We start from the raw sequence: 57671 nt of genomic DNA on the forward strand, positions 1-57671 counted from the left end.
ATACATGTGCGGATAGTTCAGGATGTCGTTGAAATAATCCATCGAGATGGTATTGTAGCTGATCAGCAGCTCGTCTTCGGTAGATAGCACGGGATGGGCCTTGGCGTTATACGGGATGATGCCTGGCGGGTCGGACAGCTCCGGCACCTTCCGTATTTTTTGCACCGGACCAAAGGGCCCCACGGGGCTTTCCGCCACACGCACCGCCGTATATTCCCCGATACCATCCAATTGAAAAACCAGCAGGTAGCGGCCGTCGGGTAAAGGCGTCAGGCTCAGCTCGTTCGACACCCGGTTGGTGACCGGCTGCACTTGGTTGATATCCTCATTCCAATCCTCTCCATCCCAAAAGCGCCAGTGTTCAAACTCCAGGAACTGAGCTGGCTGCACCCGTGCCACCACCAGCTGTTTGTTCGGGTCCACCAGCCCGTACACGTACACAAAGCCATCGGGATTGGGCGCCCCGGCCCATTCCGTATTCACATATACGCCTGAGCCAAAAGTACCCTTGCCAAGGTTGGGGACATCCACATACAAGGGCGCATCTACCTGTTGCTGTGCTTCAAAAGGCGGCACAATTTCCCCACCCGGAATGGTAATGATGGTCACGCCCACCTGCTCAAAATCCCAGGAAGCTTCGCTGTGGTCCACCACCCGGTAGCCAAAAATATGCAGCGCTCCCCCCTGTTCTTTGTTAATGAAGCCATCGCCCATCCAGTAATATTCCTTCGGTTTCGACTGCGGAGTCTGCGGGCTGAAAAAGTTAACAGGCTTGCCGTCCGCATCCCGGTTCAGCAAAATATCCACCGTTTCTTCCGAAGGTGTGATGCCCTCCACCCAGGCCACCGAGTTGTTCACCATCTTAAAATTATACACCGTATCGCCATCCACCTGACCGGTCATGGTATCGGAGAAGGTGAGCAACGTTTGGCTGTTCTTCCCTGCCCCGATGCTTTCCTTTCCATCCATCGAAAAGGAAAAAATGCCGTCGGCTCCAAACCAGTCGCCCTTCCGGTAAAACAGTTCGCTCCACTCGGCCGCATCCCGCACGCTAAAGCTTTCCAGGGTATCGGGGTGATGTTTTTCCAGCGCCTGAGCGTTGGTATCCACCGGGGCCAGCAAAACCGCCAGGCCCGCAGTCATCAGTCCAAAAATTTTCAATCTATTCTTCCACATACCGCAGGATTTCCTCTTTCCAAACTTCATATCCTTCTCCGTTTAAGTGAAGCCCGTCAATACTGTAGGCCGGGTCCATCTTGCCGTCCTTACGGAACTGGCTCGCCAGGTCGATATAGATCAACCCAAGCTCTTTGCTAATAGACTGAAGCTGCCCGTTGATGTATTCGATGTCAGCATTGGGACGGGTAAAGTGTACTTGATCATCCACCGGCAGCACGCTCTGCAAGTAGATTTCTGTGTCGGGGGAATCGCTCATGATCCGGTCCAGGATTTTACGATAGTTATCCACCACGTATTCTTTGGATTTGCCGTAAGCCAGGTCGTTGGTTCCAATCATGATGAAAACTTTGTCCGGTTGTGACTCGGTCACTTCGCCCAAACGCTCCAGCACCCCGTCGGTATCATCCCCGCCAATGCCCCGGTTTTTGATATCCGGATTGTTCCCGAATAGCTCCGCCCATTCGGCATTGTCCGTGATGCTGTCGCCCAAAAACAGGATCTCGTCCGGCGTATTCGGCAGGTTTTCAAAGTGTTCTTTTTTGTGATAATAGTAGGCCTTCACCGCACGATTCCACTCAGCCAGTTCTTCCGCCTGACGGTCGTAAGCCATGATGCTGTCGATCTCGGCCTCAGTCAAAGTAGTACTAAGCGAAGGCGGTGCATCCTCGGCTCGGCTCCCCCAGTTTGTATTGGGATCGGGGCCCATTTCCAGCTCCAGCATGCCGCCATCCACCAAATCTTTGTGATAGAACCAGGGCTTGCTGAGCAGTTTCCCATCCAGTTTGGCGGATTGGATGTACCGGTTTTCTTTGGAGGTCCCGTTCGCCTTAATCACAAAGGTTCCGCCCGGGTAGTAGGCCTCATCCAAATGGATGGTGATTTTCTCAAAAAGCGGACTTCCCAGCTCATAGACCGGATTCACCGAAGCACCGCCGTCCATCTGGAATAATCCCATGGCGCTCATCACAAACCATGCGCCCATCTGGCCCTGGTCTTCGTCGCCCAGCCAGCCGCCTTCCGGGGTGGTTCCGTAGTAATTATCCATAATTTCCCGGCTCCAGTACTGAGTGAGCCACGGCTTGCCGGAGTAATTGAACAAATAGGCCGCCTGCATATTGGGTTGATTCCCGTGGTTGATCGGCAACACGCCCATGCCGTGTAAACTGTTATCGCCCAAATGCTCGGAATTGAATTTGTGTGGGGCCGACTCCTCAAACCCTTTTTGCAAGCGATCATTGAATTCGTCTTTACCAAGTAAACCGATCAGGCCGTTCACATCGTGAGGAACAAAATAGGTAAACTGCCACGCGTTGCCTTCCACCCAGCCGGAGCCCAGAAAGGTCACATCCCCAAAAGGACTAAAGTTCTCCACCCAATCGCCATTGGCGTATTTGCGGCGCATGTATCCCACTTCAGAATCAAAAACATTCTTGTAGTTAAAAGCCCGCTTGGTAAACTCCTTGTAATCTTTTTCTTTGCCGAGGGCTTTAGCCATCTGCGCCACCGTCCAGTCGTCATAGGCATACTCCAGCGTGTTGGACACCGGTCCGTCCTCATCCGGTACATACCCATGGGCGATGTATTCTTCCAGGTTCCGGTTTCCCACATACCCGCCGGCCTCGTAGGGATGCCCCGGCACAGTTTGCAGCTTGTGGATGGCTTCGTACATCTTGCCCACATCGTAATTTCGGATGCCTTTGTGATAAGCATTCGTCAGCAGGCTGATTTGGTGCGAGGCCACCATAATCCCCGAATATTCGATGCCCGTGGGACCTTTGGGCAGCCATCCGCCCTTGTCATAAATTTCCAGCATGGAGTTCACCCAGTTATTGGCGATATCCGGTGTAGCCAGCGACCACAACTGGTTCAAATTCCAGAAGGTAATCCAGAAGCCGTCACTGCCGTAAACGGGCATATCCGGATCTATCTGCTGCACCTTTTCGTACATGTCCATGTATTTGCCGTTTACATCGGTCCAGGTTGTCCGGCCGGCATAGGCGCGGTACAGGTTGGTATAAAACTTGGTGGTATTTTCTTCGCTTCCGCCTTCCACTTCAATTACTGAGAGCAAATCATTCCACGTCTGCTTGTTGTCGGCGCGAACCTGCTCAAAATCCCAGTCGTAGTGATCCAGCTCGGTTTCCAGGTTGAGGCGGGCCTGCTCCACGCTCACCAGCGAGATGCCGGTTTGCATCATAATCTGCTCTCCTTCTTCGGTTTCAAATTCCAGGAAGGTGCCTACATCCTTGTGCCCGAATCCAGAAGAAACTTGCTCCACATTCCGGTAGATTTCCTCTTTCACCCATCCGTTCATGCTTTTAAACGGCTTGTTGAAGCGGATCACGAAGTTCAGCACGTACTCGTTGTAATTGGCCTTGCGCAGGCTCTGTTGGTACGAAACGCCTTCAATTTCATTATCGCTTACTTTGGTGATGTTGGTATAACCGATCTCATAATTGTATTCGGAGGGGGTTAACAGATCGATTAGGATACGGGAGGAATCGCTCTCCGGGAAAGTATAGCGGTGAAAGCCGGTTCGCATGGTGGTGGTCAGTTCGGCCTTCACGTCGTAATCATCCAACACGACCGAATAATAGCCGGGTTCGGCCTGCTCGGTTTCGTGGCGGAAATGGGAACGGTATCCACGATCCGGGTCTTTCTCGGTGCCCGGTTTGATCTTCAGCTCGCCATTGGCAGGCACGGTTAGCAGTCCGGCCATGGTCCACGAGTGCAGGTGGCTGAAACCGGCGATATTGTTGATGGCATAATCATAGCCGGCTTTCCAGCCCCGCTCTTGGTTGTCCGGGCTGAGCTTCACCATCCCAAAGGGCATGGTGGGACCGGGGAACATAATCCAGCGGGAGTCGTGACTGCCAATCAGCGGGTCTACATAATCCACCGGCTGTTTTTGTTGGGCTGAAAGAGATACAGAACTGCTGATCACAAACAGTAAAAGCAGTAGTTTCGTCAGGAGTTTATCCATGATTATTTGGGTTGATAGCTGTGAAAATTTTTATGTAACACAATATTGTTATTAGCTTGAACCCTGTGTCCCTTCGGAGGGACCGGTTTTTCAGCAGCTATTGCGCTGCTGAAAAACCAGGGAGGGCAGTATTTAAAACGCTTATAATCGCTGAGGAAATCATTAAAATCCGTGACCATCCGGCTGATCCGTGTCATCTGTGTTCTGTATCATTCGTTCAAATAGCTTCATAGCCCTTGGCTACATTTACCCACCCCTCAATCCCCGCCCAAGCGGGGAAGCTCTTTTGGTGATAATGAACCCAGCTTCAACTGAATTCCAATAGGATGTTTCTATCCATAGGATTTTAAAAACCGCTAACGCGTTTCCTCTCCCGGAAGAGGAACAAGGTGAGGGTGGTTGTCGCAAAGGCATCTGATGATGACCTCCAGCAACTCCCTCGTTCTTTCGATTAAACCATCGGGGAATTTTTTAGCGAATTTTTCCTGTTCAGTAAGTCAATGTTTATTTCATAATTATATCCGAATGGAACGCGGATGACGCTGATCTGAGGGATGATCGCTGAGAAATATCATTTAAAATCCGTGATGATCCGCCCGATCCGTGTTATCCGGGTTCTGTTCCATTTTTTCAAAATCTTAGTAGTCCTTGGCTACATTTACCCACCCCTTAATCCCCGCCCAAGCGGGGAAATTCCTTGGTGGGAGTGAAGCTAAAGTCATCATTTCTTCAGTAAAAAAATCCGTGACCATCCAACAAATCCGTACCATCTGTGATCCTATTCCTCCATATGCTCCGATTCCGCCATTTCTACCTTCCCGTCTTTAGCCGTCAGGGTATAATAGGTATCGCCGTATTTCACGTTGTACAGGGTTCCTGAAAAGTCCGGCTTGTCCTGATCGATGATGGCCGGGCCGTTTACATCCGGGTAAAAGCCAAAGAAATTCTTCAGCATCACCTGGGACATAGCGATACCTGATGAGGACTCCCGGTTGTGCCAGCCGCGCTGGGCTATTCGAACCCGGGCATTTTTCTCCCGCTTGTTTTCTCCCCACAGCTCATGAGCCTGCGCCCATATTCCTTCGCGGGTTACCGGGGCGATGTTGTGGTAAAAATCGAGGGCTTTATCCGGGTATCCGAGTTGCGTGAGGGCGTCCATGGTGCCGGCCGGCCAGCCGTCAAAGGCGCCCAGCGGACCATGATCGGGGCGATCTGAATCTTCTGCAGCTACATCCTGCAACGATTGTGCCCGCATCCAGTGATTAGTAATGAGCTCACGATACAGGAAGTCCATCATTTCCTGTTTGATATCTTCGGGGATGTCTTGCTGCACATACCGTCCCAGAAACATGAAATCCAGGGAATGTCGTACCTCTATGGTTTTACCGTCAGGATACAGGCTGTTCCAGACGCCATCTCCGGCATACAGCTTCAGCAGGCGCTCCATCATTTCATCAGACTGTGCCCTTAAATTCTTCGCTTTGGCCGAATCACCTTTCATTTTGGCCAAGTCTGCAGTCTCACGCATCATCCAAATGTAGGCCGCATTGAAAGATGGCACAATATGTTTGTAAGTCGGCACGGCCTCCAGCAGGTTCCATTCATCATCCCCAAAATCGGCCAGTTTGTAGATATCTTCCCTGGCTCCCTCCTGCCCGTAAATAGAGATTTCCTTCCAGTTCAGAGCGTATTTCTGGAGATGTTCATAGACAGTTTTCCCATCAATCACTTCATCCAGAAAGGCATAGTCGTTAGAAACAGTGAGATAAGAACGAATCATCTGGAACAATGCCCAGTAGTTGGCCGAGTAGCCATTCCCCACGCCAACGCCGCTGATATTATCCTTGCCATAGTGCAAACTGGGATCAATTTTGATCCAGGAAGCCAGGTGCTCGCGCATCATGGCGGGATCCACCACAGCCCACAAAGTCGACCACTCTGTGATATCCCAAAAGAAGGTGATGGAAGCGCCCCAGCGCGGACCGCCGGTTAAAAATACCTTATCGTGCTGCGGCAGGTTTTCATTCATGAGATACAGCATGGTGAGCGGACCGGTGTAGTAGACGCGTTTGGCCAGCGAATCATCCGTAGCCAGTACCGGGAAGGCGCCGGAGAGCAGCTCATTATCCGGCTTAAAGATCTCCTGCCAGCGATTTTTCCATTCCTCTTCAATTTGTTGAAATTGCTTCCCGAACTCATCACTCAGCAAACGGGCATCGGCCACAGCCTGCAGCAGGTTTTGATTTACCGTCATCACATAACGAAGGGTATAACTTTCACCGGCCTCTAATTCTATCATCTTTTTGCCTGTGGCTCCGCTGTTCAACACTTCATACTCCCAACCATCATCGGCAATGATGAATGCGGTTTTAGCAGCCGTTTCCTGGTCAGAAACCAATACGGTTTCTTCTAAAAGCTGACTTCTGTATTTATCACTTTGCAATATCTCTCGATCAGAGGGCCAGGTGAGCGTGACTTTCTTCTGCTGCGGCTTTCCGCCTACCAATTCTGTGGCAACGGTCTCCATGGAAGTAAAATCTTCGTTGAAATACTTGCGTACGTTCTCCACTTCCTCATCGCGGTTGGTGGTTCTTCCATCCATTTTGGGATAGGGATACCACCACTGCCATTCGCCACCGTATTGGCTGTTGAAACCAATCATGTCCAGTTCGAGATCCAGTCGGCGAGCTTCATCACTTGCATTTTTTATGGTGATTTCCCACATCAGACCATCTTTGCTGATAGGCATACGCGTGGAACTTGAGAGCTTGAGACCATTCCACTCTGCCTCACGTAATGCTTGCCAGGCCTGCCAGCGAAAAGAATGCACTTCCGGGATCTGCCCGTTTATACGTAACCGGCCGGTGTGATAGCCTCCCGAATATGGGGCCGACACAAACCAGCTCACCGAATTGATATCACGGTTCGTGAGGGCTTGTCCCCTAAAATTCCGGATGGATGGCTCCATATCTGCCGTATCCGCCGACACCCATTCGCCGGGCATCTCATCCAGCGATGGTATGTGCGAATACACCTCTTCGGAATGGGAACTGCAGGCGGTTGTTGCCACGATTAAACCAATGCTCAGATAACCCAATAGTGCTTTAACTTTCATATCTGTGTCAATCGGTTTGGTTGATGGCTAACTTGCTAAGGGCAAAAGTATATGCCCCCATACTCACGGCCGTGCTGGTCCCCAAGACGGACCTGCCCACGCCAATGCGGGGAGAATCATCGTAGCTAACCTGCTTATCAGTTCCGGGGATAGTGACCGTTTTAGGATTTCCTTTGATGAACTCCGCCGTCTCCCGCTCATCTTCCAAATCAAAGACGGAAAAAGACAGGCGGTCAGCTTCCTCTCCCTTGAAATTCACGTACTTTTTGCGGAGCGTTTTAAACATAGCCGGGGCAAACAACTCCCATCCGGCAGCCAGGCCGCCCCCTATTACAACAATACCATCGATAAGTGTAGCTGCATTGGCAATAGAATTTCCCAAAGCCATACCCAGCTGATGAAAAGCTTCCTTCGCTGCTTCCGGGTTTCCCTCTTTTTCGCCTTTAGCAATTTTGTATATGTCACCGGGCATCAGGCGGTCATTGAATTCGGTATCCGATTCTTCGGCATACACCCGCTGCACCGCTCGCGTGCTGATGGATTCTTCAGCATTCCAATCCGGGTTGATCACATTTAACGTATTGTGCACTTCGGCTCCGCAGGAGTTATCGCCGGTAAGCAACTTACCGTCCAGAACAATACCGCCGCCAAAGCCCGTGCCGATGGTTACGCCTACCAGGTTTCTAAAGCGCTTGGGACTTCCGGCTGCTTCCAGCTTCTTATTGACGGCCGGAAGAATGCCAGTCAGTGCTTCCCCGTAGGCAAATAAATCACCATCGTTATTGATGTACACAGGAATCCCAAACACATGCTCCAGCATCGGTCCTAAAGCCACATCACCGTTAAAGGCTTTGAAATTGGGAAGATTGCCGATGATGCCTTTCGGGTAATCGGCCGGACCGGGAAAAGCAAAACTGATGGCATCGGGTTTGGAATCGAGCTTCTCAGCCACGGTCTTAAAACCCTTTACCAGGTCTTTCAGACAGCGTTCAAGATCATGGGCATTGGCAGGCTGTGTTACCGGAGTTACAATTTCCTGATGGTCGCGCATGGCGGAAAACACAAAGTTGGTTCCGCCTGCATCTAAAGTGAGGATAATTTTTGAGGTATTCATAAATCAGGCTGTTTCTTGTTTTCCTTTTCCTAAAATGTACAGGGTGGCATAAGATACATACACCATACACCCGATAAGCACCAGTATGGGGGCTGTTTCTCCGAAATTTTGATTTACATAGCCCATAACCGGGGGTATGACTGCCCCACCGGATACCGCCAGTATAATTAAACCGGATACTTCGTTGGCATAATCGGGCATACGATCAATAGCAATGGAGAAAAGCAGCGGGAAGATATTGGAGAAGCCAAGTCCGGCCAGGAATACCATCGCCCAGGTAATCTCCAATACGGGACTGAGGATGATACCGGCCAAACCGATAAAGGTCATCACCAGGCTCACGATCATAAAAGTTCGTTCCGAGATGTAGCGCAGCAATATTCCCCCGGAGAATCTTCCTACCATCAGTGAGGCAAAATACACACTGATACCAAAGCCGGCCGTCTCCAGATCAAGGGCAAAACGGGAGGTCAGAAACAGGGCAATGTTGGAGTTCATGCCCACATCAAATCCTACGATCAGGAAGATCCCGAGCACCAACACAATCACCATTTTCTCTTTAAAAAGTTTGAGTACGCTGCTAAAAGTAGCAGGTGGTTTGGTGCTTTGCTTTTCTTCAATTTTGATGGATAAAAGCCAGACAGCAATCACAATGGAAATGACGGCATAAATTGGAAAAATCAGTTTCCAATCACCAAAAGTACGTACCAGGATGGCAATAAAAATAGGACTCAACAGGGCCGCTGAGGCTTTGATGAATTGGGAAAAGCTCAGGTTGGCCGACTGCGTTTGCTTGGTGGAGATATCAATCAGCAGCGGGTTGGCCGAAACCTGAAGGATAGTGTTTCCAATCCCCAGCAAACAAAAGCCCAGCACTACCGCCGGATAGGTATAGAGTATAAAGGGGATCAGGAGTCCCACCCCGGTCATAAAAATTCCGATGCTTACGGTTAGTTTTTTCCCTTTGCGGTCCTGGAAAATCCCGGTAGGCAGCGAGATAAGCGCAAACCAGATAAAAACCATGCTGGGCAACAGCTGGGCTACGCTGTCTGAAAGCTGGAAATCTTTCTGGACATAGCCGGTTGCTACTCCCACCAGGTCAACAAATCCCATGATGTAGAATGAGATCATGACGGGAGCAAATTTTTTGAACGAGGCTGACTTTGACATAAAACTCCTTGTGTTAATATTAGCTTCTTACAAATGCTTTGATGGTTGCTATTTCCTTACCCTCACTTTCTCCATAAGGTGCAATTTGATACTCCTTAATGTGAGCGGGAATAATGAAAGTTTCGGCATAGTTCACCACAAAAGGCTCGAATTCGTTTTCGGGGCTTGAGATGACTGCCTGCTTCCCTTCTACCAGGTTAAAGACCGTAACACTGCCGTTGGCGGTGTGCGTAACGGGCTTGCTAAACCAATGGCGCCGGGTCTCGATGAACTGGGAATTATGCAGTCCGGTCTTCTCCTCCCGCCAACCGTCTCCTTCAGCCACGGTTTCAAATTGGTTGATGAGCTCACCGGGTACCCATTCTTCATCATGCTCCCATCGGATCACTTTCTCACCGCGTTCAATGTTAATAGGACGTGGTTTGCCATCCAGTCCCAGGCGGTCCCAATCCCAGAGCTTAAAAGTGAAGATGTAGGGCGTAGCGCTGATTTCGAGCACCATACACCCTTCTCCCGAGCAATGCACCGTTCCGTTGGGAATGAGGAAATGGTCGTGCTTTTTGGCAGGGAAAGAGGCTGCATACTTATCGGCATCAAAAAAAGGACCGCCATTGTTAGCATGCTTCAGGTTTTCAATCATGGTATCCGGATCAATGCCCTTTTTCACCCCAAGATATACTTCAGCTCCCTCTTGGGCATCCATCATGTAGTAACTTTCATCCTGGGTATATTCGAGATTAAACTCCTGTTTGATGTACTCCTGTGAAGGGTGAACCTGTAAACTCAGGTTACCGCCATCGATGGTATCAAGGAAGTCGAAACGGATAGGAAATTCATCCCCGAAACGTTGATAGACCTCTTTGCCCAATAGTTCTTCAGGTTTAAAAAATACTACGTTAATGGAGGGCAGCTCCATCACTTCGCCGTTATCAAATTCATAAAGCACGCTGTTCTCTTCCGGCACGCAATTGAAACACCATGCAAAATTTTCGGGCTCTTCGTCCAGGCCGCACACTTCGCGCATCCACTGTCCGCCCCAAGGTCCCGGATCAAAAAACGGAACTACGCTAAATGGACGGTGAACGGTTTGCTCCAGGGCGAAATCGAAGGTAGCCTTGTCGATGAGCTTGGGAGCCTCTTTCTTGTTGGTATCCAATACAAAATCAATACGGTCATGCACCTGCTTTTTGAGCTTGTCACAAATGCGCCAGTCCACGAAAAAGCCACGCTTGTATTTATCCTCGATACCGGCTTCTGCGTTATTGATTCCAATATTGCTTACTTCGTTATTGCGCATCCGCTGCTGGATTTCCCACCGGGCCATATCGGCGTACACCAACACATCAGCCTCTTCAGCCACCAGTGAGGCACCGTATCCAAAAACAACCACCAGACCGGTTTCATCCTTCGCAATAGTATCCCGGATATGTTCTTTCTTCTCCGGATCGATCAGGTCATTCATCTCCAGTTTAGTAAGGCGCCCAAAAATACGGTCGTCGGTAACATCAGGCTGAGTAATGGTTCGTATCTGCTCTTCAGAAAACAAATAGTCTGAGGAATCAAACACCTCATCGGCTTCCAATTGATCTATTAAACCGGAACGGATTTCGTCCATATCGGTTCCCTGGTAGCATTCTACAGCCAGTATTTTTCGGGAGGATTCCAGTTCGTTGAGGTGTTGCTTAATTTTTCCTGTTATTGACTGCCACCCGGCAATACATTCTTTACCGGATATTCTGATAGCAGGGCTTTTTTCAAAAGTCATTGTAATAATTTTGGTCGTTAAATAGTTGATCTAAAATGAGTGTAAGTGAATAAGTCAGCTTTAGTAGCCGCTGTTTTGGGTCAGGTTATTGTTGATATTTCGCTCTCTCTGAGGAATAGGAAATAAAGTATGTGTAGGTGCCGGACTGGCATTTTCTTTGCCTGAAGCGTTAACCGTCTCCACCAGCTTACCCATGCGCACCAAATCGCCCCAGCGCTGGCCTTCCATCACAAATTCCCATCGTCGCTCCCTAAGGATGGCATCCCTGAACTGCTGATAATTCAATCCAGACAAATCAGGAAGCACATTGCGCTCAGTCTCACCATCAAAACGGGCTCTTTGGCGTACCTGGTTGATGGCAGCAAAGGCTTCGGCCGTGGGACCATTGTTGATCTCGTTCAGGGCTTCGGCATAAATCAGCAGAACGTCCGCATAGCGCAGGTAGATTACATCCGTATCGGTATTATTGGCCCGGGGCTCAGCTTCCTGGTCCCAGAATTTCCCGAAATGCGGTTCAAAGCTTACCGTAGAGCCATCGCTGTAGGTAAAAGACTCGATAAAGGTGACCGATTTACGGCGATCGTTATTGGCAAAACTGTCGTAAAGATCGTCAGTGGGGCGTTCCCAACCCTGTGCATTTTCAGGTCCTTCCCCGTCCTGATCCAAGCCGGAAGGCAGCAGGCGAACCAGATACTGGTTGGGTTTAAATCCTTCACTTTGTGTGCCGCTAAAATTCACCGCAAAGATGATTTCCCCTTCATTCATATTCTCAATCTTGAAGATGTCGGCATAATCATCCCATAAGAAGTAATTCCCCGAGTCGATTACTTCTTTAGATTTTTCGGCGGCAAGTTCAAATTGCCCCATATATAAATACACTTTGGAAAGCAGCGCCGTGGCAGCCATCGGAGTTGGACGCCCCTTGCCCACTCGGAAAGTTTCGCTCAGGTTTTGTTCGGCAAATTCAAGGTCTTCAATTACCTGCTGATACACCTCGGCGCGGGGAACACGGGGTTTGTAGGACGTGCTTACATCGGTAGTAGCTTCCACCATCAGTGGCACATCGCCAAAGGTGCGGGCCAGTTCAAAGTACATCATCCCGCGAATAAACCGGGCTTCGGATATAAGATGCTGCTTGCGGTTTTCAGCAAAATCGATGGCAGGTAAACGGTCAATTACCACGTTTGCCGCATTGATGGTTTTGTAGAGGTCCTGCCAATAAAACTCAATCCGGATGTTATCAGGCGTATGATTGAATTCAGACAAATTCCGGTATTCCTGGCTGGTGATGGTTTCAAAGGCGTTATCAGACACCAGGTCATGAAACACCCAATAATCGTTAAAGAATATCCCCCCAAAAGAAGGATCGAAAATACCCTGGGTTCCCACACTCAGATAATCATACAGGGCATTGGTAGCAGAAATAGCATCGCTTTCGGTTTGATAAAAGTTATCTGTTGTGATGGTCGATTTTGGATTTTCATCCAGGAAATCGCAGCTACTGAGCATTAACAGGCTGAATATGATTACGCTAAATTTCATGCTAAAAACGGTGGATCGGTTGGTTCGTGTTTTCATCATATGCTCCTTACAGTGAAATATTAATGCCGGCTATAAACATGCGCGACCTGGGATAGGAGCCATAGTCGGCACCCATACTTAGATTGTCATTGGCAAAACGGCTCACCTCGGGATCGTATCCGGAATAGTCGGTGAGAGTGTACAGATTCTTGGCACTTATATAGACGCGTACAAGCTCCAGATTTAGCTTGTCCATCAGCTTTAGAGGCAGGTTGTAGCTAAGCGTTATATCCTGTACGCGCAGGTACGAGCCATCTTCCACCTGCACATCCGAAAGCGCATTGGACGGAGGCAGCGCATTGGCCCGCGGGTATTTATTGGTGGGATTGTCGGGCGTCCAGCGGTTCAATGCGACTTTGGAATTATTTTTGGTTCCGTCAAAACTTTCAAGGGTGAACCGGTTGAAATTCACGATTTCATTGCCGTAAACGCCCTGCAGAAATACATTCAGAGAGAAGTTTTTGTAGTGAAATTCATTACCCATGCCGAATGAAAAATCCGGGTTGGCGTTGCCGATCACTACTTTATCCTGCTCGTTGATAATGCCATCCCCGTTTTGATCCACATACTTGCGATCGCCATAGGTGGGGGCATAACTCTGGAAGCGAGGCACTTGTGAGAGGTCTTCATTCAACTGCACAATGCCATCCGATTTATAGCCATAAAAAGTACCGATGGCCCGGCCTTCGGTGATCCGGGTCCACCCGTTGATACCTAAAATATTTTGCCCTACCAGTCCGGCATCATCCTCGCCGGTAAGCTTGGTGATTTCATTACTGTTGTGGGCAAAGGTAAGGTTGGTACGCCACTGTAACCGCCTGTTCAGGTTATGTGAGCTAATGGCAATTTCAAAGCCTTCATTCTTAAGCTCACCAATATTGGTATAGGCAAATTTAAAGCCGGAGGTATACGGCACCGGTGCATTCAGCAGCAAATCGGTAGTGTGTTTGATGTAATAATCCGCAGTAACAGAGAGGCGATCGTCCCAAAGCCCCAAATCTACCCCCGCGTTAAATTGTCCGGTTGTTTCCCACTTAAGCCCTTCATTTGCTAGGGTGGCAGGGCCAGCTCCTTTCGCAATTTCATTCTCTCCAAAATAGGCTTCCGTAACTTCCAGCGTACCCATGGAACTGTATGGCGGAATCCCTTCATTACCTACCACGCCATAGCCGGCCCTTACTTTAAGGGAAGTAATCTGCTCAATATCTTCCATAAACGCCTCTTCATTCATCCGCCAGGCAGCTGAAAAAGAAGGAAAAAAGCCGTACTTGTTGCCCTCCCCAAATTTTGAGGAACCATCAATACGAGCTGAAGCTGTAAGCAAATACTTGCTGCGATAGGTATAATTTATTCGTGAAAGCACCGATTGCATCTGCCAGGCCGATGTACCGCTCAGTGAAAGTGTTTTTTCATTACCGCTTTGGATAGAATGATAGCCCAGCCGGTTATCTTCAAAATCAGAAGTGGCAGCATACAGGAAATTATTTTCAAACTTCTGCAAGGTATGCCCCAGAATTGCATTCAGAGAATGATCCGCCCCAATCATCGTATTATACGACAGTACATTCTCAACCAGCCAGGTGTAGCCCTTGGTATTCCCCAAAGCCGCCTGACCGTTACTGGCTTCGGCTCGTTTCAGGAAGTTGGGCACAAAGTAGAATTCTTCGCTCAGGAAAGCGTCCATCCCGACCGAACTTCTCAAATCCAGATTCTCCCAGATATTCCAGTTGGCATAAGCGGTTCCCATAAACCGGGTAGATTTATTGAGCTGCTCTGTTTCCCTGGCATCGGCTACCGGATTCCCGACAGGCGGTCGTGACGTATTGTTTTCGTAGACATACTCTCCATCCTCATTATACACCGGCAAGCCCGGGTTAAATTCCAGCGCCCAGGAAGTGACGCTTGAGGCAATGGCTGCTTCGGCATCGGTAACCACGCCGTCCATCGTACTTCGGTTCAGGTTCAGGTTGGCTCCTACGGTAATCCTTTCCGAGAGATCCTGATCCAGGTTTAACCGGATATTTCCTTTCTCAAATCCCGAACTGATGATAATACCCTGTTGATCAAAATAATTACCGGACAGCGTATAGCGGGTATCCTCATCGCCCCCGTTTATGGAAAGCTGGTAATTACTAATAGGGGCTGTTCTAAAAATCTGATCCTGCCAGTCTATACCTTCGCCCAGGTTATTGGGGCTGGCGTAAATAATACGGCGGGTTACATCGGCATTATCTGCAGCATCATTGCCTAATTCTGCCAGCTGGCGCGCATTCAACATGGGAATCTTGCGGGAAACCTGCTGAAACCCGGTATAGTATCCCAAGGTAACTTCCGTCCCTTTACGGCTGCCTTGCTTGGTAGTGACTAAAATCACTCCGTTGGCTCCGCGGGCACCGTAAATAGCAGTTGCCGAGGCATCCTTCAGTACCTCAACCGATTCGATATCACTGGGATTGATACTGGACAGTGGATTCATCGAAGGTCCGCTTGTAGTCCCAACCGACATCTGTCCGGCATCGCTAATCACCGGGATGCCATCAATTACATACAGAGGCTCATTATTTCCGTTGATAGAACTCGTTCCCCGAATACGGATAGTAGAACCGGCCCCCGGCTGTCCGGAAGTTTGGGTGATAACCACCCCGGCAGCTTTACCCTGCAAGCCCTGATCTATAGACGATACGGAGGCGGCTTCAATATCCCCGGCATCAATGGAAGATACAGCACCGGTTAAATCGCTCTTACGAACTGTGCCATATCCTACCACCACCAGCTCTTCTCCTTCATACAATTGTTCCTGTAAATGTACTTCTATAAACCTCTCTTCAGTAATGGTAAATTCTTCGGGAATAAATCCTAAAAAAGAGATGATGATGGTTGAGTCCTTGGGAACCTCCAGCGAAAACGCCCCATCGATATCGGTCACGGTACCGCCACTGGTTAAATTTTTAATGCGTACATGCGCTCCCGGAAGTGGCTCTCCCTCCATATATACAATGCCGGAAACAGGAATCATCTGCTGTTGGGCAAAGGCAGAAGTGGAAAAGACAATCACTATAAGAGAGGTTAGGAAGGCTGCGATAAGGCGTTTCATGATTTTCCTTATGATCTGATAGATAATGGTGCTGGTATTAAAATAACCGGGCTGCGGGATGGTTAGCTTAACAGCCCGGTCTTGCTTCGCAGTTAAACCACTCAGCGTTTACTCGAAACTTACTTCGATGCACATGCCGGCAGGTCCAGCATCGTCTTCACTTCCAGGACCATAAGGATCAAAGTTTGGCCCCTTGGGCTGAGAAACAAATATCTTGGTGTATTCTTCCTCTGCTTCATACGGCACATCTTCTTCACCGGTGTTAAACTGATCAAGGCCATAGTATGTCACATCCGCTTGCAGTTCATCGGCTGTAATTGATTGTACATACAGAGTGTCTCGCACATCTTCTCCAAAGGCACCCGTGCGGGTCATAATCAGTACGTCCTGCCCATCCAGGTTCCAATAGCAGTAATTATACCAGGCATCGCCAAAGTCATCCTGCTTCTCGCCAATGCTTTTATCATAGCTTCCATCTGCGTGGAAACGATATACGTCATCGGTGTAGGCATCACTAATGTCATTCTCTCCCGTTTTTTGTCGGATTTCCTCGGATAACAACCAGTCGTAACGAGTCATAAGCTGCTGCTTGGTTAGTTCAACTTCTATAACCAGGTCTTTGCTGGCTGTGGCTTCCACCTGGTCATACACCGTAAAGGTGAAAGAAAGGATGCCATCCGAATCCTCAACCAATATCTCATAATCAAAGGTATAGGAACCGCTTCCAACATCGGTTAAAGTTTCAGTGCTTTGTACGCTTCCGTCAATCTTCTTCTCGATAACCAGTTTTTCGAATCCTTCAGGGGTAGTATAATTGACATCCACGCTGATGGGATCTCCTGCTTTCGCCTGCATGGTTTCTGCTTCAAGTTCTATAGTGGGTAACTCCGGCTCATTATTGCCATCCTTACAAGAGGTAGAAATGAGCAGTACTCCAACGGCTGCTAATACTAACGATAGTTTGTGTAGGTGTTTTCTCATGGATCTAATCATTATGTTGATATGTTTGAACAATATACTGCTTTCAAAATTTTATGCAAACCCGGAATCACTTTTCTAATGCTAATTGTTACTTCAGTTGATGAGTCGGAACGCGCATGAAGCGAGGCTTATAGATATGCGCATTTTCAAAATGATCTTGCAGGCGATGGCTGTTCATATTGTAAGAGATAAGAATCTCGCCGCGATCGTTTATAAACTGTGGGTGAGCTAAGGCGTTATAGGTAAACAGGTTTGTATTATCAAATGGTATTTCTATAGTAAACAACCGTTTACCATCATTTGAGCTCCACCCGTAAGGTTGACTGGCATGGTAGGCCCATACTTCATTGCTAAAACCACCCCGCTGGGTAATCAGGTAATAGACACCTTCCAATTCAATCACGCTAAACTGCTCTGAACCATCCGTATCGAGCACGGGGGTTGCGAGGGTCACATCGGGCACCCACTGCCCATCGGAGAAATACTCCCATTCGGCCTCTGCCTCCCTGCCTGTAAAACGGGCCGCATAAGGCTTTCCGTCCCGAAGACCGTATATGTAGGTATGTAGACTATCCTCAAAAACAGCATGTCCAAAATGAATGCCGTCGAGCTTTTCTGCAGGAATTTCTATGATTTCCGTCTGCTTAAAATCAGGAAGTGAGAAACGTACCACGGCTGCTCCCTTCCATCCAAAATCCCACATTCCGTCGCCATCCTGGCTAAATTTGGATACAAAAACATTAAGTGTTTGGTCGTCCACAAAGGCATCACCCGGCCAGTACCAAAGGGAATCTTCCCCAAAGGCCCCACCGGAATTCACCACTTCGGGCGGTATCATTATAGAATTGAATTCAGCGGGATCTCCGTTGTACAAGGTGGTAAGCTCCATCCCATCTTGCACCACAAATGCATTGCGAATATACATGGGATCGGTGCGTTTGCGGGTACTATCCGGGTTTACGGTTCCCAGAAAGGTATCCCCGAAAATCCAGAGTGTCCGGCCATCGGGTAACAAGACCGAATAGGTGCCATCCGCCCCGGTCAATCCATCACCTGAACGAGTAAACAAGGTGTTATAACTTTCATCCGCATGTACTTTCTGCGCCTCTTCTTTAGGCTGACAAGACGACAACAAAACGAGCGAGCTTAACAGTATCGCCATGCAAACAGCAGGGAACAGGGACTTTTTTCCTTCTATCATATATTATGATCCCTCTCGCTTTCTACGCTATACACGATACTGTCGCCCCGGTAGTAGCCAACGTTGTATTCAATGGGGCGATTTCCCGGATCGTATACAAACCGTTTACGCTTCAACACCGGCTCCCCTTTGCTCATGTTTAACATCTTGGAGAGAGGCAGGTCCGCAGCCCGTGCTGAAATTTCCTCTTTGGAAAGCTTGGCGATTACCGAATGCTCCTTGCGCAGAATTTCATACAAGGGTTTGGAGAAGTCCTCTTTGCCGGTTAGCCCAATGCGCGGGTGGAAATAGGAGATAAAGAATACAAAGGGGCCGTCTTTACCGCCCCGCAGACGTTCCATCTTCAGCACTTCTGTTTTCGCATCAATGGTAAAGAAATTCCGGACTTCCTCAGGCGGCTTTTCCCAGGTGATATTGATGTTGTAATTCACCACCTCAATGCCCTTGGCTTTCATTTCCTGGGTAAAACTGAGCCAGTTTTTGGCTTTACTGTCTACCTGTTTTACCACACGGGTGCCTACCCCCTTTTTGCGGAACAGGAGTCCCTCGTACACCAGCTTATTGGTGGCTTGGCGCAGTGTATTTCTTGAGATCCCCAGTTCTTTAGCCAGTTCTACTTCTTTTGGTAACAACTTCCCTTTTTGATATTCCGGCATTTGAATCATTTCACGCAGCAGCTCTTCTACCTGCACGTGCAAGGGTACCGGACTTTTATGGTCTATAGATAAATTCATAGGTCAATATATTTTGGTATGTTTGAACATATGAAATTATTTCTTGATTGCAAATATGAAAGCATGGGATTTTTGATTTTCAGCCTCGTTCACATCGCCTTTATTGGGAATAAGCATGTGATGCCCATTCTTCAGATTGAAAGAGATGTCAAAGCTAATTTGGAAAGTTCTGCCTTTGGTAAAAATTAGTGGCTCTCAAACAGAATATTGGATGATCGAAAGACCGATGGACCGATGAACAGCGGTGCGATTTGATTTCCATCGGCTAATGCTTATTTAATTCAGATCCCATCCCTCTTTCTTCAGGATCTAGTAAGTCCTACAACGAACCTTAACCGTCTAATTTCGAAAACACTTATCTTACGAGCACTCCCTTAAGAGCAACAGTTCTGCAAGACTTATATCAATATTGGTAGTAAGAGACAGAGCACCCTAAGCTGTTGAATAGACGAAATGCGGACCGTTTAACTTGATGGCCTGCATCTATCCTTCCCATAAATCAAAATGAATATATTTCGCAAAAAATATGCTTATTTTTAATTATCAAATTATAAAAATGTTCAGGTTATTGTATGGCTATGTTGTCAGAAAAATGGTTAGAAAAAATTCCCAAACCCACAAACGGCAGAGAGCGCGTGGTTATTGGTATGTCAGGCGGTGTAGACAGTTCTGTAGCCGCCCTGCTTTTAAAGGAGGCCGGTTTCGAAGTCATTGGGTTGTTCATGAAAAACTGGGATGAAGAAGACGAGAATGGCGTTTGTACGGCCGAAGAGGATTTCAAGGATGTGGTACGCGTGGCCGGACAGCTGGATATCCCCTATTACAGCATCAACTTTGTGAAAGAGTATTGGGATCGTGTATTTACTTATTTTCTGGAAGAGTATAAAGCCGGCCGAACGCCCAACCCAGATGTGATGTGTAATAAAGAAATAAAATTTAAAGCCTTCCTGAACTATGCGCTCAAGCTGGGGGCCGACCATGTGGCTACCGGACATTATGCTCGCCTTGCAACCGATCCCGAAACCGGCAAACGCATCATGCTTAAAGGTGTTGATCACGGAAAGGATCAAAGCTATTTTTTGAGCCAGCTTTCCCAGAATCAAATCAAAAATGTACTTTTTCCACTGGGAGAGTTGCAAAAGGATGATGTACGCGCTATCGCTGAAGAAGCCGGACTTGCCACGGCTCATAAAAAAGACAGTACCGGCATTTGCTTTATCGGGGAACGGGATTTTAAGGAGTTTTTGAGCCAGTATTTACCTGCTCAGCCCGGTGAAATGCGTCGACTTGACGGGACAGTCAAAGGTCGCCACGACGGCCTGATGTATTACACGCTCGGTCAGCGGCGCGGACTGAATATTGGTGGCAGCGGCAGTGGTTCCGGCGAGCCATGGTATGTAGTGGGTAAAGACGTAAAACGGAACATCCTGTATGTAGAGCAAGGCAGCAATCATCCCGCCCTATATTACACCGGATTGAGAGCCTCGCAAATAAACTGGATTGGCAATAAACCCGAACTGCCAATGACTTGTCAACTTAAATACCGGTACCGGCAGCCTGACCGTATGGCGGATGTCTCACTGCATTCTACCGATTCTGACCAGCTGATGGTTGAATTTCATAACAAAGAAAAAGCCGTAACCCCCGGACAGGCTGTTGTCTTCTATGATGGCGAAGTATGCCTTGGCGGAGGTATTATTGAAGAGGCTTACCAGGAAGAGGATTACTTCCCCGGCATTAAAAGCAGTATTTCATCGGCCGCAGAAGCTGTTGTTTAGATTATAGAGGGTACTCTCGCACCCTTTGTCTAAATTGAGAGGGGTCAGGTGAAGCTCAAAAACTGATTCAAAAGTTTTGCCTTTGCTAAACACGGTGGCTGCACAAGCAGAATGGCGAATATTCGATGGACCGATATATGATTTGATTTGCATCGGCGTAGATTTATCAGCTTAAAACTCTTCTCCTCTTTTTCTGATTTAAGTCTTTCCCAATGTCCTCTTTGGGGGCATCGATATGAAGCTCCAGCTTCAAAGCTCATGTAAACCAATTATTATCTTCTAAATATCTTAATTATCCTCAATGGAAGTCAGAGACTTCCTGAGCTACTACTTTCCAGTCCCCGTTTCGCTCAATACTGAAGAGATAAGTTGGGGGATTGGATGTTTATTCAGGTGAATTAACCTGATGTACACAACTTACCCTCAGGGGGGGACTCCCAGCTCAGGCGAGCCGGGGTACGAATCCGTGAAATCAGCGAAATCCCCCTAAATCTGTGATCACATGTTACGCCGATACTGCCCGCCCACCTCATACAAGGCATGCGAAATCTGTCCCAGCGAAGCCACTTTTACAGTCTCCATCAGTTCTTCGAAAAGGTTGCCGTTGTTACGGGCTACTTCTTTGAGCCGCTCGATGGCTGCCTCAGATTCCTGCTCGTTGCGTTTCCAGAACTGCTCCAAGTTTTCGATCTGCTGACGTTTTTCTTCTTCGGTAGAGCGGATGAGTTCAACTTCCTTCTCCTCTTCCTCTCCTTTCCCTTCTTTCTGGAAAGTATTCACGCCAATAATCGGCAATTCGCCGGAGTGCTTTTTGGATTCATAATACAGGCTCTCGTCCTGAATTTTACCTCGCTGGTACATGTGCTCCATCGCGCCCAATACCCCACCACGTTCGGTGATGCGATCAAATTCGGTCAGAATGGCTTCTTCCACCAGATCCGTTAGTTCTTCAATGAAATAAGAACCCTGGTTGATATTTTCATTCTTGGCCGTCCCCATTTCCTTATTGATGATCATCTGGATGGCCAGCGCCCGGCGTACGGATTCTTCGGTTGGTGTGGTAATGGCTTCGTCGTAGGCATTGGTATGCAGGGAGTTACAGTTATCATAAATAGCCAATAATGCCTGCAGTGTAGTGCGAATATCATTGAACTGAATTTCCTGCGCATGGAGCGAACGACCGCTGGTTTGAATGTGATACTTCAGCTTCTGTGAGCGGGAATTGGCCTCGTATTTATTCTTCATCGCTACGGCCCAAATGCGCCGTGCAACGCGACCTATCACTGCATATTCAGGATCCAATCCATTGCTGAAGAAGAAAGACAGGTTGTGGGCAAAATCATCCACATCCAGTCCGCGCGCAAGATAGTATTCTACAAAAGTGAAACCATTTGCCAGCGTGAAAGCCGCCTGGGTGATCGGATTCGCCCCGGCTTCCGCTATATGATAGCCGGAAATAGACACCGAATAGTAATTTCGAACTTTGTTTTCGGTGAAATAGCTTTGGATATCCCCCATCATCTTTAAGGCAAATTCAGTGGAGAAAATACAGGTATTTTGCGCCTGGTCTTCCTTCAGGATGTCCGCCTGAACCGTTCCGCGAACCACCTTCAGGGTGTCAGATTTGATCTGCTCGTAGGTTTCTTCATCCACCAGCTGATCACCGGAAATACCCAGCAGTCCCAATCCAAACTCATCGTTACCATCGGGAATTTCATTGCTGTACTCAGGATTTTTCACCCCGCGCTTTTTGAAGTAGGCTTTGATTTTCTTTTGGGCTGCTTCCCACTGCCCGTTTTCTTTCAGGTATCGCTCTACTTCCTGGTCAATGGCTGTGTTCATGAACATCGCCAAAATCATCGGGGCTGGACCGTTGATGGTCATCGATACGGATGTTTTGGGTGAGGTTAATTCAAAACCGGAATACAATTTCTTCATGTCATCTACCGTGCAGATGCTCACTCCGGAATTACCAATCTTCCCATAAATATCGGGACGGTAACCGGGATCTTCACCGTAGAGCGTCACCGAATCAAAAGCGGTGGAGAGTCGGGCGGCGGGCATGCCTTCGCTCACATAATGGAATCGTTTGTTGGTACGCTCAGGCGTTCCCTCACCGGCAAACATTCGCGTCGGATCCTCTCCCTCCCGCTTAAACGGAAACACGCCGGCCGTGTATGGAAAATATCCGGGCAGATTTTCCTTCAGCGCAAACTTCAATTGCTCGCCTTTGTTTTTGGTTTTGGGGAGTGATACCCGTGGAATCATCAACCCACTCAGCGACTCCCGGTACAGCTGATTCTTAAATTTCTTATCCCGGATTTGCACCTCAAAATATTCCTGCTGGTATCGCTCAAACAACTCGTCCCAGCCTTCCAGGATTTTCTTGGGCAATGCATCCAACTTTGACAGCCAGTGCTCGCGCATTTTGGAGAGGTTATCCTGCATCACCGCTTTTTCATCGGGATTCCAGCTTTCCAGCTGCTCGATGGTGCCCGATACCTGATCCAACTTGGAAGCCACATCCACTTGTTCTTCAGCCCATTGATGATAGTCACGCACGGTTTCTGAAATCTCGGAGAGATACCGCACGCGCTTTCCGGGAATGATGGCCTGCGCCTGTATGTCTTCGGCGGGACGCGGATTGTTGTATAATTTTGTCTCCCAGCCAATCTCGTACCGGTCGTTGATGCGATCCACCAGGGCTTTGAATAATCGGTTCACCCCTTCATCATTAAACTGCGCTGCGATGGTTGGATACACCGGCATGTCTTCCTGTCGAGCATCCCAGCGAGCGGAGTTACGGATCATCTGCTTACGGATATCACGCAGGGCATCCAATGAGCCCTTTTTCTCAAATTTGTTAAGCACTACAAGTTCAGCCAAATCAAGCATATTGATTTTCTCCAGCTGCGTGGCGGCGCCGTACTCGCTGGTCATCACGTACATCGGGATGTCTGTATATTCAACAATCTCCGTGCCACTCTGACCAATACCGGACGTCTCCACAATCACCAAATCAAAGCCAGCTGCTTTGTACAGCTCAATGGCACCCAACAATCCTTTGCTAGTTGCACGGTTGGAGGCTCGAGTCGCCATACTACGCATAAATACGCGCTCGGTATCAATGCTGTTCATCCGGATGCGATCCCCAAGTAGCGCTCCCCCGGTTTTAATTTTGGAGGGATCAACGGAGATGATGCCAATAGTCAGATCTTCAAATTCAGTTAAAAAGCGCCGGACCAGTTCATCCGTCAGTGAGCTTTTCCCTGCTCCCCCGGTTCCGGTAATCCCTATCAGGGGGATGGTTTTCGTTGGGGCTTCCATTTCCTTTTCATCACCGGTCAATAGCTTGCCATCACGGTAGGCCAGAACTTCCTGGTGCTCGTTCTCAATAGCCGTGAGTGCGCGGGCCAGTGCGGTGTTTTCACGCTTGGCTACTTTCTCTAAATCAGGCTTTGCCACCGACATCGGGTCAAAATCACATTCTTCGAGCATGAAATTGATCATGCCCTGAAGTCCCATTGAGCTTCCATCCTCTACGGAAAAGATACGGGTTACTCCGGCATCATGAAGTTCCTGAATCTCATCTTCCACAATCACCCCGCCTCCGCCGCCAAACACCTTGATGTGCCCCGCACCGTTTTCTTCCAGCAGCTCAATCATATATTTGAAATACTCTACGTGTCCCCCCTGGTAACTGCTGATGGCAATTCCCTGGGCGTCTTCCTGGATGGCGCAGTTCACAATTTCATGCACCGAACGGTTGTGTCCCAGATGAATCACTTCGGCTCCACTGCTCTGTAAAATACGGCGCATGATATTGATACTGGCGTCGTGGCCGTCAAACAGACTGGCCGCCGTCACAAAGCGAATTTTGTTGGTCGATTGATAGGGTTGTTGCGCAGCATGACCGTTATTTTCGGATGCTGATTTTTCTTTTGATGAAGCCGATTTTGTTTCTACTGACATAGGATTACTGATTGAATTTGGAAGCGGTTCCAAAAGATACAAATTAGCTTGGGGATTGTCGAAGCCGGATTCACTTCGTTACAGGGATTTACTTTTGCAAATCCGACCTTCTGATCCCTAAATCTTTTCGGCAAGGTAAGCATTCCTGAAGAGAGTCTGAGAGCAGACTTTTATCAGACAGATCTTTTAAGTCTTGGCCTTAACAGTACACGCTAACGCGCAGCAGACATGGTACAATGCCAGAAGTCTGCAAGTCTCCGACTTACCTTCCGCTCGTAACTATGACGTGATTATTTACGCCATAGGCAAACAAGTCAATCCTTGGCACTAATTACCCACCCCTTAATCCCCGCCCGAGCGGGGAAATTCCTTGGGCAGATTTGAAAATGAATTCAACGAACAGGCCATTAGCTCACATGGATTAATTTCTTAGGATTTAGCCAAGGAGTTTCCTCTCCTGGGAGAGGATTAAGGTGAGGGTGAGATGTAACAAAGGAGTTAGAGGTTGCGGATGTCCAATAAATATCCTTCATTCAAAATAAAAGAGGGTTTAATGGGGAAAAGATTGCCAATTATTCCATATCGACATGATTTGATAGAAAAAGCCCGATGGCTACGGAAAAATTCTACACCCGGTGAAATTGAGCTTTGGAAAGGTTTAAAAGGCAGACAAGTTTTAGGTTACAAATTCCGAAGACAGCAGCCCCTCCATTCTTTTATTGTGGATTTCTACTGCCGTGAACTAAAGTTAGCTATAGAAGTGGATGGTATAAGCCACGACTATAAAATTGAATACGACAGAGATCGACAATATCTCATCGAACAGTTTGGAATACATTTTTTACGGTTTAGTGAACCTGATGCTAAAAATCATACTAATTCCGTAATTATGCAGATTGAAGAATGGATAGTTGATAACCGGTGATGAGCAACTTTTATACCCTTTGCACCATTTAACCCACCCCTTAATCCCCGCCCAAGCGGGGAAATTCTTTGGTTCTATCAAATGCTGAAGAAAAGAGATTTTTAATAGCACCAATGATTTAATTACCCAAAATTTGCACAACGCATTTCCTCTCCCGGGAGAGGATTAAGGTGAGGGTGGAATGTGGCTAAAGAATTTAAGTCGATTTTCAAGCTAAGTTTGTACCATTTCCGTTGTGAATGTTAGCCAAAGATCTTTTAAGTCTGAGACTTAAAAGTACCAGCAAATGGAAAGCAGACAGGGCCTGATGTTAGAACTTGCAAGTCTCTGACTTGCTCTACACCCCAGAACTTTGGCACGATTGTTTGTGCCATAAGTATATAATTCGAACCTTTGCACCAACACCTCTCACAATCAGTACAGGAAAAGCTGTACTGATTGATCTCTCCTCAAGGAGAGACGCTCCCGGTAAATATTATAGCATGGGTGCTTATACTGGGGATCAGAAACCGAATCTATCACGAAAAAGTCCTCTCTTGAGGGAGGTGGATTGCGCAGCGAAAGCGGAGCAAGACGGAGGGTGTTTTCCTGGAGAGCAAGGGACTTCGAAAATGGGCTGGAATAGCCTTGGCGCAAACACCTCTCACGACCAATTCAAGAACTAATTGAATTGGTCGATCTCTCCTCAAGGAGAGACTTCTCACAGTTCGGAATACACTTTTTACGGTTTGATGAATCAGACGCTAAAAATTATACTGATTCCGTAATTATACAGATCGAAGAATGGATAGTTGATAACCAATGATGAGCAACTTTTATACCCTTGGTACCATTTACCCACCCCTTAATCCCCGCCCATGCGGGGAAGTTCTTTGGGCAGATTTGAGCATGAATTCAATGAAATAACCATTGGCAGCCCATACTTGAACCTTACACCTAATGTCTAAACCCAATACTAACTTCCGAAGTAAACCCCTCCTGCACGCGCAGGCCGCGCTGCACGTAATACGGTTCGGGCGCCTGGTAAGGAATAACCGTCCCTCGATCCCATTGCCCGTTTAGATTCTGGTCTTCGTACACAATCAGTTTATAGGAAACGGGAGGAAGTTCACTTAGCGTACTTAACGAATCCAGGTTCCCACTTCGATAGATTTCATCATTCAGCTGCAACTGGTACCTATAAGTTGACAAAGAATCCATGTTGGCAAGGCTGATTTCAATTTCGCCGTATTCGGTAGAGTCATACACTTCCGGTTCAAAAGGCGTTCGACGCTGGGTGACGGGATTCCACACCAAAAACTGGTAATCCACCCCTTCAATCCATTCCCCCTGGGGACTAATCACCAGCTTATTACGCTGCACCTCAATAGCCGGCCAGTCATCAAAATCCACTTCTCCCTCAATAACCACAGTTGAATCGGTTATTTCCGGTTCGGTGATGGGAGCTGCATACGTCACCACAAAGGGTTCATTTTGAAGTAAACCCTCATCTGTTTCTGCCGAAATGATGCGCTGCAAGGTGGTATCTTCCTGGGCCGTTCCCATGAATGTAAAACGAGAGGTATCAGCTGCATTTCCTGCCGGATCATTAACCCCGGAGACATTCACACTAAAAGATTCTCCCTCTGTCAGATTCTGGCGGCTTTGTGCAAAAAGGACAAAAGGTTCCTTAGGAGAAACGTATAATGGATATCCGCTGCTGTAGGGAGTTCCAAGAGAATCGTAAATGGTGATGGCTACCGAGTCTTCCAGTGCAATATTTTCGCTAAATCGCAGGCGCATGCGATGTGTCGAGAAAAGTCCCACGCCCTGCAATTCCGGTTTTAATGTATCGGTTTGAGTGGTATAAAGTACATCCAGCGTATCTTTCTGTTCTTTTTGAAGGGTGATGAATTCCTGCGAAAAGGGATAAGCCTGCTCATTTTCCTGGTCCCAAATTTTATTCCTGTTCCGGTCGTCAACCAGCAAAGCCTGATAAGTGCCCGGGGCCAGATATAAGAATTCGAACACTCCGCCGGTATCGGTTTGGGCTTCATAGATGGCTTTCCGGGAGAAATCGATGGGTCTGCGATACAAGAGAACCTTGCGTTCGGCTGCCCCTTTCCCATTTCCTGCCAGAAGTACCCGGCCGGATATCTCTCCGCTGTCAATTTCATCCCCTGTGGAAGTAGCCACTGTGATCGGGCTTCCAATTTCGTTATTCCGGGTATCCGATAATTCTGTTCCTAATTTCACTATTACCGTCGTAGAATCTGGAAATGGGCGTTCAAACTCGATAAACAGTGTTTTTCGCTTCCAGGATATCTCGTAGGGAATACCCAAATCGGGTTCTACCGTGATGGCATCCCGAACGGAAGAGCGGTCCACAAACTCATTAAACTGAAACTCAAAAGTTCGGCCTTCAAAGTTGGTGGTTCCGGTTTCAGGAATGGTATATTCAAGCTCAGGACCTTCATCATCAGACGGACCGCCACTGGGGGGCATAGGAGTGGCACACCCTATCACACCAAAAATTAACAGTAACACTAAAATGTTATATAACAATATGAACTTATTCACGTAAATTTGGTCGTGTTTAACACTGGTTTCATTTGAATATAGCCAAATTTAACGGGGATTCATTTACTAGCTTGATGGCATCCAAATTACGCTTACATAACTTTCTCTATCACTCCATTTGCCTGGCTGCTCTGCTTCTTTTATCCGGTTGCCATGCCTATATCCTTGATGATGCCCAGCAGGATTTACGCTCTTCTTTCACCGCGGGAGACTATGAACGCTCTACCCAACTGCTTGAAAAATTTAAATCAGACGATGTTTACAAAGGTAAAGATGCCGTACTCAAGAACCTCGAATCGGGCATGGTGCATCACTTTGCAGGAAATTACGATAGCAGCAATGTATTTTTTGATAAATCTGAAAAACAAATAGATGACGCTTACACCAAAAGTATCAGTCGCGGACTCGCTTCTTTATTGGTGAATGATAACACCCTGGTGTATGATGGAGAACCGTATGAAGATGTGTACCTGAATGCCTTCAAAAGCCTGAATTATGTGCAGTTGGGAGACTGGGAAGCCGCCCTGGTTGAAACCCGAAGAATGGCGTTTAAGATGGAGCAGCTTGATATCCGCATTAAAGGATTGGCCGAAGCGTTTGCCCAAAAAGACACCACCGGGAAAGTAGATTGGAGTTCGGGGGAGGTGAATATCCAAAACAGTGCTTTTAGTCATTACCTGGCTGCAGTGCTCTATGCCAAGACAGGGAAACCTGATGATGCTCGCATTGAATTTGAAAAGCTGGGTACGGCCCTGCAAGAGCAAAGCAGACTCACCGAAAGGGAAACCAGCTTGAAGGAACTGGAACGCATCAGAGAACCACAAAACTACAACGTCCTCATCTCCGCCTTCTCTGGACAAGCACCCATTAAACAGCAAGAGGATTTCCGCTTGTGGCTGGATGCGGAGGACGGCGAAGGTTCTTTTTATGTGAAATTCTCCATCCCCACTATTCACTTGTACCCTTCCCGGGTCTACAGTATCCGAGCCAAAATTGACGAGACCTACATACCGCTGCACCTTATTGAGGAGATGGATGTGGTTTCCAAAGAAGTGTATAAAGCCAAAAAGCCGGTAATCTATGCCCGTTCACTGCTCAGGGCTACCGTAAAAGCAACCGGCTCAACCCTGATTGCCTCTTCGGTGCGTAAAGAAAATAAAGGGCTGGGTCTTTTGGTTGATATATTGGGAATCATTGGTCAGGAGGCTACCGAAAAAGCAGACCTACGTGGCTGGCAGACTATGCCTGGCAAAGCCTGGATGAATGTGATTGAGCTGCCGCCTGGAAACCACCCGATTGAAATTCAATATCTATCCCGAACCGGCCGTGTTCTTTTCACCGAACATCAATCCATTACCGTTGAAGAGAACACCGCTCTTGAACTTGTAGAATCCATTTATTCGCAATAAAACAAAATCATCAAACCACTAATACCATGAAATATCTAATCTATACCTGCCTTCTTGTTGGATTTTTATTTACCGGATGCCGGCCTTCCAACGAAGTTACCCGAATGAACCCCGGCGAAACCACCGACCTCTCCGGCCGCTGGAACGACACCGATGCCCGATTGGTGTCTGAAGAAATGATCTCTGACGCCCTCACTAACCCTTGGTTAAACCGTTTTAGTCGCGACCACGGTCAGCCTCCTGTTGTTATCGTAGGTAATGTCCACAACGAAAGCATGGAGCATATTGACACGGAAGTGATCACCAAAGAAATGGAACGCGCTTTTGTAAACTCCGGCTCCGTGAACCTTGTGGCAAGCAGTGATGAACGCCGACAGATTCGTGAAGAACGATCCGATCAGCAGCAATTCGCCTCTGTTGAAACCATGAAAGAAATGGCCAAAGAACTGGGGGCCGACTTTATGCTGATTGGAAACATCAATTCTATTGTAGATGAAACCGTGGACCGTCGAACCCTGGCTGTCTTCTATACCGTCAACATGGAGCTGATTAATGTTGAAACCAATCAAAAAGTGTGGATTGGCAACAAGAAGATCAAAAAACTTATTGAACGTAAGAATTACCGAGGTTAGAATTCTTAACCATATCAAATGCTAACGCCAAAAGCCTCTCTAAATGGGAGGCTTTTTTTATAGATACCTGAATCTGTTCTTCTTAGTTTGTCATAAAACCATAAATGATTCATCCCTAAATTTTGTTTATTCTGCCAGCACAAAAACATGGCATACGGCAACTTATGATTTTAAAAAAACCGGCTCTTTACACTGATTTATATGAACTGACCATGGCCCAGGGTTACTTCCTCTCGGGCCGGCATACTCAAGCCGCTTCCTTTGATTATTTCTTTCGAAAGCTTCCCTTTGATGGCGGTTATGTAGTGTTTGCAGGTCTGGCCGACTTCCTGCAGTCTTTGGAGGATTTTGAGTTTCAGCCTGAGGAGTTGGATTACTTAAAAACGCAGGGATTTACTGATGAGTTTATTGACTACCTCAAGGACTTCGAGTTTACCGGTGATATTTATTCAGTGAAGGAAGGCGAAATCATCTTTCCCAATGAGCCGGTGCTTCGGGTTGAAGGATCCATATTGGAAACACAAATCCTGGAGACGCTCCTGCTCAATACCCTTAATTTTGAATCCCTGATTGCCACTAAAGCAGCACGCATTAAACAAGCTGCCGGTGACAAGCCCGTTGTTGATTTTGGTCTGCGACGCGCACAAGGCCTTGGCGGATTGCAAGCATCCAAAGCTGCCGTTATTGGCGGATTCAAAGGCACCTCTAACGTACTTGCCGGAATGAAGTATGGTGTCGATATCAGCGGTACCATGGCCCATTCCTGGATACAGTCGTTTGAGGATGAACTTACTGCCTTCCGCACTTATGCCGAGCATTACCCGGATTCTTCCATCTTATTGGTGGATACCTATAACACGCTGGATATCGGAGTCCCCAATGCCATCAAAGTGGCTAAGGAGCTGGAAGAAGAAGGACATCGGCTAAAAGCCATACGACTGGATAGCGGCGACCTTGCCTATTTTGCCCGCAAAAGCCGGGAAATGCTAGATGAGGCCGGACTGGATTATGTGAAGATTGCGGTTTCCAATCAGTTGGATGAACACCTCATCAAAAGCCTGTTGGACCAGGATGCACCCATCGATTTATTTGGAGTGGGCACAAAACTGGTAACGGCTTATGATAATCCCGCCTTAGACGGAGTATATAAGCTTAGTTCTGTAAATGAACGACCTACACTGAAGATCTCAGAGAATGTGGAGAAGATTACGCTGCCCGGTTCTAAACGTGTGGTGCGTTATTTTAATGAAGATGGTGAGTTCTACCGAGACGGCATCTTACTTACTGATGAAGAAGATATCACCAAAGTGGTTCACCCCTACATTGATTTTAAATACACACATACTGAATCCCTGAAAAAAGAAGAACTGCAGCAGCAGGTAGTGAAAAACGGAAAACGAATTATAGATCTGCCAGCGGCCTCAGAAAGTGCTGCTTACGCTCAAAAACGACTTTCCCAATTGCCTAGAGAATTTAAACGCTTTGATAATCCCCATATTTACAAAGTGGGACTGAGTCCAAATCTCAGAAAATTAAAAGACGAACTTATCCAACAAAAAGAATCATGAAAGCTCTAATAATTGTAGATGTTCAGAATGATTTTTGTCCCGGTGGCGCACTTGAAGTGCCCAACGGCGACCAAGTAGTTCCTCCCATAAACGCTTTAATGCAGCAATTTGATTGCGTGGTGCAAACGCAGGACTGGCACCCCGAGGATCATCACTCTTTTGCTTCCAGTCATGCCGACAAAAAAGCTTTTGAAACCACAGAAATGGATTACGGTGAACAGGTCCTGTGGCCGGACCACTGCGTGCAGGGAACCGAAGGTGCAGCCTTTCATCCTGATTTAGAGACTAAACCCGTGCAAATGATTGTGCGCAAAGGATATCGCAAAGCTATTGATTCGTACTCTGCTTTCTTCGAGAATGATCATGAAACGGTTACTGGCCTGCACGGCTACCTGCAAGCCCGCGGAGTTGATGAAGTATATGTAACCGGCCTTGCTACCGACTTCTGCGTAAAATGGACAGCACTTGATGCTGCCAAGCTTGGATATAAAGTCAAGCTGGTCAAGGATGCCGTACGGGGAATTGATATGGACGGCTCGGTGGATGTTGCTTTGGACGAAATGCAAGAGGCCGGAGTGGAGTTTCTGGAATCCGGAGATTTAAAGGGTTGAAGCAATCGGGGGGCTCTTAATCCACCACTGCCCTCTCTCTGGATTGTGGCAAGCCAAATCCTGTCTCTCTCCAAAGAGAGATAGTTCTTGCCAAATAGAGAACTCTGCTCTTTAGCTTAGAAACTATACAGGGGTAAGCACCTGTTTCCCTTTGGAGGGACCGGTTTTGGAACAGCACGATAGCTGTTCCAAAACCAGGGAGGACCGTGCTTACCACGCAAGGTACAACCTTGCATAGCTTTTACTTTTGAGGTACAACCTCAAAAGATCCAGATAAGATTACGATAAAAAACGCCCAGCAAGGAAATCCGCGAAATCCCATAATCCGCAAAATCCGCGATTCAGACCCTACTGGCAGATACCATCGGTAATGATTTCTTCGTAAACAACTACCCTGTCATCAATAATAATATCCCTTCTATACATTTTACCATCATAGGTGATCTTAAAGGTGTATTCAGCGCCTTGCTCTACCCATAGCACAGTGAAGCTTCCCCCGGTCAGGGCGTTGTTGGCCTCATCAAAATCCCAGCTAAGATCATTAACTACTTTCCAGGAAGTTCCTGCTTCCGCATCTGATTTTCGATAGCTGACGGAAGAGCCTGGAATATTGGTCACGGCAACCGACTCCGTTGAATTTTGACATTGTAAGTTAACCTGTACTTCCGCAGTAATTAATGTAGGTGAAGGAGCTGGAAGTGATACCTGCGTTTGGGGAGCATTGCAAGAAAATGTTTCTGTAACTGAGGTTGGGATACCCGAAGCCGGCGTTACTGTGTAGGTGTATTCTGCGCCATCATTCAAACCCTGAATTTCATAGCTGTTACTATCCCCGCTTATTGTAAATTCGCGGTTTTGGCCCATGGTGGATACTTCAACACTTAACGGACCTGTATTCCCGTTACGATTCACTTGAAAAGTATTGGTACAACGCGAGTTATCCATACCCAAAATAATGGGTTGGGGAGTTTTTTTTAACTGGTAGTCACCAAGCTGAATGTCGTTTGAGGATGAAGACCCCCGAATGAGTACATCTATAGCTCCATCCCAAACGGCTATAAAAACATTTCCGTTAATAATCTCAATTTCATATCTAGACCGTCTAAACTGCTTAGCTCTTTTACTGGCTGCCCCGGAATGATTGTACAAACCCAGCTCTGCACTTTCAAAATCAATATTGTAAGCATCCGGATCTACTTTAAACCGGAATTCTATTTTCCCCGAATCACTGGTACTCAGGCTGGCCGCTTGCTGTCCTTGCTCATTTGCCATTTCCAAATTAATGACCCCCAGTGCCAGTACATTTTCACCATTCTCATTGGTTAAGTCTGCAGGCACTGAAGCCATCGCTTGCGGATCAGAAGGATCGTAGTAGGTTACTTTTGTGCTAAGATTTCCACTTAACGGGTTACCCTCTTCATCCCTGGCAATAACTCCTTGCTGAACATCCAGTTCTACTCCAAAAACTGAGTTTGCAGAGGAAGCAGTAGCCTTTATGGGCACCGTTACCGCCCCGGAGGCATCCGTAGAGCCTTCCGTGCTGGAGCTGATAATCACCCCTTCCGGACGATTGTTTTCCCGGATCATCTTCAGCGTGAAAGCATTCGCTCCTACCTCTTCGATAGATATGGTTTTACGAATAGGAAGATAGCCCGGAGCCTGGGCAGATAAAGTGATTCGAGCAGGAGCATCAACACTTGGCGTTATAGCGTTTTGAATCCCGAAGTTCAGGATACCATCAGAAACTATATCTCCTTGCAAAGGATCACTGTAAGTATCGATAACAGCATCTGCATCTTGCCCTTCAAACAGCACATACACGTCCGACTCTATTAATTCACCGGTTTTGGCATCGGTCACCAAAACGGTGGAAGTGGTATTAATGGGTTCCAATCCTATCACCACTTTAAAATTATCAACGGCATCGTTTAGCAGAGAGGTATCGCAAGCAGTTATACCTGCTAATGCACCTATGACTGTAACAGCCAGTACAACTTTATAAGAAACCCGGGCCAATCTTCTTCTCATCTATTCCTGAAATTTAGTAATCGTGTTTTTATGAACCGCGCTAAGTATAATACTTTATTTAGATTTCAGATATAGCCCTGATAATACTTTAAAAGCGGAAGGAGTAATTTTACAATAAAACGTCCATTTTGAGTATAAAATAAGCGATTTCAGGAGATTAGAATTTCGTAAGGAATCAAAAATCATAGACATAAAGAAACCGGCTTTATGGGAGCCAGCCGGAATCTTGCCACGCTTTTACTTTTGAGGTATAACCTCAAAAGATCTTTAAATGAAAAAACCGTGAAATCCTTTCATCCCTAAAATCCGCGATTCAACGATGAGAAAGATTCTAGCCAAAGCATACTGAGTAATCTCAGTCTCAACAATGCCCAAAAGCCGGGACCTGTGCCCCTTAGCCTGCTCCGAGAATTCGGAGGAGGGACCTATTTTTAGGTAACCACCGAGCTGCTGTAAAATCAGGGAGGGCCGTGTTCCCCCACGCAAGGTGCAACCTTGCCACACTTTAGCTTTTGAGATACAACCTCAAAAGATCTATAACGAGCCACCAAAACTATAGACATAAAAAACCCGGCGGGTTGGAGCCAGCCGGGTTTCTAAGTTCTGGTAATGCTTAAAGGGAATTAACCACAAATATCTGACTCAATCACTTCTTCGTAGGTAACGGTAGTACCGGTTACCACTACATCACGCTCGTAGGTTTCTCCGTCAAAAGTGATCCTGAAGGTGTATTCCGCTCCCTGTTCCACATCCTGTACGTCAAAGCTACCGCCGGAAAGGGCATTGTTTTCTTCGTCAAAGTCCCACTCGGTATTGTTGGCTACTCTCCATTCTGCGCCTTGCGGAGCATCTGTTTTGCGGTATAAGACAGATGCACCGGGCAGATCGGTTACTGAAACCGATTCATCTGGATTCTGGCATACCAAAGATGCTTCCATGGTAGCATCAATCAGGTTAGAGGGGGGAGCAGGCAGATCAACCGTATAGCTGCCACCTTGCGCACAGATATTTACGGTTTCCGTAAAAACAGCTCCAGAAGCGGTTTGTAGTTCAACCGTCAATTCAGTTGCAGGAACTATTTCAACTGAACCTGAACTAACCCCTTGAGGAATACGCAAGTCGGCTACAATACCAGTACCAAATACACGACCTGTAATTGCCCCGTTGTTTCCATTTCTATTGACAGTAATTAAAGGTGAACATGTATTAGTAGCAAAAGTCAATAGACTAGCAACAACTGTCACAAAGGGTACTTCAGAACTAGTATATACCACACCTAAATTTCCATTTCCCAGCTCTTCAACCGGGTAAGGAGCAGAAATTATACTTTCACCGTTGGCATTAAAACCAAAAACATAAACCTCCTCTCCTACCCGTAAAGAACTGGCAGCAGGAACTCTTACAGTGTACGAAACCGGACCATGGTTATCTACTTTACTTTTTGCCGTTAATTCAGCGGAAGAAGCAACGCGGCCGTTTGCATCAGTCACCCTTAGCTGGCTCGCACCGGCTACCACTATAGGGTTGCCTTCTTCATCCACAAGATCAACCGGTATAGCTTGCATGGCCGACACATCTGAGGGGCTATAATTTGTAACCCGGGTTCTAAGCTGGCCGGTGAGAGCATTACCATCGGCATCTACAAAACGCGTGCCGCTGGCTACTTCCACTGTCGTGCCTGACTCACCATCGCTGGAATTAGCATTTACTGTATAGCTGGCTTCCACCGTACCATCGTCGCTGGCACTTGCGTTGTTATTGGTGGATGCGTTCACGCCTGAGGGTCTGTCATTCTCTCGCATCATGCGAATGCGGAATTCATTGGCCCCTTCACTTTCTATGGCCACAGTTTTAGATGTAGTCACATAGCCATTGGCTTCGGCAATAAGTCTCACACGTACAGGGTTAGTCTCACTGGGCGTTACGGAATTATCGATACCGAAATTCAAAATTCCCCCGTCTACTTCATCTTCGTCTACCGGATCGCTGTACACATCAATTACATCGTCTCCGTTTTCTCCTTCAAACTGTACTTGTACGCTTCTGCTGATCAATTCACCCGTGCTTGCATCTTTAAGCAGAACGGTAGAAGTAGTATTAATTGGCTCCAACCCGATGACTACTTTAAAGTCGTCAACGGCATCATTCAGGGCTCCAAAGTCACAGCTTGTCACGCTGATCATCATCGCAAGAAGCCCGATTGCTAATACGCTTATTTTCTTAATCCTTTTCATAATATTCTTAGTTAGTTGTATTTAATTACTCTATAGATGACTCTTGATTTACTTATTGTATCCTAAATGAAACCCCGAGGTTAATGACCGGATAGAATTGAAAATCACTCAATCCGTTTTCAAAATCCTGGTCTTGGTTGGCTGTAGGGGCAATCATGCCCTCGCCTTCCATAGTTACATTAGGGGAGTTGGTATACATAGCACCAATTTCAAAGTTTACTTTTACACGGCTGCCTGGTGCAAGAGGATTACCCAACCCAATACCTGCATAAGGAACAATTTTGGAATCATAATCAACCGTACCGGTAAGTGATCCCAGTTTTTCTGGCTGAAAGGTTTTGTCGTCCAAAGTATAAGACTCATTCGGTACCGCTCCGCCATCTACAATGAAATCATGGTAGTATACTCCAGCTGATACTTTTAACCATCGTTTAGTTGGGAAGTAGTCGACCAATAGACCAATGGAAGTCATATCTCCCTGAACATCATAGGCGATACTTGGGTCATCATCAGCATACACTCCATCTTGCGAATAAGAAAAGAATGAGCCTGAGACTCTTGCGTTCAACTTCTCAGTAATTGACTTGGTGAATTCACCGCCAATACCAGTCGAACCCGCCTTTAACCCGATAGACATTTGGGCCTGAACGGCAGTAAATGTCATCAGAAAAATAAGCGTACTTATAGCTGTATATAGTTTGGTTTTACTTATCATAAATCCCCTATTATTAGAATTATTTTACATTATCGTGAGCTAAACCACGGCGCAATTTTACCGATATATCTGCAAAGATGCATTAAAAATTATTTACGTTCACAGCATATTCATATTTAATCATAGCCAAATTCTTATCGCATTTCAAAAACAGCGGTTAACGCGCAATTGAACTTGGTTATCGACATTTTCCAAAAAATATTAAAAATATCTCACTATCAGCTTCTCTTATACCCAATCAAGGAATCATGGTAACAACTTTTAAGATAAATGGGTATTTTTAGGCTTCGCTATTTTTTGATTAATAACTTTAAAACCCATACATGTCTGAACAGGAATTATCGCTCTCCGAGCAGGAAGAAATACGCCGCGAGAAACTTGAACAATTACAAGAACTTGGAGTAAATCCTTATCCCTACTCTTTTGAGGTCTCCAATACCTCTAAACAAATTTTGGCTGATGAGTCGCTAATCCGGGATGATGAAAATACGGACACAGAGACGGTTGCCGTAGCCGGCCGGGTGATGAACCGACGCATTATGGGCAAAGCTTCTTTCTTTAACCTGCAGGATGCTGAAGGCGAGATCCAGGTATATATCCGCAGAGATGACGTAGCCACTGAAGAGCTCGGCAACGATCTCTATAACAAAGTTTTTAAGAAGCTGGTCGACATTGGCGATATCGTGGGAATCAAAGGATTCGTTTTTAAAACCCGGACCGGTGAAACCACCATCCATGCCGAAGAGTTCTACCTGCTTTCCAAAACGATCCGGCCTATTCCCACTCCCAAGGAAGTGGAAAATGAAGATGGCGAAACGGTAGTACACGATGCTTTTACCGACAAAGAGCAGCGCTACCGCATGCGTTACGTGGATTTGATTGTAAACCCGGAAGTACGGGAAACTTTCAAACGACGCACCCAAATGGTTCAGGTGATGCGCAACGTGATGAACGAGCGCGGCTACCTGGAAGTGGAGACCCCAATCCTACAGCCTATTTATGGCGGCGCCGCGGCCAAACCGTTTGTAACCCACCACAATGCATTGGATATGGATTTATACCTGCGTATCGCGAACGAGCTTTATCTTAAGCGACTTATTGTGGGCGGCTATGATGGCGTGTATGAATTTTCCAAAGACTTCCGGAATGAAGGACTTTCCCGTTTCCACAATCCCGAGTTTACCCAGGTTGAGCTTTATGTGGCTTATAAAGATTATAACTGGATGATGGAATTCACCGAGAAGATGCTCGAGAAAATTGCCATCGAACTCCACGGTTCTACCAAAGTACAGGTTGGCGAGCACGAGATTGATTTCAAAGCCCCCTGGCCACGTGTTCCACTGTTTGAAGCTATTGAAAAAGAAACCGGCAAGGATCTGTACGGCAAAGACCTCGAAGAACTCCGTGCTATTGCTGACGAACTCCATGTTGAAACAGACGAATCGTTCGGCGCCGGTAAAATCATCGACGAGATTTTTGGTGAATTTGTGGAAGGCAAACTTATACAGCCTACCTTCATCACTGACTACCCGCTGGAAATGAGTCCATTAACCAAAAAACACCGCGATAAAGAGGGACTGGTTGAACGCTTTGAGGCCATTTGTAACGGCAAAGAAATTGCCAACGCCTACACCGAGCTTAATGATCCTATCGATCAGCGTGAGCGCCTGGAAGAACAGGCCCGCTTACGTGCCGGAGGCGATGATGAAGCCATGACTATAGACGAGGACTTCCTGCGTGCCCTGGAGTACGGTATGCCTCCAACAGCCGGGATCGGAATCGGTATTGATCGCCTGGCTATGATCATGACCAACTCCGATTCTATCCGTGACGTACTCTTCTTCCCGCAAATGAAACCTGAATAGTGGGAAATGGTTAATGGAAATTGGTTATTGGTATCCTATCCCATCAACCCAAAAATGAATCAACAGTGAATAGGTTTTACATCTCGATGTGGACCCAAATAACCATTAACCATTTCCAAATAACCAAATCATGAAGTTTGAATGGTACCTGGCGCTGCGTTACTTCAAAGGCTCTCGTAAAGGGTCGGGCTTTCTTTCGTTCATCAAGTATATGTCGATAGCCGGGGTGGCTATTGGTGCGGCCGGGCTGCTCATTGCATTGTCCGTAGTCCATGGATTTAAATCCACCATTAACGGCAAGATTATGGATTTTGCCCCGCATATCACCCTGGTTTCCTATGCGGGCTCTCCTATTCACCGCGCCGATACTTTGCTTACTGCCTTGGATCAATTCCCTGAAATTGAAACAAAACAAGCGATCATACAGGGACAGGTAATGGTTCAAACCCGGGATGCCGTAAATGGCACCGCTTTAAAAGGGGTAGATCTCGAAGAGCCAGAGTATGGCATCAGCGGCTACATTACAAAGGGTACTTATCAATTGGGAGCCGATTCCACTGGAATGCCCGGTATTGTGATGGGCGCCAAGCTGGCTGAAAGCTTACAAGCTGAGATTGGCTCGGTCATCACTTCGTATACCATTGAGGGAATTCCTTCGCTGATCAATTCACCGGAAATAAAACAGTTCAGGCTTAATGCCATCTACGAAACCGGCATAGAACGTTTTGATGACACTTTTGCGTTGGTAGCACGCGACCACGCCCGTCAGCTTTTTAGCTACCGGTCCAATCAGGCCGATGGAATCGAGATACGGGTTTCCAATCCCGAACAGATACCAGCAGTACGGCAAAAACTGGAGGAGGAAATCGGCTTTCCTTACTTCCCCGAAACCATCTACGGCGTATTTGCCAATATTTTTGCCTGGGTTGAACTGCAGGAGAATATGATTCCATTGGTGATCAGCGGCATGATTATTGTAGCAGCCTTCAATCTTATTGGCGCCATCCTGATGATGGTGTTAGAACGAACGCGGGATATTGGCATCCTGAAAACCATGGGGAGTAAATCAAAAACGATTCGTCGTGTGTTTATGTTGGAAGGCTTGTTTGTGGCCGGAGTAGGATTGTCTATCGGGATTGCTATATCCTTACTCTTCTATTTTCTCCAAACCAACTATCAGATCATCCCACTCTCACAGGAAAATTACTACATGAGCTATGCACCGGTAGAACCTCATGCCCTCGATTTTTTAATCGTGAGCCTGGTTACCTTCCTGTTGTGTGCTCTCGCTTCCTGGATTCCGGCAAGGGTTGCAGCCAATACTGATCCTGTGAAAGTGATTTCATTCGGAAGATAAGAAACTACAATTTCCCCTTTCTCAGAAGGGTCTATTCTAAATTGATTTATTGCTTGTTATAGGATAGATTCCCTTCATTATTAAAAATTCTTAATCATCGTCACCGGGGCTTAAAATAAGGGGCCCGATAGTTTTGCGAACTCCAAGCAATTTCAGCTGTAATATTTTCACTCCATAAAATACGAATGTAGATGAAGAACGATCGCTGGCAGGAAGTTTCTGATATTCTGGATACGCTTCTCACCTTACCCAAAGAAAAACAGCTCACCTATCTGGAGGATAATTTTGGGGGAGACCAGCAGCTGGTGCAGGAAGTAAAGGATATGCTTAAGGCAATATCTGAATCGGAAAAAGAGGCTTTTCTTACCGGCACCCACGCCCAAAAAAGAACCCTGCTTGCCCAGTTCTCTAAAAGCACCGACCATAAGCTTCCTCAAGAACAATTATTAGGAGAAAAAGTTGGCCCTTATCAAATTGAGAAACTGATTGCTGAAGGGGGCATGGGCAACGTGTACAAAGCAGAACGGGTTGATGGACAGTTCGAACAAACCGTTGCCGTGAAATTTATCAATCACCGCAATGTTAATGAGTCTATTATACAGCGGTTCAGGCAGGAACAGAAAATCCTTGCGAACCTAAACCATCCTAATATTGCCAGTATTTTGGATGGAGGAATTACGGAGAGCGGCTTTCCATACCTGATCATGGAATACATCAACGGGCGTCCCATTGACGAATATTGTAACCGCAATCAGCTGAATGTAAAACAACGCCTAAGATTGTTCCGAAAGGTGTTAAGGGTAATTGATTATGCACATTCAAAGCTGGTGGTTCATCGCGACCTTAAGCCCAACAATATTTTTGTGATGGCTGACGGAACCGTAAAGATATTGGATTTTGGGATTGCCAAACTGCTTGATGACGAATCCGCTGAAAACCCGCTCCTCACGCAAACCGGTCAGCGACTATGGACCCCACACTATGCGGCCCCGGAACAAGTGCTTGAACGTCCCTCACAGCTCCAAACCGACGTATATGCTGCGGGCATCTTGCTATACCGTTTGCTCACAGGCTGCACTCCTTACAATTTCGATCAAAAAAGCCTGCATGAGATTGAAGCGACCATTTTAAAAGAAACGGCGCCCCTTCCATCGCAGATCGTCTCTGCCAACAAGGAATTTTCTTACGTCAAAAACTTTGGACAGCCAAAGCAACAGATTGAAAGGACACTTAAGCATGAACTGGACGCCATAGCATGCAAAGCTATCCGAAAGGAACCGGATGACCGATACTCTTCCATTTCTTCTTTTCTTGATGATTTGGAACGGTATCAAAAAAAATTATCGGTTAGTGCCGTACGAGACGGTATCATCTACCGCACCCGTAAGTTTATGCTACGAAACCGGAAACCCCTCAGCTATGCTGCTGCTGTACTGCTAATTATTGGCAGCATGGTAGCCTATTATACTGTACAGCTGAACCAACAGCGCAGAGCTGCCGAGGCTGAAGCTGAAAAGGCCACGCAGATTTCCGGCTATCTCTCCAACTTATTTGCCCAAAATTATCCCGAAAACGCCAAAGGCGAAGATATCTCTGCCAGTCAGCTTTTGGATCAAGGCATCAAACAGCTTAACTCATTAGATGGACAACCTGAAGTACAGGCGGCCATGCTAAACCTTTTTGCTCATATCCATCAGAACATTGAGGAGCTGGATACGGCCGACAGCCTGGCTCAAAAAGCCATTCAGGTGGCCCAAAGCCAGAACGAAGAAAATAGTTCTCAGCTGGCCTCGTCTTTTCATACTCTGGCCCTGGTCGAGCGTGGACGGGGTAATTATGATAAATCCATAGAGTATTTTAACCGGTCGCTGGAGCTTGAAGGCCCCACCAATACCCCAGCCGACTCCAACTACGCGGCTCGGCTTAGTGCCCTCGCTTATGTGTTACGGCTTGACAATAACCTGGATGAAGCGGCTCAAAAAAATAAAGAAGCCATTACTATACAAAAGCGCCTATACGGTGAAACGAATATCGAACTGGCGGAGAGTCTTTACATCCAGGCATCCATCTTGAGGGTTTTGGGAAGATTTGAAGAGGCATTAAAGTACCAGCTCGATTCTTACAATATGGTAAAAGAGCTGGTCGAGCCCCCGCATCCGGGATTATCAGCCAACCTCTCCAATCTTGCTTTATTGATGGAGCGCACTGGAGATTATGCAGCAGCAGAAAAGTACAGCCGTCAATCGCTGGAGATGAATATTCAGTTGTATGGAGAAAACCATTCTGAGGTGGCCAGCTCATTAAGAAATATTGCCTCCAGCCTGAATTTGCAGAACAAGCATGCCGAAGCCCTGCCTTATTTGGAACGTGCTTTGGATGTAGTTAAAAAGGCTTTCCCTTCCACACACTTGCATTGGGCCTATACCTATAACGACTTGGGTAATACTTATATCAACCTTGAGCAACTTGAAAAGGCTGAGCCTTTGCTGTTAAAATCTTTGGAAATAAAACGTACTTCTTTAGGTGAGAAGCATCTTTCAGTAACGGCTACTCTTAATAATCTTGCGGAGCTAAAGAAAAGGAAGGGAGAAATGGATGAGGCCCGTGATTATTTACAACAATCTTTGGAAGTACGAACAGAGATTTTAGGGGAAGGTCACGAAGAAACCAAAGAAGTAGTTCAATTGATCAGTAAACTTGGCGACTAAACCACCCTGCACTGAAAGTACAGAGGTTTGGTTTAGGACTTAAAGTCCCTGTATCCTATCCACACGGTCATCCAGAGGGTACCCCCGATGGACCTTGCATTTTGCGGGGCTTATTCAACTAATTTCCTGAACTTTATTTCCAGTGGCCCAAGCGCTGTTGCAACTGGTTGGTTGGCAATCATTTCTTGGCTAAGATTCCTCAGCAGTAGCTTCAGAATGACATCATAATTTTAGTAATAGATTTCTCCGGAATATTAAAGTGCAGGGTTTTAACCCCTCCGCAGGGACCAATAAAAAAAGCCGGACCCGAAAAGCCCGGCTTAGTCTTAGGTACTGTAAACAGTACTTCTTCTAACATTCAACATCCTGGAAATCAGCATCCCAGCAAAGGCGCTGTTCAGCCCCCACCTGGTAATATCCTCCGGCTCCTTCTTCCCAAAAAACCAGAATATCATCTCCCGATGAATCAGTCATTGAAATAGTGAACTCACTTCCATTCTGGCTGTAGTTGTAGGTGGAAGAAACCGTCCCTTCCGCATAAATTTCAGACACGATAGTCACTGCAGATTCGTCCTCTTTTGTCCAGTTTGTGGTCAGAATGGGTGTTTCCTGGCTGGTATCTTCATTTAACTCATTAAAGGTCCACTGGCCCGAATCTCCTTCTTTGGATACCGCGCCTTCAATCATTGTATAATCTTCTACAACGTTTCCTTGTCCGTCATCAAACGACCAGTCCATTGTCCATAAAATCTCTGAAGAGGTTTCTTCGGCAGTAAGTTTAATAGATATGGACTGTCCCTGTGCAGAATAGTTGTAATCCCAAACCCATGCCCCATCTTCGTATTCCGCTTCAGATTCATTAGTGGCTGAAAAGTATCCGGAGTACATGTTGCCCAGCATGGTAATCGTACTCATGCTAAGCGCATAATATTTTGCTTCGTTGAAATTCTCGACCGTTACTTTAGCCGCTTTCTGGGGATTATTATCCTCGAAATAAGCGATATCCGGTTCTATAGATGTAAAGGAAGGAAACTCCGGTGGTTCCCCATCGGGACCTGAAGACGAGGGATCGTCTCCACAGGATACCGATACCAGTGAAAATGTGAGCAAAAGAATGAATAGTTTGGCAGATAAATGCAATCTCATAGTTTTATCAATTAGTATTAAGTGTTAATTCAATGGTTCACTTAATACATGCGAGAAAAAACTATGAGAAGGGTCAAAAACTTTAGAAAGTCTCTTTCTTGTCTTTCAATGCTTTGTAGAGTAACTCGCGGGCTCTAAAGATGTGTGCTTTTACCGTACCCAGGGGTAAGTCCAGTATGTCAGCTATTTCCTGGTAGGTCTTTTCTTCCATATGCCGCATTTCGATAACGGCCTTATACTTCTCCGGCAGGTTTTGAATGGCATCCTGCACAATCTGCTTCCGCTGCTTCTTCATCACCGGCTCATCGGTAGAATAGGTTTCATCCGGAAGCTGAATTTCCATTTCCCCGTCTTTGGTTTTGTAAGGATCGTTAATGGAAAGTGTCTTCAGCTTCTTCTTGCGCAGATAGTCAATGGTATGATTGGTGGCAATACGGTACAGCCAGGTAGAGAAAGCATACTCATTGCTATAAGTAGAAAGGTTGTGAAAGGCCTTCATGAATACTTCCTGTACCAAGTCTTCCACCAGCTCCACTTCCTTAATCATTTTACGAATGTGGAAGTACAGCGGCTTCTGGTATTTATCTACCAGTTTTTTGTAGGAAGCTTCATTGCCCGATAATGCTTCAGCAACAAATTTGTCGTCTTCCAAACTACTGGCTGACGCATTAGGGCGTGGCGACTGATTTTGATTTTCGGTCTTGTTGTCTGACATATGCTTTTTTGTTCGGCCCCTAAAATACAAAGCCTTTGGCAAATGAAAACAGCTTTTTTGAGCCTTTTTGAATTTCCTTTACGCATGTAATACTGAAACCTGTTTTCAACACTAATACTAACCAATTTTATCAATCATCATGAAAAAATTAACCGCTTCAATTTTTATCCTCTTATTCACCGCACTTTCATTTCAAAGTGCAAAAGCCCAGTTTGTAAAAGCTGGCGCCGGACTTATGTACGGAACCGAAATTGAGCAACCGGGCATCCGGGTAGATGGCGTATATCAAATCAATGAAGAATTCAGGGCTGTTGCCGACCTCGGCTTTTTCTTTCCCAATGAAAATGAATTTGGCAACGGCAACTCCACTACGGTTACCTGGTGGGAATTAAACATCAATGGAAACTACATTTTCTACACCAATGAAGAAAACAACCTCATGGCTTACGGTATTGGAGGCCTGAATTATCTAAATGTGAACGTTGAGAGCGATGGTCAGTTTGCCAGCAGTTACTCCGATTCTGAAATTGGGCTAAATGTTGGAGTGGGTGCCGAGTATCCGCTTGACTTCGCTGATCTCTTTGGTGAGCTAAAGTATGTGTTAGGAGATGCCGATCAACTCAATATCGGAGCCGGTCTGCGTTTCAATTTCTAAATGAAACCCAAGACCGTAAGTAGTAGCTTATCCCTCATTGCGTATGCAGTGAGGGTTTTTTATGATTTTCATTCTTGTTCGCCGATCGCTAATCGGTCCATTGATCTATCGTAAATCTTTGGGTAACATCTTTCGGTTTTGCCCGGGTAAGGTGTAAAAATGAAATAGAATCAAACCGAAGTCCTGCATGAGAAGATTAGCGAATGATCGATGGACCGAACAGCGACTTGCGAAGTTTATATCCTTTTAGTGCTTTTGTGTTTTCGTGGCAAGACCATCTGCGGAAATCAGCGACCTACTCTGCGAAATCCGCAATTAAAATGGCACCGTGGTCTCACGCAGAGTCACGCAGATGAAAACGAAAATATCGCCGACTAAATAAGCAATTAAATGCTTTTTGATCTCCTTTACTTCGCCGGTCTCAACTCGCTGATCGATCTATCGCAAATCTGTTTGCAGTAGCTTTCGGGGCTGAAGGGCAAACCGTAGAACAGAAATAGCATAAAACCGAACGCTCCTTCAGGCAGATTGGCGATTACTCGATAGATCGACTTGCGACTTGCGAAGTTCTTATCATTTACATGGCTATTCACTCTTCAATAATGCACCATGACGAATACCGCCGGTAGAAACTTTGATGTGCTGCAACTTAAAATGCTGCATAAAACCTTCCAAGATGAGCATACCGGCTAAAAATATATCAGCACGCTTTTCCAGCATCCGGGGATTTAATGGAATCAGTTCTTCGTACGGCTCCTCTTTGAACCACTCAATAACCTGCTGTACTTTTTCCAGAGACAATGCAAAACCATTGAGTTTTTCGGGCTGATACTCGGTTATGCCCTGCGCCAAGGCAGCCAATGTGGTTAAAGTACCCGCTACGCCAACGGCCTGAATAGTCTCAGCCGCTTCAAACGGGCGACTCCCAAAAAGCCGGGCTATTTCTGCCTGGCAGTCAATGATTTGCGCTTCGGTGGGCGGATTGTCCTTCAAAAAACGCTCCGTATATCGCACTGATCCCATATCAAAAGAATGCGCGTCTTTAATATCTCCCTCAAACAACTGGGCTATCTCCGTACTTCCTCCCCCGATATCCAATATCAAAGTCTCCGTCTCAGAGGTAATTTCTAACATCGAAAGGGCGCCAGCAGCGGTCCACTCAGCTTCTTCCCTCCCACTCAGCAGACGTATGTCAAAACCGGTCTGTTTCTTCACCTCTGCCATAAACTCCTCACGATTGGCCGCATCCCGAACTGCACTGGTAGCTGTCACCGTAACCTTTTCTACGGTTGGGTAGTCTGCAGCTAAACGGGCTTTATACTCAAGCAAGGCTTCAATCACTCTTTGTGTGGCTTCCGGGTTGATGTTTTTGTCGGCATCTACGCCTTTGCCCAACCGGGGCACACGTTGCTCTTCATGCACGGGATTCAGCTGGACGTCTTCCAGCTTTCCTACCAGCAAAAGCACGGTGTTAGTTCCAATGTCTATGGCCGCATTCAGGCTTCCAGCAGTATCGCGATCCACTCTTCTAACTGTTTTGTTTTAAGGTGATTTAATTTCTCAAGCGCCGGCTGCTTCAGCATGGTCTGTTCATCATCTTCCAGCAACCCGGAAAGCAGAATTCGTCCGTTTTCTTTCAGCCGGGGCACCAACATAGGCAACAAATCAATCAGCGCATTCCGGTTGATGTTGGCAAGAATCACGTCGTATTTCTTTCCCTCGGGAATCACTTCGGTAGAACCCAATTTTACTTCCAGGTTCTCTACCTCGTTGAGTAAAATATTTTCTTTGGCATTGGTCTCACTCCACTCGTCTACATCAAAACCAAAAGCGGAAGTTGCTCCCAGCTTAAGGGCTGCAATAGCAAGAATTCCGGTACCCGTTCCGGCATCCAGAATTTCATCGCCCTCATCCACAATATCAGGCAGCCATTCCAGAATTAATCGGGTGGTGGCATGATAGCCGGTACCAAAGGCCATCTTCGGATCGATCATCAGCTCAATCTTATCGCCAATGTCATCCGGACTTTGCGACCAGGTGGGGTGCACATAAAACTTACCGATGGTCTGGGGCTTGATGGTGCGCTCCCAGGCCTCGTTCCAGTTTTGATCCGGAATCACACGTTCATTTAAAATAGCGGACTCCCCTCCCAAGGCCATTAGCTTCTTCTCAATTTCCTCTCTCTTGGAATCATCAAAACGGCTGGTGGGTATGCTGGCTACCAGTTCATTATCCAATTGCTCAAAGCCTTCAAAATCTAAATCAAACAACTCAGCTATCAGCAATTCCTGAAAATCATCCTGTACCGAAATGCGCAGTTCTATGTATTCCATGTGCTTTTATAAGCGATTGTAAATTAATTCAGCCATCACATCTCCCACCGCTTGCAAGGTTTCTTTGCTGATGATGGTCATGTCGTCATTATGAGTATGCCAGTAGGGAGCAAACTGTGCCTGCCCCTGTGGCCCGCGTTGGTGGTTGATAATATTAATAATGGGAATTCCGGCTTGTTCATTCACAATTACGTGGTCATCGGAAACTGCGGCACCCTGCTCGTTCAGGAAGAGATCATCATAGCCTTCTTCACGGGCTATATTCCATACTTCTTCAACCAGATTTGGGGCATATCTAAGTGAAAATAATTCTTTGGGAAATTGAGCATTTTCTGCCCCCACCATATCCAGCAAAATCCCAAAACGGGGACTATATCCCGGAACGGGAGGATTATTCGCCCAATACCGCGAACCTAAAAAATACTTGTTCAAACTCCCTGATTTCCCGTAGTCCTCCCCGTCAAACAATACAATATCCACACCAAGGGGCGGCGGATTTTCCTCAAACATACGCGCTAATTCAAGTAACACGGCTACCCCGCTTCCGCCATCATCTGCACCAACAATGCCTTCGTCGGTTCGGGTTGAATCCATATCAGCCCTTGGCCGGCTGTCCCAATGCGCCGACAACATAATTCGGTCGGGCGAAGTAGTGTTAAAAGCGGCAATCACATTCCCAAGCTCCAGCTGTTCGTCGTATCCTTCAGCCGCAAATTTTTGGGTAAATACCGCATTACTTCCGGCATATCCTTCCAACTTTTCTTCAAACCAATTCATGGCTTGTTGATGGGCCTCTGAGTTGGGTACGCGCGGACCAAAATCCACCTGTTTTTGGACAAAGCTATAAGCCGAATCTCCGGAAAACTCTGGTACGTTTCGCCCCTTTTCAGAAAACTTCAGTCCCGCACCTTCATCCGAAGAACAGCCCCATACAAAAAAGAAAAGTAAAAACGGGATGTAAAGCTTATTCATTTTCATCTCGATGCACCATAGTAGCTGATGATTGGGCAACCGGGTAGATCACCGTGTCCATAATATTGACATGCGGCGGACGGTTCGCTACAAACAGAATAATTTCTGCGATATCCTGGGCTGTAAGCGGATCAATGCCTTCGTAAACGGCATCGGCTTTTTGCTTGTCGCCGTCAAAACGTACTTCGCTAAATTCCGTTTCTACGAGGCCCGGCGAAACCATGCTAACGCGTACGTTGGTGCCGTGTAAATCTTTCTTGGTAGCTTCGGTGATGGCCTTCACCGCGTGCTTGGTTCCGCAATATACTACCCCACCGGAATAGGCTTCATGTCCGGCCGTGGAGCCCACATTAATGATATGACCGGCTCCGCGCTCTTTCATTTGGGGTGATAACAATCGGGTCATATACAACAGACCCTTCACGTTGGTATCAATCATGGTCTCCCAATCCTCGAAATCAGCCTGATCAACGGGATCGGTCCCTTTGGCCAGTCCGGCATTATTTAGGAGGATATCAACCGGAACCGAAATACCCTCTACAAAACTCTCGCAAGCTTTGCGATTTCGAATATCAAAAGCAGCTGTTTGTACAGAAATATCAAACCGACTTTCAAAATCTAGCTTTATTTCCTTCAATCGCTCTTCTCTTCGACCGGTTAGAATCAGGTTTACCCCTTGCTCAGCAAATAGTTCAGCTGATCTTAGCCCAATACCCGATGTGGCTCCTGTTACAACGGCCGTTTTACCTTTCAGGCGGTTCATGGCTTAAGCGTTAAGCATTTCAACCAAACGTCCGGCATTCAACACTTTGCTTTCCTGGAAACTATCCCCCATAAACTGGATGCCATAAGGCAGGCCGTTGCTATGAGTTCCGGCCGGCACGCTGATGCCGCAAATACCCGCAAGGTTGGCCGTAATCGTGTACACATCATTGAGGTACATCTGCACGGGATCGTTCAAGGTTGAGCCCAAATCAAAAGCCGTGGTTGGAGCCGTCGGACTCACAATCACATCTACTTTCTTGAAAGCCTCTTTGTAATCATTTTGAATGAGGCGGCGTACTTTCTGTGCTTTGCCATAATAAGCATCGTAATAACCGGCACTCAGCACGTACGTCCCAAGCATGATGCGTCGCTTAACCTCGGTACCAAATCCTTCAGTACGGGATTTTTTATAGAGACGGATCAGGGCTGAATCCATTTTAGCCAACTCTTCCTGTAATTCAATTTTCTTCTCGCCTTCAGCCAGATCGAATTGCTCTTTAAGGGCAATCTCTTCTTTCTTGAGTTCATCCAGCATTTCTTCTTTATCGGCGCGGTGCCCATAGCGGATACCATCGTACCGCGCCAGGTTACTGGAAGCTTCTGCCGTTGCAAGAATATAATAGGTCGCAATGCCAAACTTGGTATGTGGCAGGTGGATGGGAACCAATTCTGCCCCATCAGCTTCGAGCTTATCCAGGATGCTTTCAATCCCTTCTTTAATTTCTTCATCCAGGCCTTCCGCAAAAAATTCTTCCGGAACCCCGATTTTAATATTCTTATCAGGATTTTGAACCGCAGCTACATAATCATCTTTCTCTATGTGAGAAGAAGTATTGTCCTTTTCATCAAAGCCGGCAATCACGTCGAGTACACGGGCTGTGTCTTCCACGGAATGCGCCAGCGGACCAATACAATCAAAAGAGGATGCGTAGGCTACCAGTCCCCATCGGGAAACGCGTCCATAAGTTGGCTTCAATCCAACCACCCCGCAATAAGAAGCAGGCTGGCGAATAGAACCGCCGGTATCGGAACCAAGCGTGGCCTGGGCCATGTTGGCAGCAACAGCGGCTGCACTTCCTCCGGATGAGCCTCCGGGCACTTTAGATGTATCGCGCGGGTTTTTCACGGCGCCAAAACTGCTGTATTCCGTGGTGGATCCCATGGCAAATTCATCCATGTTCAGCCGCCCTATAAAGATGGCATCTTCGGCACGCAAACGCTCAATTACCGTGGCGTCATACACACTTTCAAAATTTTCCAGGATCTTTGACGCACAAGTGAGCTTCTTTCCGCGCTCAGAAATTACATCTTTGATACCCATAACTACCCCGGCAAGCTTTCCGGCCGTACCATCTTCCATCTTTTTTTGGATGGTTTTAGCCTGCTCTAAGGCTTCATCAAAATGAGTAGCTGTGTATGCATTAATTTCAGAATCTTGAGCTTCAATTTGCTCAATATATTGCTGAACAATTTCGGTGAGCGTAGTTTCTTTGTTTAAGACTTTGTCGCGAGTCTCTGCTATGGTCATGAAGTTAACTATCTGCTTTATTTACTTTTAGAAGAGGTTTCTTCGTGGTTTGCGGCATCCTGTATATCTCGGGAACTGTCTTCAATTTCCTTCTTGATATCTTTGGAAGCCTGTCGGAATTCTTTAATACCTTGCCCCAGTCCACGGGCTAATTCCGGGATACGCTTGGCTCCAAACAGAACCAAAATCATAATGGCAATGATCAGAATCTCAGGGGCGCCTAAACTGCTAAACATAAAATAATCCTCTTAGGATTTAGTTGATGTATTTGTGCGAAGATAACAATATTTTCGGCACGAATTTGGAACAAAAATTTTATTTATTCACTTGTGTTTTAATAACACATGTGTTTATTACACTCATTCATTTTTAAAAAAACCACTTTACTATGATTTGGACCGTTGAATTAGCCGCAGCCTTAGACGACGCCCCGTTTCCCGCCACCCGGGCCGAACTTATTGAATGGGCGGAACGTAATGGCCTGCCCAAGCAGGTGATCGTTAACCTGGAAGAACTTGAAGAGATCGAGCAGGGAGAGGAGCCGGTGTACGAAGGTATTGAAGATATCTGGCCTGATTACATCCGCAAAGAAGATTTCTTCCATAACGAAGAAGATGAAGGCTTTGATTACGACGACGTGTAAGTCGCCCCGCTTAGCTTTAAAATAAAAGATGGATACGGTTGTTCTTGTACCTCACAGCAACCGTTTTTTCTATATCACTTTGTCTTTGTCAATACAATCGATCCTGCAAAATGTATTTTTCATCTGCCTGATGGCGGTAATGGGATTGTTTTGTACTACTCCCGTGCTGGGACAACAAAATGAAAGCTCCACCGACGATCTGGTTCGCAGGGTTCGCTTTTCCGGCAACAATGAAATTAAAGACCGGACACTCGAAACCCTGGTACGCACCCGTACCAACCGCGAGTTTCTGAGCATTCCCGGCTTTACCCCCTGGTATTATATCTGGAGAATTTCGGACGGGCGTTTCGGTGAAGATCCCGTCTACCTGAATCCACAGACCGTTGCCAATGACATGGAACGTATAGCCCTTTACTATGAATCTCAGGGCTTCCTGGACGTTGAGGTTGATACTACCATCGTGGAATATCGTACCGACCGTGTTGAGGTTTCTTTTATCATTGATGAAGGAGCGGCTTACTACGTGGATACGCTCTCCTATTCAGGCATTCCGGAATTTTATGAGGAAGGCATGAAAAGTGATTTCATGGAATCGAGTCCCTTGACGAAAAAGCGGATTAACGACAGTACTTTTACTGCCGGCTGGCAATATAGTACTGAACGCTTAAGTACCGAACAGCAGCGAATTATCAGTTTTCTTAAAAATAACGGATACGCTTCCGTCCAGCGTGATTCTGTAATTGCCCTGGTAAAAGCCGACACGGCCGGCAACGCAAACCGGCTGGCTGTTCAGTACCGCATAAATGCCGGCGAAACCTATCGATTTGGAGACATCCGCGTTAGACTTGCCGATACCGAACCCCCGGATACCTACAGCCAGCGCGATACACTGATTGGGCCTCCGCACACTCGAGACAGCACCAATACCATCTACCTGGCCAAAGAGCCCGGTGCTCAATCTACTTTTAACCTGTTATCCAGCCAGCTGTTATTCCGTCCAGGTGATTTATACAATCATTCTCTATACCTGGAAACCGTGAATGAATTCCAGAACCTGGGAATGCTGTATATCCAGCGGTTTAGCCAAAATGAGAATCAATCTTCGCCAGACTTTTCCCGGGAAGAAATACCCTCTTATTTCGATCTTAGGACGCTAACCAAGCATAGCATTTCAACCGAATTGTTTGGGATGAAACGCTACGGATTTGGTACCGGCTTCGGCGTGGATTACAAAAATAATAATGTATTTGGCAATGCAGAAAACCTAACCATCGGGGCCAATGCCAGCTTCGAGTTTGTGAGCCCTTCGGTGTTGGAAGAAATTGATACCACCGCCACACAATCTTCCATTTTCAGAAGTTATGAATTACGTGGTGAATACTCGGTACCCCGACTGAACTTCCCCTTTTCTGCGCTGGATAATCAGCCCGGTTTCACCAGTGGTATCACCCGGTACCTGTTATCCTACAGCCGTTCCGATCAGCTTTTGTTTGATATTAATTCCGACGTACGCTTTAATATGCGCTATGAGGTCAATCACACACCAAAGTTCTCCAGCTTTCTGGATTTATTGGAACTGGATATTGTGGACACCAACCCCTCTGATGCGTACATCCGCAACCTTCGAAATGAATTTGGCACCGATACACTTCAGGATGGCACCATCGTAGATGCTTTTGAACTCCAGCGTATTTTGGAAGATTTCAACCCGCAGGTTTCCTCTATTATCCGGTACACCGTGCGCCTTCAGGATACCGATCTTATAAAACGTAATCAGGGCTATTACGGCGAGTTCGCGTTCTCAATTGGTGGAAATATCCCTTACCTGGCTGACCGCTATATCTTCTCTCCCGATACCCTGGAAGGTAACCTCCCTTCCCTCTTCAATCTGAGCGAAAACAGTTTACGCTACAGCCGGTTCCTGAAATTATCAGCTGATTACCGCCGCTACATCCCTCTCTCGCCCAGCAGCGTGTTTGCATGGCGCGTGTTCGGTGGTTATGCGCATCCGTATGGCAACAGCAATTCTATCCCGCTAAACCGGCGTTTCTTTGCCGGCGGAAGTAACGACATCAGAGGCTGGGGGCCTTTTCAGCTTGGTCCCGGCGAAATAGCCACCGACAACGTAAATATTCCCGGTGGTGAAATTAAACTTGCCGCATTTGCTGAAACAAGACGTATATTCATACAAAACTTCCTGGGAGCCAATTGGCACTTTGCCTTATTTGCGGATGCAGGCAACATCTGGTATGGCCCAAAAAACGACTTCCGGGATGAAAACAACCAAGACCGTTTAGAACAGGGTCGGTTTCGGTTTGATAATTTTTATAAGCAAATTGCCGTATCCGGCGGTCCTGGCATACGCCTGGACTGGGAATATGTGGTGGTTCGGTTTGATTTTCCCTTCCGCCTGCACGACCTTCAGAGAGGTTGGTTCGAAAACAAGCAGATGTATTTTAGTTTTGGCATCGGCCACTCCTTTTAACAACACTCGTTGCCTTATGTTTAACAGAATAAAACGCCTAAAAAATCAGTCTGATATTGTATTTAACTCCCGCTTTCTGGCAAACTTGAATCCTGCTGAGCGGTATGAGTTCTTGCAGCTATGCCACAACCGGAGTTATAAGGAAGGGGAATATGTATTCTACAAAAACGATCCCGGCACCGGCATGTATTTTATTGAAGAGGGGCAAATAGAGCTCAGTCTTAAAACTCTGGCCGAATCGGAACAGGAAAGCGGCGAATTTCCCCGATTGGAACTGGCTTCACCCGACAGTTTTGGGGCTCTTTCCATTGGCTACGATTTACGGCGAAAATCTTCAGCCCGCTGCCTCGCCGATTGCAAACTGCTTGGTTTCTTTAAACCCGATTTTGAAGTACTGAAAGACCGGCATCCCAAAATTGCGGTAAAATTTCTGCAAACCCTTGCCAACATTGCCCTGCGGCAACTTGACACCACCACCCAAAAACTGGCTGAAATCTCTGATGAGCCTACCGCATTGGGCATTCAATTTGAAACGTATTACGAAGATCAACATCAAGAATCTGTATAAAGAATGGCATTAAAAAAAGGTCATGAAGTTGAATTAGACATCATTGACGCAGCTTTTAAGGGGAAAGGTTTGGCCAAAGTAGACGGCCTGGCTGTATTTGTACCCAATACCACCCCCGGCGACAAAGTGAAAGCCCGCATCATCAAGAAAAAGAAGAAGCACCGCGAGGCCAAGCTGCTTGAAATTCTGGAACCCAGTCCTCACCGTATCGAACCCAAGTGCCAGCACGCTACTGTTTGTGGCGGGTGCAGCTGGCAGCACATCCCCTACGCCAAACAGCTGGAATTTAAAACCCAGCAAGTGCGCGATCACATTGAGCGAATCGGGAAGCTGGATGGCGGAATTGTGAAGGATGGCCTGGGTGCAGAGCGCGATTTCTATTATCGCAATAAGATGGAATACAGCATCAGCAATAAACGCTGGCTGACGGAAGAGGAAATCCGCAGCGACGAGTACGTAGATGATTCGGCCTTTGCGGCCGGCTTACACGCTCCCGGCCGTTTTGACAAGATTCTAAACCTGAAGGAGTGCCACCTGCAGGTACCGGAGTCTTTTGAGATACTGGATTTTGTTCGCAATTACTGCATTGAACACGGCATCACCCCTTACAACACTTTCGATAACGAAGGACTGATGCGGCACGTGATGATTCGCAATTCGCATCACACCGATGATTTTATGGTGAACCTGGTTACCTACCGGGATGAGCCTGAGATCATCCAAAAAATGAGCGATGCCCTGCTGGAGGAATTTCCCTTTATCACTACGGTGGTGAATAACGTGAATGATACGAAGAGTCCTACTGCCGTTGGACGCTTCGAGAAAGTAATCCACGGCCCTGGATACATTGTAGATCAAATCGGGGAGTTTACGTTCAAAATTCACCCCAATGCATTTTTCCAGACCAATACCTTGCAAGCCGAGCGTCTTTACGAAGTGGCCCGTAACTACGCCGAAATCAAGGAAGGTGATGTGGTATATGACCTGTACTGTGGCGTAGGTACGCTGAGCTTATTTATGAGCAAAGCGGCCGAGAAAGTACTGGGAATCGAATTGGTTGATGTGGCCGTTGAAAATGCAAAATTCAATGCCAAAGAGAATGGAGTGGAGAATGTCTCTTTTGTGAAAGGAGATATGAAAGATGTGTTCACACAAGAAATGGTTGAGGAATTTGGAGCACCTGATGTGCTCATCACCGACCCACCCAGAGCGGGCATGCACCCGGATGTTGTGGAACGCCTGTGCGAACTCAAAGTACCTCGCTTAGTGTATGTGAGCTGCAATAGCTCTACCATGGCCCGTGACCTACAGGAACTCAAAGAAGTATACGAATTGGAAGAGGTTCAGCCTGTGGATATGTTTCCTCAAACCTACCACATCGAGGCCGTAGCTAAATTGACCTTGAAGGATTGAGGTTGAGCCTGTATTTGTAGAACCCTCATTTCCCGGCTGTTATTCATATTGGATAATTATTCAAAAGGGAGATAAGTGGATAAGGACATAGGGTTTTAGTTCTTGTAGTTTACATCCTCCTAATTAAAGCCCCATTTCAATGCTCCCTGTAAACATTAGCGGCAGTCCAGTCATCTACAAGAACATACTATACTTTGCAAACTTGGCGCTCTTTGCGGTTTTAATATCACAGAAGTAAAAGCAACAGCAACAACCACAGGACAGGAATCCCTTCAACCCAGAAAGAAGCATAAAATGCTGGTTGATAGACTCTGGAAATCACCAACATCGTGCCGGTAACGCAGGCCATTACCGAAAGTACAATGGTTTGCAAGGGTTTAAACGTAGTTTCTGCAAAGTTGAGCAGGACCACCATAATCAACAGCGCCACTCCCAACCATTTAGTTTTTGAGACACCCAGCAACTGAGGGATGGTAGCCAATTCTTCCTCGTCATATTTCAAATCACGGATTTCGAAAGGCAAAATTAGCACTACTACAAAGAGGAATCGCTGTACCGCTTCAATCCACATATCTAAAACGGGTACCTGGGGTTGATTCTCCAAAGGCAAAATCACCGTAGCCCCTGCCCAAACCAGCGCAATAACAAATACTTTCATGCCTTGAAGACTTCTCAGATTGCGGTTGCGAAACAAAGGCACGGCATACAACAGGGTAAGTACTCCCAAAAAAGCTGCCGATAATAACTGGTTAATGCTCAATCGAAAAGCTACGAGCACCAGCAAAATCATCATCAGAATGGTGAAAAACCGGATGGATCGTATAGCCGGGGTCTGCTCGATATGATGCAGGTTGGCGATACCCGCATATTTCACAAAGTTATAGCCAACCACGGTTCCCAAAAACACAAAAAGAATCAGATAGATATCGGCTGGCAGCCCAAATTCCAGCATACTCAACCAGGTAAAAGCAGCAGTAGCCATAGCTACGTGAATGCTGGCTTGTATGTAGAAAAGAAAAAGTTTTTTGGCTATCTGCATTTCTTGAACTTAGCCACCTGTCTGCTTATATAAAACTGAAATTTAATACTACTCATTGGATATTAACTCCACCAAATAAACACCATCATGTTCAACGCCGTTTTCGATCACTACACCATAAAAGTGAAAAA

Annotated in this window: 40 protein-coding genes (2 of these 40 cut by a window edge); 15 read left to right on the forward strand and 25 right to left on the reverse strand. The window is 46.7% G+C overall.

The window, feature by feature from the left end; all coding sequences use genetic code 11:
- From FN815_RS15145 to FN815_RS15195, 11 genes are all read right to left on the reverse strand, one after another.
- On the reverse strand, positions 1-1206 hold the 5' portion of the coding sequence (locus tag FN815_RS15145) for a DUF4185 domain-containing protein (protein WP_142455498.1). It extends 39 nt beyond the left edge of the window; 1206 of the gene's 1245 nt are visible here — the first part of the coding sequence; the start codon lies at positions 1204-1206; the stop codon falls past the left edge of the window.
- Positions 1163-4162: a GH92 family glycosyl hydrolase gene (locus FN815_RS15150; protein ID WP_142455499.1), complete on the reverse strand. Its 3000-nt coding sequence runs from the start codon at positions 4160-4162 to the stop codon at positions 1163-1165. Before FN815_RS15150 ends, FN815_RS15145 begins: the two co-directional genes overlap by 44 nt.
- 778 nt (positions 4163-4940) lie before the next feature.
- A complete protein-coding gene (locus FN815_RS15155; RefSeq protein ID WP_142455500.1) occupies positions 4941-7277 on the reverse strand; it encodes a hypothetical protein in 2337 nt (778 codons plus the stop codon).
- Positions 7278-7284: 7 nt separating this feature from the next.
- On the reverse strand, positions 7285-8391 hold the full coding sequence (locus FN815_RS15160) for an ROK family protein (RefSeq protein ID WP_142455501.1): 1107 nt from the start codon (positions 8389-8391) through the stop codon (positions 7285-7287).
- A 3-nt stretch (positions 8392-8394) separates the two neighbouring features.
- Complete coding sequence (locus FN815_RS15165) at positions 8395-9561, reverse strand: MFS transporter (RefSeq protein ID WP_142455502.1); 1167 nt, start codon at positions 9559-9561, stop codon at positions 8395-8397.
- 19 nt (positions 9562-9580) lie between these two features.
- Positions 9581-11326 (reverse strand): class I mannose-6-phosphate isomerase, encoded by a 1746-nt coding sequence (locus FN815_RS15170; RefSeq protein WP_142455503.1) that lies wholly within the window; start codon positions 11324-11326, stop codon positions 9581-9583.
- 60 nt (positions 11327-11386) lie between these two features.
- Entirely contained in the window at positions 11387-12907 is a 1521-nt protein-coding gene (locus tag FN815_RS15175; RefSeq protein WP_142455504.1) for a RagB/SusD family nutrient uptake outer membrane protein, read from the reverse strand.
- 7 nt (positions 12908-12914) lie between these two features.
- The gene (locus FN815_RS15180) at positions 12915-16001 is read right to left on the reverse strand and encodes a SusC/RagA family TonB-linked outer membrane protein (RefSeq protein ID WP_142455505.1); all 3087 of its coding nucleotides are present in this window, start codon (positions 15999-16001) and stop codon (positions 12915-12917) included.
- Positions 16002-16109: 108 nt separating this feature from the next.
- Positions 16110-16982, reverse strand: coding sequence for a hypothetical protein (locus tag FN815_RS15185; RefSeq protein ID WP_142455506.1), 873 nt, complete (start codon positions 16980-16982; stop codon positions 16110-16112).
- Positions 16983-17070: 88 nt separating this feature from the next.
- Positions 17071-18183, reverse strand: a complete 1113-nt coding sequence (locus tag FN815_RS15190) for a glycoside hydrolase family 183 protein (RefSeq protein ID WP_142455507.1) — start codon at positions 18181-18183, stop codon at positions 17071-17073.
- The gene (locus FN815_RS15195; protein ID WP_142455508.1) at positions 18180-18917 is read right to left on the reverse strand and encodes a GntR family transcriptional regulator; all 738 of its coding nucleotides are present in this window, start codon (positions 18915-18917) and stop codon (positions 18180-18182) included. The genes FN815_RS15190 and FN815_RS15195 overlap by 4 nt, the downstream gene beginning before the upstream one ends.
- A gap of 578 nt (positions 18918-19495) precedes the next feature.
- On the opposite strand from FN815_RS15195, the gene mnmA reads away from it, so the two are divergent.
- Complete coding sequence (gene mnmA, locus FN815_RS15200) at positions 19496-20695, forward strand: tRNA 2-thiouridine(34) synthase MnmA (protein WP_246075318.1); 1200 nt, start codon at positions 19496-19498, stop codon at positions 20693-20695.
- Positions 20696-21193: 498 nt separating this feature from the next.
- Here the strand turns inward: mnmA and FN815_RS15205 are convergent, their stop codons facing one another.
- The gene (locus FN815_RS15205) at positions 21194-24667 is read right to left on the reverse strand and encodes a methylmalonyl-CoA mutase family protein (RefSeq protein WP_221930333.1); all 3474 of its coding nucleotides are present in this window, start codon (positions 24665-24667) and stop codon (positions 21194-21196) included.
- 511 nt (positions 24668-25178) lie between these two features.
- Here FN815_RS15205 and FN815_RS15210 point away from each other — a divergent pair.
- A complete protein-coding gene (locus tag FN815_RS15210; protein ID WP_221930334.1) occupies positions 25179-25592 on the forward strand; it encodes an endonuclease domain-containing protein in 414 nt (137 codons plus the stop codon).
- 936 nt (positions 25593-26528) lie between these two features.
- Here FN815_RS15210 and FN815_RS15215 read toward each other — a convergent pair.
- Positions 26529-28151, reverse strand: coding sequence for an Ig-like domain-containing domain (locus tag FN815_RS15215; protein WP_142455510.1), 1623 nt, complete (start codon positions 28149-28151; stop codon positions 26529-26531).
- 74 nt (positions 28152-28225) lie between these two features.
- On the opposite strand from FN815_RS15215, the gene FN815_RS15220 reads away from it, so the two are divergent.
- The 4 genes from FN815_RS15220 (at position 28226) to pncA (ending at position 32371) form a co-directional block, all read left to right on the forward strand.
- On the forward strand, positions 28226-29560 hold the full coding sequence (locus FN815_RS15220; protein ID WP_142455511.1) for a COG3014 family protein: 1335 nt from the start codon (positions 28226-28228) through the stop codon (positions 29558-29560).
- 26 nt (positions 29561-29586) lie between these two features.
- A complete protein-coding gene (locus tag FN815_RS15225) occupies positions 29587-30192 on the forward strand; it encodes a penicillin-binding protein activator LpoB (RefSeq protein WP_142455512.1) in 606 nt (201 codons plus the stop codon).
- A 164-nt stretch (positions 30193-30356) separates the two neighbouring features.
- Positions 30357-31760 carry a nicotinate phosphoribosyltransferase gene (locus tag FN815_RS15230; protein ID WP_185957322.1) on the forward strand — a complete coding sequence of 468 codons (1404 nt, stop codon included), beginning with the start codon at positions 30357-30359 and terminating at the stop codon, positions 31758-31760.
- Complete coding sequence (pncA, locus tag FN815_RS15235) at positions 31757-32371, forward strand: bifunctional nicotinamidase/pyrazinamidase (protein WP_142455513.1); 615 nt, start codon at positions 31757-31759, stop codon at positions 32369-32371. The genes FN815_RS15230 and pncA overlap by 4 nt, the downstream gene beginning before the upstream one ends.
- A gap of 348 nt (positions 32372-32719) precedes the next feature.
- Here pncA and FN815_RS15240 read toward each other — a convergent pair whose 3' ends face one another.
- The 3 genes from FN815_RS15240 to FN815_RS15250 form a co-directional block, all read right to left on the reverse strand.
- Positions 32720-34399: a hypothetical protein gene (locus tag FN815_RS15240; RefSeq protein WP_142455514.1), complete on the reverse strand. Its 1680-nt coding sequence runs from the start codon at positions 34397-34399 to the stop codon at positions 32720-32722.
- Positions 34400-35022: 623 nt separating this feature from the next.
- Positions 35023-36633: a hypothetical protein gene (locus FN815_RS15245; protein ID WP_142455515.1), complete on the reverse strand. Its 1611-nt coding sequence runs from the start codon at positions 36631-36633 to the stop codon at positions 35023-35025.
- Positions 36634-36685: 52 nt separating this feature from the next.
- Positions 36686-37348: a hypothetical protein gene (locus FN815_RS15250; RefSeq protein WP_142455516.1), complete on the reverse strand. Its 663-nt coding sequence runs from the start codon at positions 37346-37348 to the stop codon at positions 36686-36688.
- A 323-nt stretch (positions 37349-37671) separates the two neighbouring features.
- Between FN815_RS15250 and lysS the strand changes: the two genes are divergently transcribed.
- The 3 genes from lysS to FN815_RS15265 all read left to right on the forward strand — a co-directional run bounded on the left by lysS (position 37672) and on the right by FN815_RS15265 (position 43278).
- A complete protein-coding gene (gene lysS / locus FN815_RS15255; protein ID WP_142455517.1) occupies positions 37672-39213 on the forward strand; it encodes a lysine--tRNA ligase in 1542 nt (513 codons plus the stop codon).
- A 130-nt stretch (positions 39214-39343) separates the two neighbouring features.
- Positions 39344-40570: an ABC transporter permease gene (locus tag FN815_RS15260; RefSeq protein ID WP_142455518.1), complete on the forward strand. Its 1227-nt coding sequence runs from the start codon at positions 39344-39346 to the stop codon at positions 40568-40570.
- Positions 40571-40761: 191 nt separating this feature from the next.
- Positions 40762-43278, forward strand: a complete 2517-nt coding sequence (locus tag FN815_RS15265) for a serine/threonine-protein kinase (RefSeq protein WP_142455519.1) — start codon at positions 40762-40764, stop codon at positions 43276-43278.
- Between the two features lie 351 nt (positions 43279-43629).
- Here FN815_RS15265 and FN815_RS15270 read toward each other — a convergent pair whose 3' ends face one another.
- Positions 43630-44424, reverse strand: a complete 795-nt coding sequence (locus tag FN815_RS15270; RefSeq protein WP_142455520.1) for a hypothetical protein — start codon at positions 44422-44424, stop codon at positions 43630-43632.
- A gap of 82 nt (positions 44425-44506) precedes the next feature.
- Positions 44507-45139: an RNA polymerase sigma factor gene (locus FN815_RS15275; RefSeq protein ID WP_142455521.1), complete on the reverse strand. Its 633-nt coding sequence runs from the start codon at positions 45137-45139 to the stop codon at positions 44507-44509.
- A gap of 139 nt (positions 45140-45278) precedes the next feature.
- Here FN815_RS15275 and FN815_RS15280 point away from each other — a divergent pair, with 139 nt between their 5' ends.
- Positions 45279-45794 carry an outer membrane protein gene (locus FN815_RS15280; protein ID WP_142455522.1) on the forward strand — a complete coding sequence of 172 codons (516 nt, stop codon included), beginning with the start codon at positions 45279-45281 and terminating at the stop codon, positions 45792-45794.
- 585 nt (positions 45795-46379) lie between these two features.
- Here the strand turns inward: FN815_RS15280 and FN815_RS15285 are convergent.
- From FN815_RS15285 to FN815_RS15310, 6 genes are read right to left on the reverse strand one after another with little or no spacing between them, the layout of a single operon-like run.
- Positions 46380-47318 (reverse strand): Ppx/GppA phosphatase family protein, encoded by a 939-nt coding sequence (locus FN815_RS15285; protein ID WP_246075319.1) that lies wholly within the window; start codon positions 47316-47318, stop codon positions 46380-46382.
- Positions 47291-48127, reverse strand: coding sequence for a 50S ribosomal protein L11 methyltransferase (gene prmA / locus FN815_RS15290; protein WP_142455523.1), 837 nt, complete (start codon positions 48125-48127; stop codon positions 47291-47293). Before prmA ends, FN815_RS15285 begins: the two co-directional genes overlap by 28 nt.
- A 6-nt stretch (positions 48128-48133) precedes the next feature.
- Entirely contained in the window at positions 48134-49099 is a 966-nt protein-coding gene (locus tag FN815_RS15295; protein WP_142455524.1) for a M28 family peptidase, read from the reverse strand.
- Positions 49092-49862 (reverse strand): SDR family oxidoreductase, encoded by a 771-nt coding sequence (locus FN815_RS15300; protein ID WP_142455525.1) that lies wholly within the window; start codon positions 49860-49862, stop codon positions 49092-49094. Before FN815_RS15300 ends, FN815_RS15295 begins: the two co-directional genes overlap by 8 nt.
- Positions 49863-49865: 3 nt before the next feature.
- The gene (locus FN815_RS15305; RefSeq protein WP_142455526.1) at positions 49866-51392 is read right to left on the reverse strand and encodes an amidase family protein; all 1527 of its coding nucleotides are present in this window, start codon (positions 51390-51392) and stop codon (positions 49866-49868) included.
- Positions 51393-51409: 17 nt separating this feature from the next.
- A complete protein-coding gene (locus tag FN815_RS15310; protein ID WP_142455527.1) occupies positions 51410-51628 on the reverse strand; it encodes a Sec-independent protein translocase subunit TatA/TatB in 219 nt (72 codons plus the stop codon).
- A 152-nt stretch (positions 51629-51780) separates the two neighbouring features.
- Here FN815_RS15310 and FN815_RS15315 point away from each other — a divergent pair, with 152 nt between their 5' ends.
- Genes FN815_RS15315 through rlmD form a run of 4 tightly spaced genes read left to right on the forward strand, consistent with a single transcriptional unit; the run spans position 51781 to position 56501 of the window.
- Positions 51781-52035, forward strand: coding sequence for a DUF2795 domain-containing protein (locus FN815_RS15315; protein WP_142455528.1), 255 nt, complete (start codon positions 51781-51783; stop codon positions 52033-52035).
- A 28-nt stretch (positions 52036-52063) separates the two neighbouring features.
- Positions 52064-54520 carry a BamA/TamA family outer membrane protein gene (locus tag FN815_RS15320; protein WP_246075320.1) on the forward strand — a complete coding sequence of 819 codons (2457 nt, stop codon included), beginning with the start codon at positions 52064-52066 and terminating at the stop codon, positions 54518-54520.
- Positions 54521-54536: 16 nt separating this feature from the next.
- Positions 54537-55088: a cyclic nucleotide-binding domain-containing protein gene (locus tag FN815_RS15325; RefSeq protein ID WP_142455529.1), complete on the forward strand. Its 552-nt coding sequence runs from the start codon at positions 54537-54539 to the stop codon at positions 55086-55088.
- Positions 55089-55091: 3 nt separating this feature from the next.
- Positions 55092-56501: a 23S rRNA (uracil(1939)-C(5))-methyltransferase RlmD gene (rlmD, locus tag FN815_RS15330; protein ID WP_142455530.1), complete on the forward strand. Its 1410-nt coding sequence runs from the start codon at positions 55092-55094 to the stop codon at positions 56499-56501.
- 226 nt (positions 56502-56727) lie between these two features.
- Here rlmD and FN815_RS15335 read toward each other — a convergent pair whose 3' ends face one another.
- A complete protein-coding gene (locus tag FN815_RS15335; protein WP_142455531.1) occupies positions 56728-57540 on the reverse strand; it encodes a UbiA prenyltransferase family protein in 813 nt (270 codons plus the stop codon).
- An 87-nt stretch (positions 57541-57627) separates the two neighbouring features.
- On the opposite strand from FN815_RS15335, the gene FN815_RS15340 reads away from it, so the two are divergent.
- Positions 57628-57671 carry the beginning of a VOC family protein gene (locus tag FN815_RS15340; protein WP_142455532.1) on the forward strand. It continues 340 nt past the right edge of the window, so only the first 44 of its 384 coding nucleotides appear in the window; the start codon lies at positions 57628-57630; its stop codon lies beyond the right edge, outside the window.

Origin of the sequence: Gracilimonas mengyeensis, assembly GCF_900182705.1 — a bacterium.
In the GTDB taxonomy this organism is placed as follows: domain Bacteria; phylum Bacteroidota; class Rhodothermia; order Balneolales; family Balneolaceae; genus Gracilimonas; species Gracilimonas mengyeensis.

What these genes read in the sequence shown, in the direction of transcription:
- FN815_RS15150 (WP_142455499.1), bottom strand. Translation starts at nt 4,162, where the DNA reads ATGGATAAACTCCTGACGAAACTACTGCTTTTACTGTTTGTGATCAGC.
- FN815_RS15155 (WP_142455500.1), bottom strand. Translation starts at nt 7,277, where the DNA reads ATGAAAGTTAAAGCACTATTGGGTTATCTGAGCATTGGTTTAATCGTG.
- FN815_RS15160 (WP_142455501.1), bottom strand. Translation starts at nt 8,391, where the DNA reads ATGAATACCTCAAAAATTATCCTCACTTTAGATGCAGGCGGAACCAAC.
- FN815_RS15165 (WP_142455502.1), bottom strand. Translation starts at nt 9,561, where the DNA reads ATGTCAAAGTCAGCCTCGTTCAAAAAATTTGCTCCCGTCATGATCTCA.
- FN815_RS15170 (WP_142455503.1), bottom strand. Translation starts at nt 11,326, where the DNA reads ATGACTTTTGAAAAAAGCCCTGCTATCAGAATATCCGGTAAAGAATGT.
- FN815_RS15175 (WP_142455504.1), bottom strand. Translation starts at nt 12,907, where the DNA reads ATGATGAAAACACGAACCAACCGATCCACCGTTTTTAGCATGAAATTT.
- FN815_RS15180 (WP_142455505.1), bottom strand. Translation starts at nt 16,001, where the DNA reads ATGAAACGCCTTATCGCAGCCTTCCTAACCTCTCTTATAGTGATTGTC.
- FN815_RS15185 (WP_142455506.1), bottom strand. Translation starts at nt 16,982, where the DNA reads ATGAGAAAACACCTACACAAACTATCGTTAGTATTAGCAGCCGTTGGA.
- FN815_RS15190 (WP_142455507.1), bottom strand. Translation starts at nt 18,183, where the DNA reads ATGATAGAAGGAAAAAAGTCCCTGTTCCCTGCTGTTTGCATGGCGATA.
- FN815_RS15195 (WP_142455508.1), bottom strand. Translation starts at nt 18,917, where the DNA reads ATGAATTTATCTATAGACCATAAAAGTCCGGTACCCTTGCACGTGCAG.
- mnmA (WP_246075318.1), top strand. Translation starts at nt 19,496, where the DNA reads ATGTTGTCAGAAAAATGGTTAGAAAAAATTCCCAAACCCACAAACGGC.
- FN815_RS15205 (WP_221930333.1), bottom strand. Translation starts at nt 24,667, where the DNA reads ATGTCAGTAGAAACAAAATCGGCTTCATCAAAAGAAAAATCAGCATCC.
- FN815_RS15210 (WP_221930334.1), top strand. Translation starts at nt 25,179, where the DNA reads ATGTCCAATAAATATCCTTCATTCAAAATAAAAGAGGGTTTAATGGGG.
- FN815_RS15220 (WP_142455511.1), top strand. Translation starts at nt 28,226, where the DNA reads ATGGCATCCAAATTACGCTTACATAACTTTCTCTATCACTCCATTTGC.
- FN815_RS15225 (WP_142455512.1), top strand. Translation starts at nt 29,587, where the DNA reads ATGAAATATCTAATCTATACCTGCCTTCTTGTTGGATTTTTATTTACC.
- FN815_RS15230 (WP_185957322.1), top strand. Translation starts at nt 30,357, where the DNA reads ATGATTTTAAAAAAACCGGCTCTTTACACTGATTTATATGAACTGACC.
- pncA (WP_142455513.1), top strand. Translation starts at nt 31,757, where the DNA reads ATGAAAGCTCTAATAATTGTAGATGTTCAGAATGATTTTTGTCCCGGT.
- FN815_RS15240 (WP_142455514.1), bottom strand. Translation starts at nt 34,399, where the DNA reads ATGAGAAGAAGATTGGCCCGGGTTTCTTATAAAGTTGTACTGGCTGTT.
- FN815_RS15245 (WP_142455515.1), bottom strand. Translation starts at nt 36,633, where the DNA reads ATGAAAAGGATTAAGAAAATAAGCGTATTAGCAATCGGGCTTCTTGCG.
- FN815_RS15250 (WP_142455516.1), bottom strand. Translation starts at nt 37,348, where the DNA reads ATGATAAGTAAAACCAAACTATATACAGCTATAAGTACGCTTATTTTT.
- lysS (WP_142455517.1), top strand. Translation starts at nt 37,672, where the DNA reads ATGTCTGAACAGGAATTATCGCTCTCCGAGCAGGAAGAAATACGCCGC.
- FN815_RS15260 (WP_142455518.1), top strand. Translation starts at nt 39,344, where the DNA reads ATGAAGTTTGAATGGTACCTGGCGCTGCGTTACTTCAAAGGCTCTCGT.
- FN815_RS15265 (WP_142455519.1), top strand. Translation starts at nt 40,762, where the DNA reads ATGAAGAACGATCGCTGGCAGGAAGTTTCTGATATTCTGGATACGCTT.
- FN815_RS15270 (WP_142455520.1), bottom strand. Translation starts at nt 44,424, where the DNA reads ATGAGATTGCATTTATCTGCCAAACTATTCATTCTTTTGCTCACATTT.
- FN815_RS15275 (WP_142455521.1), bottom strand. Translation starts at nt 45,139, where the DNA reads ATGTCAGACAACAAGACCGAAAATCAAAATCAGTCGCCACGCCCTAAT.
- FN815_RS15280 (WP_142455522.1), top strand. Translation starts at nt 45,279, where the DNA reads ATGAAAAAATTAACCGCTTCAATTTTTATCCTCTTATTCACCGCACTT.
- prmA (WP_142455523.1), bottom strand. Translation starts at nt 48,127, where the DNA reads ATGGAATACATAGAACTGCGCATTTCGGTACAGGATGATTTTCAGGAA.
- FN815_RS15295 (WP_142455524.1), bottom strand. Translation starts at nt 49,099, where the DNA reads ATGAATAAGCTTTACATCCCGTTTTTACTTTTCTTTTTTGTATGGGGC.
- FN815_RS15300 (WP_142455525.1), bottom strand. Translation starts at nt 49,862, where the DNA reads ATGAACCGCCTGAAAGGTAAAACGGCCGTTGTAACAGGAGCCACATCG.
- FN815_RS15305 (WP_142455526.1), bottom strand. Translation starts at nt 51,392, where the DNA reads ATGACCATAGCAGAGACTCGCGACAAAGTCTTAAACAAAGAAACTACG.
- FN815_RS15310 (WP_142455527.1), bottom strand. Translation starts at nt 51,628, where the DNA reads ATGTTTAGCAGTTTAGGCGCCCCTGAGATTCTGATCATTGCCATTATG.
- FN815_RS15315 (WP_142455528.1), top strand. Translation starts at nt 51,781, where the DNA reads ATGATTTGGACCGTTGAATTAGCCGCAGCCTTAGACGACGCCCCGTTT.
- FN815_RS15320 (WP_246075320.1), top strand. Translation starts at nt 52,064, where the DNA reads ATGGATACGGTTGTTCTTGTACCTCACAGCAACCGTTTTTTCTATATC.
- FN815_RS15325 (WP_142455529.1), top strand. Translation starts at nt 54,537, where the DNA reads ATGTTTAACAGAATAAAACGCCTAAAAAATCAGTCTGATATTGTATTT.
- rlmD (WP_142455530.1), top strand. Translation starts at nt 55,092, where the DNA reads ATGGCATTAAAAAAAGGTCATGAAGTTGAATTAGACATCATTGACGCA.
- FN815_RS15335 (WP_142455531.1), bottom strand. Translation starts at nt 57,540, where the DNA reads ATGCAGATAGCCAAAAAACTTTTTCTTTTCTACATACAAGCCAGCATT.